The sequence below is a fragment of the Terribacillus saccharophilus genome (assembly GCF_002272745.1).
Lineage (GTDB): Bacteria > Bacillota > Bacilli > Bacillales > Amphibacillaceae > Terribacillus > Terribacillus saccharophilus_B.
This window is the reverse complement of sequence record NZ_NPBD01000002.1, coordinates 173014-230684: the sequence shown is the minus strand read 5'-3', so window position 1 is coordinate 230684 and position 57671 is coordinate 173014. Positions and strand designations below refer to the sequence as shown.

Genomic DNA, 57671 nt, shown 5'->3' with positions numbered 1-57671 from the left:
GAAATTTCAGTGGAGAACACTTGTTTTTGATCTGCCATGAATAAAGCCCCTCTCATTTATCTTGCATCATGTCTTGTTTGTATTATGCTCCAGACAAGGCATCGTTTATAACACTATGTAGAATAGGTTTTCTCCTATAGAAAAAGCGGGAAAAATTCCCGCTTCTTAGTCAATCTTATCGGCGTAGGCCAAGTTTTTGGATTAGATCACGGTAACGAGTAACATCTTTATCGCGAAGATAGTTTAGCAAGTTACGGCGACGACCAACCATTTTCAATAGTCCACGACGTGAATGGTGATCTTTTTTGTGTGTACGAAGGTGATCATTAAGTGTAGTGATTTCCTCCGTTAAAACAGCGATCTGCACTTCTGGTGAACCAGTGTCAGTGTCATGTGTTTTGTATTCTGCGATAAGTTGATTCTTACGTTCTTTTGTAATAGCCATTTGTTATTCCTCCTGAAAATTCTATTTGTAAACCCCATTCCCCGAGCAATCGCCGGAGCAGCAAATTGCCAAGCGAAGGTTTTCCATAGTCCAGATTACACTTTTTACAGACAGATTGCAAGTCTCTGAGACATGATTCTATGCAAAATATGTGCTAATTTGCTCTTTATCTCGATCCAGCTGCGCAACAAGTGCATCAATTCCATTGAATTTGACTTCTTCCCTAATGAATTTCCGCCAGGAGACAGTCACATCTTCTCCGTAGATTTGCTCATCGAAGTCAAGGATGTGTACCTCCAAATTAGGTACGACTGCATCCTGCTGGAAGGTCGGCTTGAAGCCTAGGTTCGCCATGCCTGCATATGTTTTCCCTTTTACCAGCACCTCTACAGCATAAACACCTACCTTTGGCAGGAAATAATCCTCAGCGATACGGATATTTGCCGTCGGATAACCGATTGTGCGGCCTCTCTGATCACCGGTGATGACTTCACCAGTCAACGTAAGCGGATGACCAAGCAAATCCACGGCATCGGAGATATCACCGTTTGCTACCAGCTGACGAATTTTTGTCGAACTTATTTTTTCTCTCGCACTTTCCACTTTCGCTACCGCCTCATACGTAAAGGTATGCTGCTCAGCAGCTTTCTGAAGGGTATCCGCATTACCTGCACCTTTTTTACCGTATGTGAAATCAAATCCCGATACTAAATGACGAACTGCCAATCCATTGATAAAGCGTTCGATGAAGTTCTCCGGACTAAGACCAGCTAATTCTTTCGTAAAGCCAATCAAATAAAGATAATCGATGCCCATACTTTCCAGAATTGCTTCCTTTTCATGGAGCGGTGTCAGATAATCCTCTCTAGTGTCCGCTTTTCCCAACACAACAGATGGATGCGGATGAAAAGTAATAACAGCACTTTTCAGCTGATTCTTCTGGGCAGCATTTATTGCATGCTTGATTACCTCTTGATGTCCGTGGTGTATGCCATCGAAAAAGCCAATCGCTGCACTTACAGCTGGCATGTCATCCAGTTTCATTGTTTCTGAATAATTTAATTTAATCGTTTGCATCTGTGCCACCTGCTTTCCCTGATACGAATACTCGTTTTGGCTTCAGTAAATGTGGATAGGCAGGGTGTGTCTCATAAATACCGAGAAGCTCATTAGCTTTTTGCACACGGTAGAGATCTGCTTCCGCCGGCCGCGAGAGTCGCTGGCCGTACCTGACCTTTAATTCAATTGCTTCATCTGCCTCGATCAGCGGCATGAATTCAATCGCTTTCGTGACAGGCTGCAGCAATTGTTCCATACTTCCTGCTTCCATTGCCTCTTCCATTTTAGCAAAAGTGACCGTATCCTGTGTACGAAATGCTCCAGCCTGAATCCGTTCCAGACTGCTCATATGAGCCGGGTAGCCAAGAGCCTTGCCTATATCCACACATAATGTCCGAATATAAGTACCTTTCGAACAGCTGACAGTAAATCGAAACACGCTTCCATCTTCGCTTACAGATGCTTTATCCAGAACAATTTCGTGAATCGTCACATGTCGCACCGGACGCTCCACGTGCTCCCCTTTCCGGGCGTATTCATACAGTTTACGGCCGTTTACCTTAACAGCAGAATACATTGGCGGTATCTGTTCTATTTCTCCGGTGAACGCATGTAGTACCTCTTCGATAGCTTGCAAAGAAATCGGTTCAGTGACCGGCTTTTCCTCGATAACCTCACCACTTTTGTCTTCCGTCTCAGTTGCAGTGCCTAGTGTTATCTCAGCCACGTAGGTTTTTGATGTATCTGTCAAATACGGCACGACCTTCGTTGCCTGACCGATACAGAGTGGCAATACACCCTCTACGTCTGGATCCAGCGTACCTGTATGCCCGATCTTTTTTGTCTGTAAAATCTTGCGTGCTTTGAACACACAATCGTGGGAAGTCATCCCCTTCGGTTTCCATAATGCTAGGATCCCATTCAATGCCAGCACCCCTTTTTTTATGTAAAAAAAGAATCCCTTCCTCCCATGAAGGGCGAAGGGATTCTCCGTTGATTCTTATCTATCGGAATCGTTAAGCTCTTTAAGAAGATGCTCGATCCGATTACCTTGTTCAACTGCTTCGTCGAATTCAAATGCAAGCTCCGGTGTTTTACGCAAACGGATGCGTTTGCCGATTTCAGAACGGATGAATCCTTTTGCCTTCGCAAGGCCAAGAAGTGTGTTATGCTTCTGCTTCTCTTCGCCCAGAACGGAAATGTAGACTTTTGCCTGCTGCAGGTCTCCAGTCACTTCAACATCCGTCACTGTTACGAAGCCGACTCGTGGATCTTTAATTTTTCTAGAAATAATGTCACCAAGCTCTTTTTTCATTTGCTCTGCAACACGATTTGCACGTAGTTCACTCATATAATCACCTCATCATCATTCGGAGGGATGCTAAAGCCACTGTTTATCAGTAACTGTTCTCTCGATCTCCGGAAAAGAATCAATCAAAGCAAGCGCCTGGTCCATCACACGTTCAGCACGTACACGATCAGGAGAAGTCGTCACCAGCTCAAAGCATGTGCGCTGCCATAAATCATGGTAGTCAGCTTCGCTGATGCTGATATTGAAGGACCCTCCAATTCGCGTCGTGATCCGTTTGACAACTGAACGCTTATCCTTGAGAGAGTGCGCGTCATAGATCATACATTCTACAACGGCAGCCAGAATCATTTTCTTTCGATTTCTTCCATTACATATGCTTCAAAGACGTCGCCCTCTTTAAGATCATGGAAGTTATTCAAAGTGATTCCACACTCATAGTTTGTAGCAACTTCACGTACATCATCCTTAAAACGTTTCAAGGAATCAATTTCGTCCTCCACAATAACAACACCATCACGGATAACACGGATGGAAGCATCACGTGTGATTTTACCTTCCGTTACATAGCTTCCGGCAATCGTACCGATACGGGATACTTTGATAATTTGACGAACCTCCGCTTGTCCGATGACTTTCTCTTCGAACTCAGGATCAAGCATCCCTTTCATTGCGGATTCGATTTCCTCGATTACTTTGTAGATAATGCGATGCTGACGGATATCGACGTTTTCAGATTCCGCTGCTTTTTTCGCATTAACATCCGGACGAACGTTAAAACCGATGATGATCGCGTTTGAAGCAGATGCCAAGATAACATCAGATTCTGTAATTGCACCTACACCAGTGTGAATGATGCGGACTTTTACGCCTTCAACTTCGATTTTCTCTAGGGATGCAGCCATCGCTTCTACGGAACCATGTACATCCGCTTTCACGATTAAGTTGATGTCTTTCACTTCACCTTGTTTGATCTGGTTAAACAGATCCTCAAGGCTGACACGTGCGCCAGTGGAACGGTTTTGTTCTACTTGTTTTTGTTGTCTTGCTTCACCGACTTGGCGAGCTTGTTTCTCGTCTTCGAATACCATGAATTGTTCACCCGCATTTGGTACGACGTTCAATCCTGTAATCTCAACTGGCGTGGATGGAGGAGCTGTTTTCACACGGCGTCCCATATCATTCACCATTGCACGTACACGGCCAAATGCATTACCAACAACAATACTGTCACCGATATTAAGCGTACCATTCTGAACAAGCAATGTCGCAACTGGGCCGCGACCTTTATCCAACTGTGCTTCGATTACAGTACCTTCAGCCGAACGGTTCGGGTTCGCTTTCAGTTCTTCAACCTCGGTTACGAGCAAGATCATTTCAAGCAGATCATCTATACCTTCGCGTTTTTTCGCAGATAATTGGACGAAAATTGTGTCGCCGCCCCAATCTTCAGGAATTAGACCATGCTCAGTAAGCTCCTGCATTACTCGGTCTGGATTCGCACCTTCCAAGTCGATTTTGTTTACTGCTATGATGATTGGAACCTCAGCAGCTTTCGCATGGTTGATCGCTTCGACTGTTTGAGGCATAACGCCATCATCAGCAGCTACGACAAGGATTGCGATATCTGTAACTTGTGCACCGCGGGAACGCATGCTTGTGAAAGCCGCGTGACCAGGTGTATCAAGGAATGTAATCTTCTTACCATTTTCTTCGACTTGATACGCACCGATATGCTGCGTGATTCCGCCAGCTTCGCCTTCAGTTACTTTCGTATCACGAATGGAATCAAGAAGAGTTGTTTTACCATGGTCAACGTGTCCCATGATTGTAACAACAGCAGGACGTTCCTGCATGTCTTCCGTTTTATCTTCGATTTTGTAGTTATCTAGATCCGTTACATCAACATCTACTTCTTCTTCAACTTCGACGTCGTATTCTGCACAGATCATTTCAAGAGCATCTTTATCCAATTCCTGGTTCTTCGTTGCCATGACACCTTGAAGGAAGAGCTTCTTAATGATTTCAGTGGACTCCCTGTGAAGTTTTGCTGCCAATTCACTGACAGTCAAAGACCCTTTGAAGGTAATTTTATCTGGAGTCGGCATTTCAGGACGCTTCTGCTGCGGTGCTTTATTCCGGTTATTATTCCGGCCGCCGCGTCTGTTGTTGTTCTGTCCGCCTTTGCCTGGTTTTTTAGCACCATTACGTTGCTGTTGGTTGCGGTTCGGTCCACCGCCGCCACTCTTGCTTTTAGGCTTGTTGTTTTGACCGCTATTATTTGCTGAGTTAGTTGTGTTTGCTGAGTTCCCCGTTTTAATCGCTACTTTCTCGCTACCCGCGCTTTTTGCTGTGAAGCTTTTATCCAGTCTGTCCTTTGCCGTTTCATTAATTGTGGACATATGATTGGATACTTCAATATTCATATCTTTCAATTTCGTGATGATTTCCTTACTGGAAACGTTCTTTTCTTTTGCGTATTCATAAACACGAATCTTTGACATACGTTCACCTCCGAGTGGATTCAGTGAGCAAAGATTTCAATTTGTCTGCAAAGCCTTGATCTAATATGGCAATTGCGACTCTGCCGGATTTACCAATCGCTTGTGATAATTGATCCCGGTCCTCCTCTACCTGCAGGAAGTCAATGTTGTAAAAATCAGTCTTGTTGCGAAGTTTCTTTAAGGTTTGGGGACCGACATCACTGGCAGCTATTACTAGCTTTGCTTTCTGCCGCTGGACATCCCGGACAATTGCATCTTCCCCGAAGGTGCACTGTCCGGCACGTACAGCTAAGCCTAACAAATTCAAATAATTTTTACTCATGATTGCTGACCTTTCGCTAATCGCTCAAGTTCTTCATAAATAGAATCATCGATCTGTGTATTCAAGTGGCGCGCCAGCGTATCTTGTTTCTTCGCTTTTTCTATGATAGCCGTATCCTTGGAGACATACGCACCGCGACCGTTCTTCTTACCGGTCTCATCCACAAAGACTTCGCCTTCCTTGCTGCGGACAACCCGGATCAATTCCTGTTTTGGCTTCATTTCGTTGGAAACCACACATTTTCGAAGCGGAACTTTCTTTTGTTTCATATACAGCGCCCCTTATCAATATGTGTCTTCGTCGTCAAAATCGTCGAAGTCGTCTGCTTCTGCATCTGCCTTAGTCAAAATGCCAAGCTCAAGTGCTTCAGTCTCAGATTTAATATCGATTTTCCAGCCTGTTAATTTCGCTGCCAAGCGGGCATTTTGACCACGTTTCCCGATTGCAAGGCTCAGCTGGTAATCAGGTACGATGACCGTTGTCGCTTTTTCATCCTCATTAACTAGAACAGAGATGACCTTGGAAGGACTAAGCGCATTTGATACGTATTCAACCGGATCTTCCGACCACTCAACGATATCAATTTTTTCACCTTTAAGTTCATTCACGATTGCTTGGACACGCTGACCGCGCTGACCAACACAGGAACCGACCGGATCAACTTCTGCTTGAGATGCGTATACAGAAATCTTCGAACGATCTCCAGCCTCACGTGCCACAGAACGAATCTCTACAGTACCATCATAAATTTCTGGCACTTCCATTTCAAACAATCGCTTCAATAGACCTGGGTGAGTCCGAGAAACGAAAATGCTTGGTCCTTTGTTCGTGTTCTCCACTTTCGTTACGTATACCTTCAAGCGATCATGTATTTCATATTTTTCAGAAGACATCTGTTCGCTTTCCGGCAATTTCGCTTCGATTTTGCCAAGATCCACATAGATGAACCTTGGATCATTGCGGGAAACGATACCAGTCATGACATCTTCTTCCCGGTCCGCATATTCGCTGAAGATGACCCCGCGCTCAGCCTCACGTACACGCTGTGTAACGACTTGCTTCGCTGCCTGCGCTGCAATACGGCCAAAGTCCTTCGGTGTTACTTCAATTTCAACAACATCACCGATATCGTACGTACCGGAAATAGCACGAGCCTCATCCAGTGTCATCTGTTGCTGGCTGTCCTCGACTTCCTCGACAACATCTTTACGGGCGAAAACTTTCATGGACCCAGTTGTTTCATTCAAATCAACACGTACATTCGTTGCAGACTTGAAATTCTTTTTATAAGCGGAGATCAAGGCTGCTTCCAGCGCTTCGATCAGGACGTCCTTATTAATCCCTTTCTCTTTCTCCAAATAAGTAATGGCATCAAAAAGCTCGCTGCTCACTCGTATATCCCCCTTTAGTTAAACGTTACAGCCAGACGTGCCTTCGCGATTTTCTCATATGGAAGGGACACTTCCTTTTTCCTCGCTTTGATCATGACTTCCAATGTCAATACATCGTCTTCGAACGCCTTCAATGTACCTTGATACTCTTTTTCGTTATCGATCGGCTCATACAGCTTTACATGTACTGTCTTACCGATGCTTTTTGTGATTGCTTGTTTTGTTTTCAACGGTCTTTCCGCTCCTGGCGAAGAAACCTCCAGGAAGTATGGAAGATCAACCGGATCATTCTCATCTAGAATTGCACTCAACTTCTCAGAGACGATGGCGCACTCCTCGATATCAATGCCTTCCGTTTTGTCGACATAAACACGCAGGAACCAGTTCTTGCCTTCCTTGACGAATTCTACGTCAACCAACTCAAGCTGCAGCTCTTCCACGATCGGTTGTAGATAGCTTTCCGTAACTTCCGTTATATTGGCTGCCAAAATGCTTCCTCCTTTACTGCACGCTTTCAGGCGAATATTACTTTAAAAATGGGTTGGGGCGTGCCTCTCAATAGAAAACCCTTGCCCGAAATGGAAGCAAGGGAACAATGTTTATCATGTGCTTTTTGCTACAAAAAAACGAAGAGGCGCTCCCCTTACAAACTTGATGCCGAATCCATGGTATGAAAAAGAGTGGGGAATCCCACTCTTGATCTGGTTCGTATCAATACCGCTATTGGATAATATACCACAAGTTTCTTATTTAGGCAAGAATCCTGTTAGAATAGCGAAAGCTGGTTCTGGTCAGCCATTCCTTCCAGACAGCCATGCTGATCCATATACTCCAATACCGTTTTACTGATCCTGCTTCGTTCACGCAAGTCCTCTTTTGAAAGGAACTCGCCATCTTCCCGTACTTTCACGATATTAAGCGCAGCATTGGTACCTAGTCCATCAATTGCATTAAACGGCGGAATCAAGCTGTCTCCATCAACAAGAAAGTCAGTCGCACTGGATTTGTACAAATCTACCCGCTGGAAATGGAAGCCTCGCTCGCACATTTCAAGGGAAAGCTCCAGTACAGTCACAAGGTTCTTCTCTTTTGGAGAAGCATCATGTCCCTTTTGGTTGATTTCATTGATACGCTGGCGGATTGCATCCGGTCCTTTAATCATCGTATCAAGCTCGAAATCACTAGCTCGTACACTGAAGTACGCTGCATAGAAGAGAATTGGATGATGCACCTTAAAGTAGGCAATCCGTACAGCCATGAGAACATATGCAGCTGCGTGGGCTTTCGGGAACATGTACTTGATCTTCAGACAGGAATCGATATACCAATCCGGTACATTGTTCTTCTTCATATCTTCTATCCATTCATCTTGGAGGCCTTTCCCTTTTCGGACAGACTCCATAATTTTGAACGCAAGAGATGAATCAAGACCTCTGTGCATTAAATAAACCATGATGTCATCACGACAGCCGATTACTTCAGGCAATGTGCAAATACCGCTGTTGATCAATTCCTGAGCATTACCAAGCCATACATCTGTACCATGCGAAAGACCGGAAATCTGAACAAGCTCGGCAAAAGTTGACGGGTTCGTATCCTCCAGCATCTGGCGGACAAAACGCGTTCCGAACTCTGGTACACCAAGTGTACCTGTTTTACACATTATTTGTTCTGCCGTTACACCTAATGCGTCCGGTCCGGAAAAGATCTTCATCACTTCCGGGTCATTCGTCGGAATCGTCTTTGGATCGATACCGGACAAATCCTGAAGCATTCGGATAACGGTCGGATCATCATGCCCTAGAATATCCAGCTTCAACAGATTATCGTGAATTGAGTGGAAGTCGAAGTGAGTCGTTTTCCATTCTGAATTGCGGTCATCTGCTGGGAACTGGATAGGTGTGAAGTCATATATATCTTGATCATCAGGTACAACAATTATACCCCCCGGGTGCTGTCCGGTCGTTCTTTTAACACCGGTAGTTCCTTGCACAAGACGATCCACTTCCGCGTTGCGGATATGAAGCTGATTATCACTTGCATAACCTTTTACATAACCGTAGGCTGTTTTTTCTGCCACAGTTCCGATTGTGCCGGCACGATATACTTTGTCTTCCCCAAACAGCACTTTCGTGTAGTTATGGGCTTGCGGCTGATAAGCTCCAGAGAAGTTCAAATCGATATCGGGAACTTTATCTCCTTTGAATCCTAGGAAGGTTTCGAACGGGATATCCTGTCCATCCCTCTTTAATGATTCACCGCATGACGGACAATTTTTCTCAGGCAGATCGTAGCCGCTGGCAACAGATCCATCATTGAAAAACTCGTGGTACTTACAGCCCGGGCATACATAATGCGGCGGAAGCGGGTTTACCTCGGTAATATCGGTTAGCGTCGCGATCAATGACGAGCCGACTGACCCCCGCGACCCAACCAAGTATCCGTCTTCCAGAGATTTCTTCACTAGCTTATGCGAAATTAAGTAAATAACGGCAAAGCCGTGGCCGATTATACTTTTCAATTCCTTTTCAATTCGTTTCTCGACTATTTCTGGTAATGTATCACCATAAATGCTCCGGGCACGATCATAGCTCATCTGGCGCATTTCGTCCTCTGCACCATCAATATTAGGCGTGTACAGATCTTCTTTGACCGGTTTCACATCTTCCATCATGTCAGAAACTCTCTTCGTATTTGTCACGACGATCTCTTTCGCTTTTTCAGAAGGAAGGAAATCGAAGCAAGCAAGCATTTCTGGTGTCGTACGGAAATGGACATCTGGCAAAGTCTGTCTGCTGAGTGGGTTACCGTTCTGTGACTTGATCAAGATGTTTCGGTACTGCTTTTCGTGTTCTTCAATATAATGCACATTACCAGTCGCAACTACCGGCTTATCCAAATCTTCGCCTAGTTCGACAATGTTGCGAAGGATGTCAAACAGATGTGCTTCATTCTGGACAAGCTCTTTTTCGATTAAATGATAATAGTTAGCTGGAGGCTGCACTTCAATCACATCATAAAATGCTGCGGCTTCTGCTGCATCTTCTTTCGATTTTTGCATCATTGCCTCGAACACTTCACCTTTGTCACAGCCGGAGCTTATGATTAAGCCTTCTCGATGCTGTTCCAGCTTGGAACGAGGAATCCTCGGCACACGATAGAAGTAGTCAACATGTGACATGCTGACTAGCTTGTACATATTCTTTAAGCCAGCTTCATTCTGTACATAGATTGTACAGTGGTATGGGCGGGAGCGTTGATAAGCATTCCCTTCCCCCATGTAGTTATTTAGCTGATTATGATTCATGATTTCTTTATTGAAGGCTTCCTTCAATAAACGCCAAAGCAAGTAACTAGTAGCTTCCGTATCGTAGATTGCGCGGTGATGCTGCGTCAATTCGATATCCAGGAATTTACACAGCGTGTTCAAGCGGTGATTCTTCAGCTGCGGAAATAGGAACCTTGCAAGCTCCAATGTATCAATGACTGCATTCGCTGCCTTCTCCAAACCAATTCGCTTGAAGCCTTGATTCAAAAATCCCATGTCGAAGCTTGCGTTATGGGCAACTAAAACATCGTCGCCCATCCAGGCTTTAAAGTCATTCAAAACGTCCTCGATTTCAGGTGCATCTACGAGCATATCGTCCGTGATGCCAGTCAAGTCGATAATCGTTTGACTAAGCTTTTGATGCGGATTGGCAAACCGTTCGAAGCGGTCGACAATTTCTCCATCATGGAACCTTACTGCAGCCAATTCAATTATCTTATCATAGGAAGCAGACAGACCTGTTGTCTCTACGTCAAATACGATATAAGTCGCTTTTTCCAAATTAATATCTTTACTGTTGTATGCAATCGGAACCCCATCGTCAACAAGGTTGGCTTCCAATCCATAGATAACTTTTACATTGTTTTTCTTACCAGCAGCAAAGGCTTCCGGATAACTCTGTACAACAGCATGATCCGTAATTGCGATACTTTCATGTCCGAATCTGGCTGCTGTCTCGATCAAACGGCTGGCTGATGTAACAGCATCCATCTGACTCATAAGCGTATGTGCATGCAGTTCGACACGCTTCTCCCCTTCTTCGGCTTCATCCCGGCGAAGGGTGACGGTAATCTGATTGATATCATTTGCCATCATGGTCAGTTCATTCGTGAAGTTGTCTGTCTGGATGCTGCCTCTTGCTTTTATCCACATGCCTTTTTTGAGCTGCTTGAATTTATCGGCATCTTCATTACCTTTAGAGAACATTTTGATTTGGAAACTGTCTGTGTAGTCCGTCACTTTTGCGATGAGCAAGTGACGGCCAGAGCGCAATTCACGAATATCCACATCAAAAACATATCCTTGAACTGCCATACGACGCTCTTCATCCTGAATATCCTGCATGAGTGTAATTTCGTCATTAATGGCATAACCAATCATAACCGGACCTTGAGGAGCCTCATCCTGCTTCTTCGCACGTTCTTCAGAATCCTTGATAGCCTTCTGAACGAGCAAGCTATCTTCTAGTGCCTTTTGCTCGCGGAATTTAGTCATTTCTTCCACGCTTTGTTCTTGAACGGTAACACTAAGCATATAAAGGCCCGCACCGATTTTCTCACAATAAGTTTGAAACGCGGGTTCAAGTCTTTTCTTTAAAGCACTTGCTTCTGCTTCATTCCTAGCAGTTAACATAATCTTATTACCGTTAACTGTTGGGAGCTGGGTTTGGACAAGATCCTTATAAGCTGGTGACAATTTGGGATAAGTTAGGACAAAATCCTTCCAGTAATCCTGGATGTGGTCACCTTCCACTGTATTGGTAACACATCGTATTGACCAATTCACAGCAGCAATATGTGCGAAGGCTTCTGTCAGCTTAGCAGTAAAGATTTTGTATATGGTTGGAGGCAGCAGATTGGCCAATTGAAAATGAAAGTGCCAGGACTTTTCTTTCGGGTCGACTTCCAATCTCTCCAGCTGACTCTCTTTGAAATGAGTTTCGATAGTTTCTTCATCTAGCTGGATCTGCTCAAGGAGCATGTCCATTTTCTCATTGCGGCTTAAACTCATTGTGACTTCTCCTCCCCCGCTAGTGGTACTGCGGTCTTGCGAAAGCCCCTGTCAAAGGATTGACAAGGGCTTGTACATTTTTATAGATAAGCAGCTATCTGATCAAGCAGATCATTCTCATGTGAAACTGCTTCTTGTTCTGTATCACGGAACTTTACTTCCACTTCGCCATCTGCGGCAAGTTTACCTACTGTGATGCGAACTGGAATACCGATCAAGTCGCTATCTGCGAATTTGACACCGGCACGTTCCTTACGATCATCGTACAACACATCGACGCCCGCTTCAAGTAATCTTTCATATAGACGATCAGCCAGTTCGCGCTGTTCGTCTTTTTTCGGGTTAAGGCTGATCAGATGTACTTGGAATGGACTAATGGATTTAGGCCACACAATCGCGCCTTCCTTGCTGTGCTGTTCGACAGCAGCCGCAAGTGTACGCGATACGCCAATTCCATAACATCCCATAATCAGGTTCTGAGCTTTTCCTTGTTCATCAAGGAATTTAGCCTGCATTTTTTCTGCATAGAATTCACCAAGCTTAAATACCTGTCCAATTTCGATACCTTCAGCAAATTGGATTGTACCGTTACCGTCTGGAGATGGATCGCCAGCTTTGATGAATCTTAGATCAGCATATTGCTTCACTTGGAAGTCGCGTTCTGGATTCACATTTTTATAATGGAAACCATCTTCATTTGCTCCGCAAGTTACATTAGCTACATACTTAACAGCATTATCTGCAATAACGTCTATATCTTCATGAACGTTGATTGGACCGAGAGATCCAAAACCAGCACCAAGCAGTTCTTTCACTTCCGCTTCTGTGGCAAGCTCGACAATCTGTGCTTGGTAAAGGTTTTTCACCTTAATGTCATTGATTTCATGATCCCCGCGTGAGATGACCATAACAAGACGATCATCTACTTTGAATACAACTGCTTTAAGTCCTTCTTCAAGCGTGTGACCTAGATAATCAGCCACTTCCTGCATCGTCTTCACATCAGGAGTCTCGATTTTTTCAAGAGCAAGAGCTTCCGCATCAGGCTTCTGACCTTGATCAAGTACTTCTGCCATTTCAATATTGGCAGCGTAATCTGATACATCACTGAAAGCAATCGTATCTTCTCCAACTGATGCAAGTGCCATAAATTCGTGGGTATCCTTTCCGCCCATAGCACCGGAATCGGCTACTACTGCACGGAAATTCAATCCTACTCGCTTAAAGATGCGATGGTAAGCGTCAGAGATAGTCTCATAAGCTTCATTTAAACTCTCATAATCAGCGTGGAAACTATATGCATCTTTCATGATAAATTCACGGCCGCGCAATAGTCCAAAACGAGGCCGCTGTTCATCACGGTACTTTGTTTGAATTTGATACACCGTAAGCGGTAATTTCTTATAACTGTTCAATTCATCACGTACTAAACTTGTTGTTACTTCCTCGTGAGTAGGGCCAAGTGCGAATTCCCTGTTGTTCCGGTCATGCATACGCATCAGTTCAGGTCCGTATACCTTCCATCGGCCTGTTTCTTTCCATAATTCTGCAGGCTGCAGTGCTGGCATAAGCATCTCGCTCGCACCTGTACGATCCAACTCCTCACGGATGATCGCCTCTACTTTTCGCAGCACTTTCGTACCGAGCGGCAGATAGCTGTAGATTCCAGAAGCTGTCTGGCGGATATATCCGCCTTTGACTAACAGCTGATGGCTGATTGCTTCTGCATCAGCTGGAACTTCTCTTAGTGTTGGTATAAATGTTTTACTTTGTCGCATTCTTCCACCTCTGCATCATAAAAATAGCCGCTGTATATCATTCCAAGTGACCACAATCATCAAAAGCATGAGCAAAGCGAATCCAATGAAATGGACCACTGCTTCTTTTTGTGGTTCAACTGGTCTACCTCTCAATGCTTCCACACCGATGAATAACAATCGTCCACCATCAAGTGCGGGCAGCGGGACGAGGTTAACGATCCCAAGATTGACACTTAGCAATGCTGTCCATTGGATCAGATTGATCAATCCCGTTTTTACTACTTGATCTGTCGCATCATATATACCTACTGGACCAGAAAGTGCATTGATACTAAGCTGACCAGTTATGAGCTGTCCCAGATTGGTTATAATCATCGTTCCGAATTCCCAAGTTTGCTGGAAAGTGTAAGGAATCGCACCTAAGAAACTTTTCTCCATTGCGAGTGTTACACCGATTTGACCAATTTTCTGATCGCCGTTTTCCACAAGTGCAGGAGTCATCATCAACTGCTGCTCCTGACCGTCTCGAACTATTGTTGCCTCAAGTTCTTTTTCAGGGTTCTCACGAACGATAGCCGTGAACTCATCCCAAGTTTGCACAGGTGTTCCATCGATTGCTGTAATTTCATCGCCTGATTGAATTCCAGCTTCTTGTGCAGCAGATCCGTCCTGTACAGTACCTACTGCTGCATTGTCAGCTGGTACACCCTGTATAAGAGCAAGGATGAAAAACAGCACAAGCGCAAGCAGGAAATTCATCATCGGACCGGCAAACAACTGCATCGCTCGCTGCCGCTTGTTCTTGGAAGCGAATTGTCGGTTATAGGGAGCGATTTGAGTTTCAGTCTCGTCCATCACGTACATAGCTTGCTCATGGACAGGGAAAGAAAGACGTTCTTCCTCACCTATCTCATAACCATATATCATCAGGCTATGATCCAAATCTGCACTTTCTACTTCAATGACGCGTGCATAAGGATGCTTGGATTTATTATTGACGATAATCTTCGTTACTTCCTGTTTGTCATTGAATTCCAGACCGATATGATGACCAGGCTTCAATTCCACGATTTCCGGATCTTCACCGGCAACGCGGACATATCCCCCAATTGGGAGTAGTCTGATCGTATAAAGTGTCTCATTTTTCATCCAGGAAAAGATCTTCGGTCCAAAACCGATGGCGAATTCACGTGCTAGCATTCCAGCCCGCTTCGCAAAAATCAAATGTCCGAGTTCGTGCACGAAAACGAGCAGCCCGAACACTAGGATAAACGCAATAATAGTTGTCACAATGGGCACCTGCCTTTATTGGATATAGGACCTCACTTGACTCCGCGTGAGACGATCTGTTTCCATGATTGTTTCCAAAGAAGGGAAAGATTCATAGGCATGTGCATCTAGTGCGCGCGCTACATAATCCTCTATTGTCAGGAAAGAGATCTTCCCTGCAAGAAACAACGCTACAGCCTCCTCATTTGCAGCATTCAATACGGTAGTGGCAGTGCCGCCGGCTCTGCCCGCTTCGTATGCCATCCGCAAACAAGGAAATCGTTCCATACTCATTTCCTCAAAGTGGAGTTTGCCTATTTCCACTAAGTTTAACCTTTTTGAAACGGCTAAATCAAGTCTTTCAGGGTAGGTGAGTGCATACTGTATCGGAACCCGCATATCTGGTGTACCAAGCTGGGCAAGGACACTGTAATCCTTATACTCTACCATGCTATGGATGATACTCTCCCGGTGCTGGACAACCTCGATATCATCATAATCGATTCCAAATAACCAATGCGCTTCGATAACCTCCAAGCCCTTGTTCATCATTGTTGCAGAATCGATGGTGATTTTTTGTCCCATACTCCAATTCGGATGGCGCAGGGCGTCCTCCAGTGTTACATGTTTAAGCTCATCCCTCGTCTTATCACGGAAACTTCCGCCAGAAGCGGTAATGATCAGCTTGTTCACGTCCTCAAGCTTCTCACCATTCAGGCATTGGAAAATAGCTGCGTGTTCACTATCTACCGGAAGCAGATTGACACCATGCTTCTTCGCTTCAGCCATGACAAGATGACCAGCTGAAACCAATGTTTCCTTATTGGCGAATGCTACCTGCTTCTTAGCGCGGATTGCTTCTAGCGTCGCTTGCAGTCCGATACTGCCGAGAACAGCATTTACGACAACATCGACCTCAATTGCTGAAGAGATTGCTACCATTCCAGTGGAACCGACCAGGATTTCTGCCTGCGGAAGTGTCTGATGAAGTTTCTCTTTTGTCTGTTCATCCTGTACAACTACTACAGCTGGTTCGAACTCCTTGATAAGCGGCAATGCTTTCTCAATGTTTCGTCCGAATGCCATACTGTGAAGTCGAAATGCTTCCGGATGGTTGCGGATGACATCCAATGTCTGCAGACCGATTGAACCGGTTGCACCTAATAATGCGATTGTTTTCATCGGACACGCTCCTCTTTATACTCTATTAAATGAATTGGATTAAATGCAGGATCGGGAAAACAAAAATCATACTGTCGAAACGATCCAGTATTCCGCCATGTCCCGGCAGGATTTTTCCAGAATCTTTTACAAGGTAATGACGTTTAAAAGCAGATTCAACCATATCCCCAAGCTGACCGAAGAGAGCAATCAAGATACATACTCCCGCAACAATTAAGATGGAGCTGCTCACAGGAGAAATAAACTGAAATACAATTCCTGCTATACAGCCAAGAACGAGGCCGCCTATGCCTCCTTCGATTGTCTTGTTCGGACTGATTGTAGGCCAGAGCTTACGTTTACCGAAAGCTTTTCCAAAGAAATAAGCTCCCGAGTCAGTTGCCCAAATGACAACCAGGACAAAAATGAACTTGGACAATCCCGATACGGTATGGCCTCCGATTATTTCATCCGGAGCGTTCCTCGTAATAATGAAATAGAGGAAACCAAACCCGACATATACAACCGTAATCAGCAGGAATCCTGCATCTTCGAAAGTGAACCGGTTCTTTGCCAGTACTGTGTAGCTCAAGAGTAGAATAACAGAGAATAACAGGATATCCGTTTTATTGATATGTAAATCAAACATTGTGTTGATCATGCCCAGGTCTGGGGCCAATAGCCCCCATAGCAACAGGACACTCACGACAGATGGTACCTTGTATTTCGCGATTTTGCGCATACGCAGGAGCTCGATGAAAGCGATGGTTGCGATCAAATAAATAAACGCCTCAAACCATGCCCCGCCAAGCAATACAAAAATCATGAAGAATATGCCTGCAATAACCGCTGTGATCAATCGTTGCTTCATTGTTAAATATTCACCTCAAATACCGCCATAGCGCCGTTTTCTGTTCTGGAAATCACTGACCGCCTGCTCGAAAAGCAGTTCATCGAAATCAGGCCATAAAACTTCCGTGAACCAAAGCTCTGAGTAAGCACTCTGCCAAAGCAGAAAATTACTTAACCGATGCTCGCCGCTTGTACGGATAATTAAATCCGGGTCTGCCAATTTTTCAGTATATAAGTAGCGGGAAATACATGACTCATCGATATCTTCCATTTGCAGTTTCTTGTCGGAGATATCCTGCATCATACTTTGTACAGCATGAACAAGCTCGTACCGTCCGCCATAATTCAATGCGAAGTTAAGAATAAGACCATCATTATGCTTTGTCTGCTCCATCGCTTCTTTGATGGCTTCCTTAGTGAAGGAAGGCAAACCGTCAAAATCTCCGATCGTCTGTACCTTAACGTTTTCTTCGATGAGCTCAGGCAAGTAAGTCGTAAGAAACTCCTTTGGCAGCTTCATCAAAAAGTCCACTTCCGCCTGCGGCCGTTTCCAGTTTTCTTTGGAAAAAGCATACAGTGTAAGTACCTTCACATCGATCCGATTCGCAGCTTTCACAATCCGACGGACAGTTGACATCCCTTCTTTGTGCCCCGCAATTCTGGGAAGCCCGCGCTTTTTCGCCCAGCGTCCATTTCCATCCATGATAATGGCCACGTGTCCTGGAATGTTTTCAAGCTTTAGAGTTGATGGCTGTAATTCTATTCTTCTTTTCCTATTGAAAAAAGGAAGTTTAATCATTTTGAATCCTCCATTGGGCTTTTTTCTCTGCTGACTGAAAAGAGCCAGAGGCGCCCTGTGCAGTACTGCTCATTGCTTCTCGCAAAAAAGAGCAAAAACCCCCTTTAACAAGAGGGTCTTGTACTACTTATTTTACATGGTTAAGGGTCAAACTTCCAATATTTCTTTTTCTTTGTCCTTTGCAAGACCTTCAAGCTGGGTAATGTGCTTATCCGTTTCCGTTTGCACATCATCCTGGAAGCCTTTTAGTTCATCAGCTGTGATTTCTTTATTCTTCTCAGCTTTTTTCAATTGATCGTTGCTGTCACGGCGAATATTACGGATTTGTACTTTAGCCTCTTCTAAATATTTAGAAACGACTTTTACTAAATCCTTACGTCGCTCCTCTGTCAGCGCAGGGATGCTAAGACGAATTAAATTACCGTCACTAGAAGGAGATAGACCAAGGTCAGCCTTTTGGATAGCTTTTTCGATATCGGAGATCGCTGTTTTGTCGTAAGGTGTGATAACAAGCATGCGTGCTTCTGGAGCTGTAATACTTGCTAATTGGTTTAACGGTGTGGAAGCACCATAATAATCTGCATAGACATTATCCAAAAGAGATGGGTTCGCACGTCCAGCACGTACAGTCGCCAGCTGCCTGGAAAAAGCCTGTACTGCCTGTGTCATCTTGCTTTTCGCATCAGAAATGATTGCTGTTGACATTATTTATTCCCCCTAATAATCGTTCCGATACTCTCACCGGAAACTGCTTTTTTGATATTTCCTTTTTCACTAATAGAGAACACAAGTAGTGGAATATCATTATCCATACATAAAGTGGAGGCTGTCGCATCCATGACTCCCAGTCCTTCGTTCAGGATATCCAAATAAGTTAGAGTGTCATACTTCACAGCATCTGCTACCAATTTAGGATCTGCATTATACACGCCATCGACATTATTCTTGGCCATCAGGATTACTTCAGCTTCAATTTCAGCTGCTCTTAAGGCCGCTGTTGTATCAGTCGAGAAGTACGGGTTACCTGTACCTGCTGCAAAAATGACAACACGTTTTTTCTCAAGGTGACGAATCGCCTTACGACGGATATACGGCTCAGCTACTTGGCGCATTTCAATAGATGTCTGAACTCTTGTCGGAACATCAAGGTTCTCCAAGCTATCCTGTAATGCAAGAGAGTTCATCACTGTTGCCAGCATACCCATATAGTCAGCATTTGCACGGTCCATTCCCATCTCGCTGCCTACTTTTCCGCGCCAGATGTTACCGCCGCCTACAACAACAGCAACTTCCACTCCCATTTCAGCTACTTCTTTTACTTGTTCCGCAATCGAACGGATGACGGAAGGTTCAATACCATAGCCGACTTGGCCGCTTAGTGCTTCTCCACTTAGTTTTAATACGATTCGTTTATAAGGTGCTGTAGTCATCATTGCCTCCAAAGGTATGTATTTTGTAAAAAAGGGAACACCAAGTGTCCCCTCTTTTGTCGTACTTATTTTTTAACTTGGCTCATTACTTCGTCAACGAAGTTATCTTCACGTTTTTCCATACCTTCGCCCACTTCATAACGAACAAAGTTAACTACAGAAGCACCTTTGTCGGATACGTATTTCTTCACTTTTTGATCTGGATCTTTGATGAAGCTTTGTTCAAGCAAGCAGATCTCTTCGAAGAACTTACCAAGACGGCCTTCTACCATCTTCTCAACGATGTTTTCTGGCTTACCTTCGTTTAGAGCTTGTGTTTTCAACACTTCGCGCTCACGTTCTACTTCGTCAGCAGCAACTGCATCACGGGAAACGTAACGAGGGTTAACCGCAGCGATGTGCATTGCAACATCTTTACCAAGCTCTGCATCAGTTGTACCGTCAAGTAATGCCAATACACCGATACGTCCGCCGCCATGTGTGTAAGCGCCGAATGCTTGGTTTTCTTCTTTGCTTGCAAGTGCGAAGCGGCGAAGAGAAATCTTTTCTCCGATTTTTGCGATAGCAGCATTGATGTATTCACCAACAGTTTGGTCACCGTTGATTTTTTGTTCCAGTGCTTCTTCTACGTTAGCTGGTTTGTTAGTAAGAATGTGCTGAGCAAGATCATTCAATAGTGTTTTGAACTGATCGTTCTTTGTAACGAAGTCAGTTTCACAGTTCACTTCAAGTAATACAGCAAGGTCGCCTTCTGTAGCGATGAAAGTTAAACCTTCTGCAGCGATACGATCCGCTTTCTTAGCAGCTTTCGCAATACCGTTCTCGCGAAGGTAATCGATCGCTTTCTCCATGTCACCATCTGTTTGTGTCAAAGCTTTTTTACAATCCATCATACCTGCGCCAGTTTTTTCGCGCAATTCTTTTACCATTTGTGCCGTGATTGCCATCGTAAATGCCTCCTTAGGATTTGGACAATTTATTTCTTGAAAAAAGGGTGATAAAAGGTCCCCCCTTATCACCCTTCATCCATTACTCGCTTACAGCTTCTGTAGCTTCTTCAGCAGCTGGAGCTTCTTGGTCTTCCAATTCTTCACCTTGCTTGGACTCCAAGATAGCATCAGCCATTTTGGAAGTAAGCAATTTGACAGCGCGGATTGCGTCATCATTTGCAGGGATCACGTAATCGATTTCGTCCGGATCACAGTTAGTATCAACGATACCGATGATTGGAATATTCAATTTATGAGCTTCTGCAATTGCGATTCTTTCTTTGCGTGGGTCGATAACGAATAGAGCGTCAGGGATTCTTTCCATGTCTTTGATACCGCCAAGGAATTTAACAAGACGTTCTTTTTCTTTAAGCAAACCTACTACTTCTTTTTTAGGAAGTACTTCGAAAGTACCGTCTTCTTCCATGCGCTCGATGGATTTTAAACGGTTGATACGTTTGCGGATTGTCTGGAAGTTAGTAAGCGTACCACCCAACCAACGTTGGTTAACAAAGTACTGACCAGAACGGATCGCTTCTTCTTTCACAGATTCCTGTGCTTGTTTCTTCGTACCTACGAAAAGAATTGTACCGCCATCAGCAGCAAGTTCTTTCACGTAGTTGTAAGCTTCGTCGACTTTCTTAACTGTTTTCTGAAGGTCGATGATGTAGATGCCGTTACGCTCAGTGAAGATGTATTTCTTCATTTTCGGGTTCCAACGGCGAGTCTGGTGACCGAAATGAACACCAGCTTCAAGCAATTGTTTCATTGAAATGACTGACATAGTGTTTCCTCCTAATGGTTTTTTCTCCTCCGACTGCTTCATCTTTTATCGGGAACTGACAAACTGTCAGCACCTCCCGTAAAAATCGGCAGACGTGTGTATTAACACCAAAAATAAATATAGCACAGCTATAACCATCAATCAAGCATCTTAGACATGTTTTTGTACTTTCTCAGCTTTTTCTGTTATTTTCACCATTTTTCTTCATTAAAAGAATCAATTCTACTTCCGTCTTCCCCATTCCGAGCTGCTTCGCAATCTCAACAGAAGCCAATCCTTGATCATGAAGCTGCAGAACGCGACTGAGATTGGACATGGATACTTGATCTTCTTCCTCTACTGGTTGCGGCGGTGTGTAATCAGAAACAGAATGTGCGTCGTCTTCTGATGCTGGAGAAGATTGGCTGTTTCTCTCCTCCACGTTTTTTGGCGAGTAGGCTTTGACTGGCTGAGGTTCTGCATGTAGAAGTCGATCATTCTCTTCTTTCAATTCATTGAGTATAGAACTGAGCATCGCTTCGTACTCTTGTTTATCCTTCTGATGCCGGTTTTCCAGCTGCTGTACGTTTGTTTGCAATGCGCGGATAGCGATGAAGGTCAGTACATGAAGGAGCAGACTGGCACAGACTAGTAGTGTGAGCATGGAGAACCTTCTTTCTGTATAAAATTGGAAATAGCTTTCAGCTAGTTGCTGAAAGCTTGGCTAGAGATTCCCGTAATTTGAATATGGCACGTTTATGAATTTGCGAAATTCGTGATGTTGTCAATTCCAGTATGTGTCCGATTTCCGTAAACGTTAATTCTTCTTTATAAAAAAGGCTGATAACAAGCTGCTCATGCTGATTCAGCTGTTTAATGCTGTCTGTCAGCTGCAGCACAAGTTCCTTCTGCAGCACTGCATCTTCCGGCTGCGGTGTCTTGAGATCAGGAAGAACATAGCTAGTATCCTGTTGGTCTTGCTTTGGGCGAGCAGGCTTGTCATCCATGGAGAGAATATTTGAGAACAGCGCATCCCGCACCGCTTCTTCTACTTCCTCCCGGCTTAAGCCAGTCTGCTTTGCAATCTCTATGCTGGTCGGTTTCCGTTCCAGTGATTGTTCGAGATTGCTCGCAGCTGCTTCTATTTTTTTTACTTTATCACGTACCGTTCGGGGAAGCCAGTCTTCCTTCCGCAGTCCGTCCATGATGGCTCCTCTGACTCGGAAGGAAGCATAAGTTTCAAATTTAAAATCCCGGCTTGGCTCAAACTTTTGTAAAGCATCATACAATCCCGTGTAACCGAAGCTTCTGACATCATCTCTGCTCACACTGGAGGGAAGGTGCGCAGCGATGCGCTGCGTATGGTAATCGACTACATGCATATACATCCGCATCAATTCATTGGCAGCTTCGCTATCTTTTTTATAAAACCAGCTGTTCCAATACTGCTGTTCTGTTTCTGATCCATAATTGATCATGAAACTCCCTCCTTTGTTTGCTGTTACGTCATAAGAATGAAGCTGCTCCATTATATGATCGCTTCCTCTTTACTTACTGTTTTAATCTTCAAACCACATGTATCTGTATTGAATTCAATCGTACGTCCATTGCTCCCCCCGACATCCTTGCTCTCGATGGGTATGCGATATTCTCGAAGCTTCTGCTCTACTGCTTCAATATTACGCGGACCAATTCGCATTTTCTCGTCACTGGACAAGAAGGAGAACATCTGCGCTCCGCCTGCAAGCTTCGCTTTGAAGCGACTTTTTCTTGCCCCGTGACGCAGCAGATTGGCAATCAAATCGTCCAAAGCTGTATCTGCATATTTGTTTCGGTTCATCTGTGTCTGTTTGGCTAGACTAGAGTCGGGCAGCATGACATGTGCCATACCAGCAATTTTCTTTTGCTTATCGTATACAACAACCCCGACACAAGAACCAAGCCCGGCTGTCCGAAGATGTTGTGGAAAGGCGACGATTTTTGCATCGGCAATCCCAACATGCATGATTTCAGCTTCAGTCATCTTCCTCGACTCCTAAAGCACGAAATAGATGACCGAATGCATCTGGATGAAGCAACAGCAGAAATTTCCCCTCAACCATATGCTGCTGCTGATTCGGATCGCTCAGTGATATGACTGTATCGATGACAACGGTATAATCGCTTTCCTCGGCTATCTCGATTAAACCGTTTGCCAAGATGGCTCCTCCCATATCGACACTTATTTGCGGAACCGATGGCTGCATATTCACTTTGGCGAAGTCGCTAATTGCAGATAAGTAACTTCCTGCCAAGATGTTTCCCATTTCATGCAAAGCAGAAAGATTGATATCATCATTGGACGTGTTGGACCATGAGAAGCTCTCATCTCCAGTTATATAATGTACGAATAACTCTGCTTCAGCAGGTTGGAGCAAAAAGAACATATTTCCTGGCGCATCTCCCTGAACCCTAAGATAGATAGCTGCCAGCGGCTGCTCAGCCCCGCCAATAGATTCAATCAGCTCATTAAAGTGACAGATTCGAACTGCCGGCACTTTCATATCGATATCTTGGCGGAGCAAAGTGGAAAGCGCCGTAGCTGCATTGCCTGCTCCGATGTTTCCTGCTTCTTTCAATGCATCCAGCTGATCATCCGTTATATAGCGTAGATCATACATTAGCTTTCGATGGACTTGATAGCTTCGATTTCATGGAATTTCAAGACTTTTCTTAGATCAAGTAAAATCACAAGTCTGTCTTCAAGTTTCACTACTCCATCGATGTAATCGACATTGATTGCCCCAATGACTTGCGGCGCCTCTTCGATTTTATCTACTGGGATATCCACGACATCATTCGCTGCATCCACAATCAAACCCATTGATGTGTCATCGAGATCCACAATGATGATTCTTGTATTTTCATCGACCGGAGTCTCTTCAAGTCCAAGACGGCTTCGCAAATCAACGATTGGCGTAACAACACCACGCATATTGATAACACCTTTGATAAAGCTCTCTGTATTTGGAACTCTCGTAATGTGCTCCATCTTCTCGATAGACCCTACTTGTGTTACAGGTACTGCGTATTCTTCGTTTTTTAACTGAAAAACAATTACTTTCACATCTTGTACGATTTCTTCTGCCATGATGAACCCTCCTTATTTAATTAACGCATTGCTATCGATAATAAGTGCTACTTGGCCATCTCCTAAAATAGTAGCTCCAGAGATAGCGAAAATTTCAGTTAAGTAATTTCCAAGGGATTTAAGGACGATTTCTTGCTGTCCAATAAAGCCGTCCACAATTAATCCTGCTGATTTGTCACCTTTTTTAATAATGACCACAGAGTAATAATCCGTTTCTTCTTTTACTTCCGGTACTTGGAAAACTTCTTTCAAGGAAACAAGCGGAACGACTCTGCCCCGGAAATCGATTACTGCTTGATTATGAACATGCATGATATCCGCTTTCGGAATAATTGCTGTCTCAATGATTGAAGATAGCGGAACAGCATATTTCTCATTTTGGATCTCTACAAGTAGGACACTGATAATTGATAATGTCAGCGGCAATTCAATACTGAATATAGATCCTTTTCCTTCTTCGGAATTTATTGTAATTGTTCCACCAAGTGATTCGATTGTATTTCTGACAACATCCAACCCAACTCCACGACCTGAAATATCTGAAATGGTGTCAGCTGTTGAGAATCCGCTTTGCATAATCAAGCTGAATACCTGGTTGTCATTCATGATTGCTGCTTGTTCTTTTGTAATAAGACCATTATTAATTGCTTTTTCAGTAACTTTCTTCCGATTGATTCCAGCACCATCGTCGGTAATATCGATAAATACATGATTACCAGAATGGTAGGCTTTCAGTTTGATTGTACCCGTTTCCGGCTTACCTAACTCTCGTCTTACTTCCGGAGTTTCAACGCCATGATCCAGACTATTGCGAATTAGATGTACAAGTGGGTCACCAATTTCATCTATAACTGTGCGATCGAGCTCTGTTTCAGCGCCTTCAATTTGCAGATCGATTTTCTTGCCAAGATCTTTTGCAAGCTGTCTTACCATGCGCGGGAAGCGATTGAATACTTGATCAATTGATACCATTCGCATAGTCAGAACAATACTCTGAAGATCTCCGGAAATTCTCGCCATCCGTTCTACTGTCTCATGTAGTTCTGGATGTTTTACATCATCAGCAATCTGCTCAAGTCTGCCGCGATCTATAACTAGTTCCTCAAACAAATTCATTAGAATGTCAAGGCGTTCGATATTGACGCGAATCGTCTTGTTGCTCTGCTGGGCTTTTTTCTCGATTGTTGTTTCTTCAACCTTTTTTTCATCCACAGAAGCAGTTACTTCTTCTTGCCCTTCATCTTGTATGTGCTTATATGTATCGATGAAGAAGTTTTGGATGGAAACAGCATCAATTTCCGATACTTTGAGAACCTTTTCCTCAATAAGTTCTTTCGGCTCTTGTGTCACAAGTAATACTTCAAATGTCAGATCGAATGCTTCATCCTCAAGCTGGGAAACATCCGGATTACTTTTAACGACCTCACCCAAGGACTCAAGTACTTCGAATACCATGTAAACTCGAGCAGCTTTAAGCATGCAATCCTCTCGCAACGTAACTTTGGTGTAGAAGTTTTGGAACCCTTTTTCTTCGCTCTCCCGCAATACCGCCAGCTCAAATTCATCCAGAATAAGACCTGATGTATCACTGACTGGTTCCTCCGCAACTGCTGCGGCAGCCTGAAGCGGTGCCTCACCAGACTCAATTGCCGCAAGCTGACTGACCAATTCACTTACCTCTTTAGTTCCTGCTCCTCCAGATTCAATATCGAGGACCATTTCTTCCAGACTATCCACAGCGTCAAAAACAATATCCAGGATGTCCGGGTTGATTTTAATCTGTTGGTTACGAATTGCATCGAGTACGTTTTCCATTTGATGTGTCAAATTAGCTAAATCCTGATAACCCATCGTAGCAGACATGCCTTTTAGCGTATGAGCAGAACGGAAAATTTCATTGACTACACCGATATTTTCCGGCTGCTTTTCAAGTTCCAGCAAATTCTGGTTCAAGGCTTGAAGATGTTCTTTGCTTTCTTCGATGAATACACCTAAATACTGATCTATTTCCATTTGTTGGCCCCCTCTAATAGATTGATTCTTTGTTGGATTGCCGAGGCGATTGACTGGACCGGACAAACATGATGCAGCAGTCCGGCTTCCGCAGCCGCCCTAGGCATCCCATAAACAACACACGATTCTGCTGATTCACCGATGCTGTATACAGATGGCAGCTTGTCTTTCATTTTTCTCAGACCCTCAGTTCCATCTGCTCCCATGCCTGTCATGATGACTGTACATACATCCACATTTACCAAACTGCTGATTGATTCGAACATTCTGTCTACAGAAGGCCGATGCCCTTTCACAGGGTCTTCCAATGTCAGTTTGGCGATAAGCCTGCTGTCTGCCTGTACTATCGTCAGATGATATCCTCCTGGCGCGATATAAACCACGCCATTCCTTAAGGTTTCATTTTGTTCTGCTTCCTTGACTTTAATTGCACTTAGACTGTCCAGCCTTTCTGCCAGAGACTTCGTGAAACCTACCGGCATATGCTGGACGACAACAACAGGAGCAGCAAGTGCAGAAGGCAGTTTCCCGATAACTTCCTGTAAAGCTCTCGGACCTCCTGTAGAAGTGCCAATAGCTACCAAATTGCGATCAGCAGAATTCTTCGCAGGGGCCTTCGCAAAAACCTTTACCTCCGCTGCTTTTACTTGCTCTCTGATTGAGAGACGAGAGGATGCTGCCGCCACAACTTTGACGACCAACTCATCCCGCACCTTATCCAAATCCAAGGATATGGAACCAGACGGTTTTGCAATAAAATCAACCGCACCGAGTGACATGGCATGAATGGTCATATCTGCACCTTGCTTCGTTAAGCTGGAAAGCATGACAACTGGGAGCGGATGCTTCTGCATGATTTGCTTCAGCGCATCCAGTCCGTTCATGATCGGCATTTCTACATCCATTGTGACTACATCTGGTTTCAGCTGACTGATTTGCTCCATACCATCCTTGCCGTTGCGGGCTGTTCCGATAACTTCCAGTCGTTCATCACTGTTCAGTAAATCCGAAATAATTTTCCGCATAAAAGCGGAATCATCAACGACTAAAACGCGGATTTTTCCCATTGCGAGTTCCTCCCGTCCAAATATCTCTTAATCTGCCTATAAAAGATGTTCTTTCTTTAGCTGTTGTTTCTGCTGCAGGTTTCAGATAGGTGGCTGCGAGCTGCTTTATGCTAGTTCCCGCTTTTGTATCCTTTTGATTTATGAATGGTTCCTGCATTTTGACCGATTTAGGAACCTGCTTGTCCTCAGGCAAGATTCCCAAAAGCATTATCTCAGTATGAAGAAATGTCCGTATCACTTCCTTCATCCGAGCTGCTATATCCTGCCCCTCACGCTTGTCCATTGCCCGATTTACAAGCAGATACATCGGCAAATCAGCATTCCGCTGCTTGATATGTTTGATCAGAGCATATGCGTCCATCATGCTGGTAGGTTCAGTTGTAGTTACAACGATACTTTCATCTGCTGCTAAGATGAAAGATGCACTCTCTTCCGTTAATCCAGCTCCCATATCAAGGAACACAAAGTCATAGATTTGCTGCGCTCTTTCAAACTCTGTTTGGAAATGCGCGAATCCGTCACCGTCCATATGAAAGAATTCATTCATCGCAGCACCTGCAGCAATGAAGTCGAGACCATCGGGTCCTGCTTCCACAATCTGTTCAAGTTTTAAACGGTTCTGAATCATTTCTACAAATGTATGCTTGGCCGAAGTGCCTAGCAATATTTCAATGTTGCCCATTCCTAAATCCAAGTCGATTAGCAAGACTGATTTTCCAAGCTTGCTTAAAGCTAACGAAAAGTTCAGAGCGAAATTCGATTTTCCGACTCCGCCCTTTCCGCTGGCAACAGCTATGGTGCGTCCAATTGACATGCGCTGCACATTTGCCCGGAGTTTAGCCGCTTGGTCATGCACGGGCTGTCGCCTCCATCACACGTTTTGCCAAGTAAGAAGCAGATGGTGCGATAATATCATCTGGTACATCCTGGCCGTGTGTTAGATACGCTACACCGATATGTGCTTGCTGAATCAGGTTTAAGATGCCTCCGTAGCGGCTGGCTTCATCTAATTTCGTGAAAATGAACTGCTTTATCGGCAAGTGTGCAAACTGATCATAAATCTCAGACAGATCACTAGCTCTTGTTGTTATGGACAAAGTCAAATACGTCTCCGCTTCATGCTGCAAGTCAAGCGTACGCTCCAGCTCTTTTACATAAGAGGAATCCTTGAAGTTTCTTCCTGCTGTATCGATGAATACTAAATCATAATCTGCAAGCTTCTCTCTAGCAGCTTGATAATCTTCAAGCGAATAAGCAACTTCAAGCGGAGCTTCCAATATTTTGGCGTATGTGCGCAACTGATCGATAGCCGCAATTCTATAAGTGTCAGTCGTAATAAAAGCAACTCTTTTTTTATCTACTAAAGCACTCTTCGCAGCAAGCTTGGCTATCGTTGTCGTCTTCCCTACCCCAGTTGGACCTACAAGATGTATGAATTTCTTATCGAACTGTGCAGGATGCTGGACCTTTTCAAAACGTTCCACCAACGTATTAAGCAGCACTTGTTCGACATCTTTACTCGAAGCTTCTTCCATGAGCCGTTCCATAAGTCCAGAAGCAATCTGGGCATGGACCTCATTGTGCAGAAGCCGATCATATAGACCTTGTATCGGCAATGCATAATGACGGGTCTGGTTAGAAAACGCAGACCTTAATTCCTTTTTGAGAGCCGCAATTTCTGCTGATAAATCCGTTTCAGCTTGGTTCGTCTCTTTCTTTTCAAGAGCCATTGTGGATGAAACAGCTGGCTTTCGCTCGTTACGATTGCTGCTATTAAGATCCTGCTGATCCAATGCCGCAATGACTTCAATTCGCTTCTTCTTGAAGAGTCCGAGAAATCCGCCGCTTGTCAGTTCTTTTGTTCGAAGGATGACTGCATCCTTACCTAGTTCACGTCTAATCTGAATCATTGCTTCGGGCATTGTGTCGGCTGTATACTTCTTCATTTTCATGCGACATTCACCATCCCGACACTCCTGATTTCTGTTGTATTATCCAATTCGTTGTAAGATAGAACCACTGCATGCGGCAAACTGCGATCAAGCAGTTGACGAACATACATCCGGATCGTAGGAGAGCACAAAACAATGACTGTTTCTTCTCTTAACGACAGACGTTCTGCTTGCTCCATAACTGACTGTACGATTTTCTGCTGTGATTCCGGATCTAGAGATAAATAATTTCCATGTTCTGTTTGCTGGATATGATCTGCTATGACCTTCTCAACAGCTCCAGAGACGGTTATGACCTGCAGTGGCTGACTGTTTTGAACATATTGCTTCGTGATTTGCGGTGCAAGTGCTTGTCGCGCATATTCTGCCAGCAGATCTGTATCTGTCGTCATCCTGCCAAAATCAGCCAACGTCTCGAAAATAACCGGCAGATTTCTAACCGATACATGCTCACGCAGCAGTTTTGCCAATACCTTTTGCACATCTCCGACTGAAAGCGGCTCTGGTGTAACTTCCTCCACCAAGATTGGGTACGATTCCTTTAAGTGATCGATAAGCTGCTTTGTTTCTTGTCTTCCAAGCAGTTCATGTGCATGGCGCTTAATGGTTTCTGTGAGATGGGTCGATACGACAGAAGGAGGATCAACGACCGTATAGCCTGATAGCTCAGCATCGTCCTTCGTCTCCTCACTGATCCACTTAGCTGGCAGCCCGAAAGCTGGTTCAAGTGTTTCAATTCCATCCAGTCCATCATCTTCCACACCCGGACTCATCGCTAAGTAGTGGTCCAGTAGAACCTCTCCAGCTGCGACTTCGTTGCCCTTTATCTTCAGACGATATTCATTGGGACCGAGCTGAATATTATCGCGTATCCGGACAACCGGAATAACAATACCAAGTTCGATGGCAAGCTGTTTACGGATCATGACAATCCGATCCAGCAAATCCCCACCTTGATTCGTATCTGCAAGCGGTATAAGCGCATAACCGAATTCGAATTCGATAGGATCCATACTTAACAGATTCACAACATTGTCCGAAGACTTCATCGTCGTTTCTTCTTGCACTTCCTCGGTCACTTCTGCAACAGTCTCCTGCTTTTTCTGAATGTTGGACAAGAATAAACCAGTTCCAGCAAGAATAGCGGCAATTGTAGTTGTCAGGAAAAAGTTGATTGGTGTTAAACCGAGCATGAAAATTGTCCCCGCTGCGATATATAACAGACTTGGATATCGGAACAGCTGTTTCGTTACGTCACTGCCCAGGTTTCCTTCTGAAGCTACCCGTGTCACCACAATACCTGTTGCGGTAGAAATCAAAATAGCGGGAATTTGTGTAACTAGCCCATCACCGATAGTAAGACGCATAAACGTATTTATGGCATCCTGGAAGCTCATGCCCATTTGCATCATCCCGATGATCAAGCCGAATACAATATTGATCAATACGATGATGATTCCGGCAATGGCATCACCTTTTACGAACTTACTCGCACCATCCATCGCTCCGTAGAAATCTGCTTCATTCTCCACTTTTGCACGGCGCTTTTTGGCTTCTACATCTGATATCATGCCAGCATTCAAATCGGCATCGATACTCATCTGCTTCCCTGGCATCGCATCAAGTGTGAACCGGGCAGCTACTTCAGATACTCGCTCCGAACCCTTCGTGATGACCAGAAATTGGATGATAACCAAAATGATAAATACAACAAACCCAACAAGCGGATTATCGCCGATTACAAAGCTGCCGAAAGTCTCTACTACACCGCCGGCATGGCCTTCGGAAAGGATTGCTCTTGTCGTCGATATATTCAATGCCAACCTGAAGAGCGTAAGCAAAAGTAAGAGAGTAGGGAAGATCGAGAATTGCAGTGCTTCCTCCGTATTCATCGCCACCAGAATGACAATCAAAGCAAGCGAGATATTCGTCAGGATTAGAATGCTCAGAAGCCAATCCGGCAACGGAATGATCAGCATGACGATCACTAATATTACTGCTATAAGTACTGACATATCCTTAAGTTTCATGTTGTAATTCCTCTTCTCTTACATTTTACGCTCCGTGCGGTAAACAAAGGCGAGCACTTCCGCAACCGCCTGGAAGAATTCTTCCTGTATCGGCTGGTTCAGCTCCACATTCTTATATAATCCGCGTGCCAGCGGTCTGTTTTCTACCATTGTCACATTGTTCGCTTTAGCTATTTCCTTGATTTTCAGTGCTACATGATCCATACCTTTCGCTATGACGATCGGTGTATCCGACTTCGTGTCGTCATATTTAATAGCAATTGCGAAGTGGGTTGGGTTCGTGATAACTACATCTGCTTTTGGAACCTCGCTCATCATACGCATCATGGACATTTGGCGCTGCTTTTCTTTAATTTTGGAACGAATCAAAGGATTTCCTTCCATATTCTTATACTCATCCTTGATGTCCTGCTTGGACATCCGAATGTTCTTTGCAAAGTCAAATCGCTGATATGCATAATCCAGCACTGCAACAAATAACAAGGCAATGGTTGCTGCAAAACCCATGTTTAACGTTATCTTTCCAAAAAACTGCATTGCATTTTCAGGAGACTTTGTGAACATAGTCATAACCGTATCCATGTTCTGCCAAAGTACATAAAATGCTACCGCTCCTACCAATCCAATCTTGAGCAAGGATTTTAGTAGTTCGACCAAAGCCCGGACTGAAAAAATCCGTTTTGCTCCTTGAATTGGATCAATTTTTTTTAAGTCAAACTTGATTGTTTCCCCGCTGAAAAGCAATCCGAACTGCGCGAAATTGGAGACCAATCCAGCCAGAATAGCAATCCCCATCACCGGACCGACTATTTTCGCAAGAGATATACTCATCTCCACAAGCAGTGTCTGCACAGTATTCGCAGTAATATCCTGGGTGAGATAGTGACTGAATACATGTGTGAAAAGCTGGAGGAACTGGTCCTTAAAATAACCGCCCATCAACGCTAAGAGTCCTAAAGAGAATAAAAGTAATATTGCAGTATTGACATCCTGACTCTTGGCCACTTGTCCTTTTTTCCTAGTATCCTGCTGTTTTTTAGGAGTTGCTTTCTCTGTCTTTTCACCAGCGAAAAACTGCAGGTCCAAACGATATTTCATTTAAGCCCCTCCAAACAGCACCATCAGATCGCGCATTGTTACAAGCATATAGTCGAACAACTGCCGAACTACTGTCATATAGATACCCATTGATAGGAACAGCAGTACAAAAGCTATTAATATCTTGATAGGAGGACCTACGACAAATACGTTCAGCTGCGGTACTGTTCTAGCAACTATCCCAATAGCTACATCGACCAGAAACAAACATCCGACAAGAGGGATGCTCATCTGGAATGCAATAAGGAACATTTGGCTGAAGGAACGGAGCACCAGTTCTACAATCGACTGATCACCGAATGGTACCATCTCATCCAATGGAATAAGCTGATAACTGTAAAAAATACCATCAATCAAGAGCAAATGACCATTGACAGACAGCAGGAACAGCGTAGCAATCGTATAAAGAAATTGCCCCGTAAGAGGACTTTGAGCTCTTGTAACAGGATCAATGACATTGGCAATTGCAAAACCCATCTGAAAGTCGATTAATCCTCCAGCAACATTGATTGCTTGGATAACTATGAAAGCGAGCAGTCCGATTGACAGTCCTACCATTGCCTCCTTAAAAAGTAATAGAAAATACGTGTGGTCAACTGGAACTGTCGGCCGATCGATCGTAAAGAAAATAATCATGGCAAGGAAGAAGCTGAAGCCAATCTTGAATGTTGTTGGTACGTTTCTGTAAGAAAACAGAGGTACCGTAACAAAAAAAGCAACAAGACGAACTAAAATTAATGCAAATGCTGGTACAACGGTATAATCAATTTGCGACAGCATCTACTCAGCCCACAAACCGATCCAGATTCTCAAGGATACCTGCGGTGAATTCGACCATTCTTGTCAGCATCCAGGGACCAAAGAAAACCAAACCTACTAATACAGCAACTATTTTAGGAATAAACGCTAGCGTCTGTTCCTGTATTTGTGTCGTTGCTTGAAATATACTGACAATCAACCCGACAGCAAGTGCCAGAATAAGCAAAGGTCCACTGACAATCAGCACTGTATAAATTCCGCGTTCTGCGATGGAAATAACAAATTCACTGCTCATAAACGTTACGCTCCTTCATTTGCTAAAACCCTCGCAGTAACGAGGATGTGACCAGATACCAGCCATCTACCAAGATGAATAACAAAATTTTAAATGGTAATGAAATGATTACTGGCGGCAGCATCATCATACCCATCGACATGAGGATACTTGCTACTGCCATATCAATAACAAGGAAAGGGATGAAGATCATGAAACCCATTTGGAAGGCCGTCTTCAACTCACTGATTGCAAAGGCCGGTACAAGCGTTGTTAGCGGAATATCTTCGACTGATTCCGGTCTTTCGATACCGGCATAATTCATAAATAAAGATAAATCCTTTTGTCGCGTTTCTTCCGCCATGAACATCTTGATCGGACCGCTCGCTTCTGTATAAGCCTCATCTAGTGATATTTCATCATTCATCAACGGCGTAATAGCCTGATCATTTATCTCATTGAAAGTCGGCGCCATGATAAAGAAAGTCATGAATAATGCAATTCCGATCAAAACTTGCGTCGGTGGTGTCTGCTGTGTACCTAAACTCATTCGTACAAACGATAGAACTACCACAATCCGTGTAAAGCAGGTCATCAGAATCAGTATTCCTGGTGCCAGGGAAAAAACAGTCAATAATAACAGCAATTTGACCGAGGTAGATACATTCTCGGGGTCGGTTCCAGAAAATATATTGATAAAATCATTCATTGTCTGTATCCTTCCTTTGCTGCTGTTTCAACCTATTTCTTGACTGCTTCAGCTTCCCTATTTCCTCTTTGAAAAGATCCTGGAAATTGCTAGCAGATTCATTTTGTTCCGGTTTGTCTTGCTGCTTCTCTTCTTGCTGCTGTTTTCTGTTCGGCAGAATGTTCGCCAGCAGGGCAGATGCCTTCATTTCCTGCTGATCCTGTTCTGACAGTTCCTTAATCGTTTGCTCATCCTTAATTTCTGTAAGCAAATCGACATTGTCTCCGACACCCAGCATAAATACTTTTTCACCGACCCGGACAATCTGTACGGATTTGTTGTTACCTAGTGCAATACCGCCTATGTTCTCCATAGCCCGTACCTGCTGAAACAGCCGATTCCGCTTATTTAAAAACTTCAGTAGGACATAGATCAGTCCGAGCACGACGATTAGAGCCAATGCAAGCTTGACCAGATTCAGGAAGGTCGATGTGCCTCCAGCTGCTGAATCAGCCGAATCTACTGTTGGTGTATTTTCTTGTTGGTTTCCGGCTTCATTCATATCTTTGCAGTCATCTGATTGGGCTGCACCTTCTTTTAAACAATCCTCCACGCTTGCTGCCGCTTCGGCAGAAACAGGAGAAAGGATAAGATGCAGCAATACGACGAGCATGCATGCCCAGACTGTTCTTTTCATCATTTCCTACTCACCTTTTTTAGCTTAATGCTTTTTGAATTGCCTCTACAACGCGATCTGCTTGGAATGGTTTGACAATAAAGTCCTTCGCACCTGCTTGTATAGCATCGATAACCATCGCTTGCTGGCCCATCGCAGAACACATGATGACTTTTGCATCAGGATATTGACTTCTGATTTCTTTCATCGCAGCGATTCCATCCATTTCAGGCATTGTGATATCCATCGTCACAAGATCCGGAGTTAGTTCCTTGTATTTTTCTACTGCCTGCTGTCCATCTTGTGCTTCCCCCACTACTTCAAAGCCGTTCTTAGTTAAAATATCCTTGATCATCATGCGCATGAATGCAGCGTCGTCTACGATTAAAATTCTGTTTCCCATATTTTCTCTTCCTCTCAATGGTCAAATTAGTTAATTGATTTCAATCTGTCTGTTTGGCTTAAGATGTCAGTAACGCGCACACCGAAATTCTCTTCGATAACGACTACTTCGCCTTTAGCTATCAATTTATCATTTACATGTATATCCACCGGTTCTCCGGCAAGCTTGTCCAATTCCACAACGGAACCGACAGAAAGCTCAAGGATTTCCTTGATGGTGCGTTTTGTCCTGCCAAGCTCAACCGATACTTTTAGCGGTATATCCATCAGCAAGTCAAGGTTGCGCGGCTGCTCAGCAGGCGGAGTTGCTGGTGTATCAAAGCTCGTGAATGCTGCTTGCTGCACATTCGGTGCAGGCGGAGCTGGCCGCGGCGGTGCAGTTTGCTGCATCGTTTGCATTGGTGCTTCCTGAATAGTTGGCTGAGGCTGGCTCGGAGCTGGTTGCTGTGGTACAGCTGCAGCTTCTGGCTCTTCGGGAGCTGGATGAAGCAGCTCGTTCACCATATCCTTGGCAAATTCTGTCGACAAAAGCTGCATGATAGAAGAATCTATCAAGTTACCAATCTTTAAATCAAAGGAGACACTTACTAGTTGTTCATCCTCAGGCAGTTTTTCGGCCCCAGTACCAGCAGAAAGATCCATCAGTGCAATTGATGGCGGAGAAATATCAATCTTTTTGCTGAATACAGTACTCATACTCGTAGCAGCTGCGCCCATCATTTGATTCATTGCTTCTTGTACAGCACTCTGATGAATTTCATTGAATTCTTCAGCAGGAGTGTTCCCGTCACCGCCGAGCATCAAGTCTGCAATTATAGCTGCATCACTCTGTTTAATAACAAAAAGGTTGGCCCCGGCGAATCCTTCTGTATAACTGACCTCAATCGCCACATTCGGCTGCGGAAACTTATCATATAATTCCGATCTATTTATCACAGCAGTTTTTGGCGTCGTGATATCGACTTTTTGATTCAAAAGTGTCGATAGTGTTGTTGCTGAACTGCCAAACGATATATTGCCAATCTCACCTAGTGCATCAACTTCCATACTATTCAAATCTTCCTCAGGGAGGAGCTGCTCATCATCTGTGCTGTTTGAATTGTCGGATGTTCCATTTAATAATGCATCTATCTCTTCTTGAGACAACATATTGTCACTCATTTTCTTCCCCCCCTGTTTCAATCTCTTCCATTACTTGTATCGCCATTCTATTTTTCTGTTTACCTGGCTGCGCTTTGAACTTCACTTGATTGTCTACTTTCACATCAAGAGGACGGTCAATCTGCTGATTCAGCATCAAAACGTCACCTTCTCTAAGGTTCATTAACTCTTCTACTTGAATCGATGTCTCCCCGAGGATTGCCTTTAAATCGATAGAAGCTTTCTGAATACTCGCGGATAAATCTCGCCATTCTGATTCATTGCCTTGTTTGTCTACAGGAGCCTGCATCCAATAATGAATGGAAAGCTTCGATACAATCGGCTCCAGCACAACATGCGGAATACAGATATTGATCATGCCGGACGTTTCTCCAATGGTAGAATTCAGCGTGACAACGACAACAGTTTCATTTGGAGAAACCATCTGAATAAATTGCGGATTCACCTCAAATTCTTCCATCACTGGATCAACGTCTTCCACTGACTGCCAGGCAGCTTTAAGATTCTCCATACCAGACTCTAAAAACTGAGTCATCAAAGTCGTTTCAATTTCTGTAAGATTGTTGATCTTATTCACACTGCCGCCGCTTCCGCCAAGTGTCCTATCCAGCATCGCAAAAGCAATGGTCGGATCATACTCAATCAGAATTTTACCCTCGAGCGGTGCTAAACTATATGTGTTTAAGATAGTCATTGTCGGAATAGATCGTATGAACTCCTCGTAAGGCACTTGATCTACAGATGCAACCGATATCTGAACAAATGTCCGCAGTCTCGCAGAATAGAACGTTGTCAGCAATCTGGCGAAATTCTCATGAATACGTGTAAGACTGCGAATCTGATCCTTCGAGAAACGGAGTGCCCGTTTGAAGTCGTACGTTTTTACTTTTTTGGCTTTCTCATCCTGTTTCAGCTCATCTGCATCCATCTCACCGGAAGATATAGCGGATAACAGTGCATCGATCTCATTCTGTGATAAGACCTCTTCTGCCATGCACGTCACCTCCGTTCCTGCTTTTCAGTGGTTTATTGTAGTACTTTGCTGATCGTATATACATCTTCGATCTTGCCTTCTTGCATTTCTTCATTCAATTTTTTCTTAAGGTTTTCTTCCAAGTCAGTCAATCCGGCCTGGAAATCCTCTTTGTTGATCGTAGTCATTTCCTTGATTACGATATTTTTCAGCTGGAACTGTCGTGCTGTTACTTCTTCCTTCGCTTTCTCGCCATCTGTGATGAGCTGGAATTGGATCCGGACGATACTGCCATCCTCCAAATCAGTCGTGATCTCATCTGTTGCTACTGAATATTCAGCAAGCTCAGTTGCCGAAGGTTCTTTAGCCTCTGACGTAGGGCTCGTGAAGAAATTCCATGCTACAAAACCGCCAGCCCCTAAAATGACGACAACCGATAAAATAATAATGATAACTTTAGCGTTCATTTTTTTCTTGTTTCTCCTTCACACCAATCAAACCGATAGATTGATAGAATTCGCGTATTTTTCTCGCCACTTCTATCTCCGACTCCCGAACAATAATCTTCTTGCTGGATGTAAGTGTGATCGTTGTGTCGGGAAAAGATTGTATCTGTTCAATGAATAGTGCATTCAATGTTAATGATTCTCCATTTAATCTTGTTAGCTGAATCATGCTATGAAAGGGAGCTGAAAACTCCCCTCACCCCCTTCTTAACGTTTCAGGTTAACAAGCTCTTCTAGAATCTGATCGGATGTAGTGATGATTCTAGTATTTGCCTGGAATCCACGCTGCGCGATAATCATGTTCGTGAACTCCTCAGAAAGGTCTACGTTAGACATTTCCAGAGCACCGGAGACGATGTCAGCTGTACCATTTTCACCTGGAGCTGATATAGTACCACCACCAAGCAACCCTGCGTTAGGTGTGTTTCGATACGTACTGTTTCCATTCTTAATCAAGCCATCAGGATTGGAGAACTTCGCCAAACCGATAGTCCCAGCTACATCAAGCGTTCCGTCTTCAGAATTGTATGTTACTTCACCTTGTGAATTGATACTAAGACTAGTAGCACCTTCTGGTACAGTTATTGCCTCTCCATCAGTACCCAGTAGGAATAGCCCGCTGCTATTCACAACTCTTCCATCTCCATCCAGGTAGAAGTTTCCTGCACGAGTAAACCCAACTTCAGCTGAATTCAAATCGTTATTACCAGTTGGAGAAGAGGAAACGATGAACATACCGTCCCCTTCAAGAGCTAAATCAAGTGTTCGATCAGTATTCTGACGGTTACCTTGTGTATGTACATTATCAATTGAACCGATCTTGGAACCTAATCCGACTTGGCTGGCATTCGTACCACCTGTTGTTGCTGTAGGATCATTCGATGCTTTTATTTGCTGATTCATCAAATCTTGGAAAGTAATTCTGCTTTTCTTATATCCTGCCGTATTTACGTTAGCGATATTGTTACCAATTACATCCAAGTTTGTCTGTGAACCTTTCATACCGGAAATACCAGAGTAAAGTGAGCGTAACATGCTTCATCATCCTTATCGTTTATTATTTATTACTTACTTTAGTTACTGCATCTGCGAAAATCGATTTCCCATTTTCCAATTCCAAGACGGCATAGCCGCCTTGCTGTGTCACAGCTGTCACCTTACTTGTAATGGTGTCTGTGATCTCCCCTGTATCCACGTCATATTCGTTATAAGTGACATTTTTATCAATCATATGACTGTACTCGAGAACCGGCGACATAATCGATGAATTTCCGGCCATATATTCAACAGCTTCAGACATATTCATAACCTGTTCCAAGGTGGTGAAAGAAGTCATTTGATCTACAAACTTCGAATCATCCATGGGACTTGTAGGATCCTGGTTTTGCAGCTGAACCATTAGAATCTGGAGAAAATCATCTTTATCAAGTGTTGAACTGGGCGTTCGCTTGCTTTGTGAGTCCAGATAATAGCTGGAGTCAATTGCTCCTGTGGTTGTCATATCTTAATCTCCTTTTGTTCAAGCAAAATGTCCGCAAAGGTGGATTGATTTTCTTCAGGAACTACATTTTCCTGCTGTCTCTGCTGCTGATTTGGCTGTTCCTCATCTTTTTCCTGGAACGCCTGCTGATCATAACTTTCAGCGGACGTTGTCTGGAATTGATCTGCTCGCTCTGCGATTGTTACCTGATGAGGTGAGAACATATGCTTGAGACTTGATATATTGGATTCAAGCAAATCTTTAGCCTGTTTTGATGTTGCAAGAATCTGAACGGTGATGTCTCCATTCTCACGGACTAATTTCACTTGTAAATCGCCTAAATTACCCGGCTTAAGCTGAATTGACAATTCCTTTAAGCCATTTCTGTCAGATAAAATGCCGCTGAACTTCACTGCTTGTTCGAGCTTTTGGATAAGCTCCTCACTTGCTTGCTCTGGCGTCTGATCAACTTGTTTCAAATGGAAAACAAGCTGTTCCTGCTTCGGAACCTGAAACAAGCTAACTTGCTTTTGATCCACAACCTGAGAATCACGCTGCTGTGTCGCTGCAGTGCTAGTAGTTATTTTTTCTTCTCCGCCATTAACTGCTGCGTCTACAAGCTGTCGAACCGCATTAGCAGTCTCTGTTAGTTTTGTCCCTGACTGCTGCGTCAAAGCTGTTTGATTTCTAGCAGCCTGGGATTCCAGCAGGCTGGATCCTGTCAACAAACGATTCGATAGAACAGATAGCGTGTCGCGTCTATCCAATTTGGCTGACAAGGTCTCTGAAACTACTTCGTTATTTACTGCCTTCTGGACAGAAGTATTATCTACAGCGGACTTGGTAACTTGAGTTTCCTTCTTGTTTAGCAGAGACATTGTTGAAAAATTTGTACTCGGCAAAGTTTGCAGAGAAACTATCTCTTTTGCATTATTGCTTACCAGTCCTGTTACAGCAGGAAGGCTGCCATTCGTCAACTGCTCCTGCAACTGTCCAAGCTGCTCTAAAAGGTCACTCACAGCCGATTCTTTATCAATCGGTTTAATAGTCTGTAAAACCTTCTCTGCCATTTCCTTTAATTGTGTTGGTAGATAAGCAGCTAGCTGATCTTCTCCAAACACTTGTTCCAGCAGTCCCCAAGCATCTTCAGGCTGCTCTTCTAGCTCCAGGGTACCATCGGATGGGACTTTGTCGAATAATGCATCCAGAATAACCTGCATATCCTGCTGATCTTGCATATCTAATAACATTGATTCATTACCAGTTTGAAAATCATCTACAGTCGACTCATTTGTTTTGGAACTGACTTGCTGGAATAGACTTTGGAACCTATCAGAAGGTGCAGATGTGTTTTGTTGCATTTTTGGAGTGATGCTTGTCGGGAGCATAGATATAATGACATTATTCAACTGCCTCTCCCTCCTTTTCCGCATCGTCAACCATTGCACTCGTATAGGAAGCTGCTGCCTCAGGATCCATTGCAGCGAGAATGGTTCCTCGTTTTTTACCAGAAAGTTCCTGAAGGACACCTAGAGCCTTCTCATTATCCAGCTTACTGATGATTGCCGCTGCTTTTGCATCATCCATCTTACTGAATGAAGATGCTGCATCTTTGTATGGGGTTGAAACTTCTTCCCCTTCAGCTGTAGTTGAGGCTGATTGCGCTGCAGCTGTATCAGTTTTTGGTTCAGTGCCATTAATCTGATTTTCCAGTTTGACGATTTGCTGATTTAGATCGTCAATCTCCGTATTTTTAGCATCCTCTGTCTCTTTCATCATGTCGATGGTCGCTTGCTGATCCTTAAGCTGCTGTTTTAGCTTTTCTGCATCAGCTGTACCGCCCGTTGTTGCGGCAGTTTCATCACTGACCATGTTCCCTATGACCGGAATGCCAGAGGCAAGCTTTGCTACAGAGACGCCTGAGAACTCTAAAATAGCAATCACAAGCGCTGCTGCCAGTACGACAGGCAGTAAGAAGTAGAGGATAAACCCTTTTCCTTTGCCTTTTTTCTTTTGTTGGTCTTTTTTTTGTTTTACCATATACTATCGTGCTCCATTTGCTAAGAATTGGCGGATCGATATGTCATCCATCTGCTTATTTTCTTCCTCCTGCAGCTTGCGCCATGCTTCCTGCCTCTTCTTCTCCAAAAGCTTTTCGATCTTTTTCACTTCGATGTACGCTTCCGATAGCAGTTCCTGTTTTTCCAGCATAGCGTTACGAGCAAACTGTACAGCTATTTGAGCCCGGTCGATGCGCCGGTTGATTGTTTCCAGGAAATCATGGTGTTCGGACAGCCGCTGGATAGGAACGGAAGCCGCTAAGCCATTAGACAGCTGTTCTTCTGCATCTTCTTTCTTCTTAAGCAGTTCATACAAAGTTGTTGCTGCCGTTTCGAACTGTTGCTGTTTTTCAGCAAAAGCTTGCTGTGCGGTTTTACGTTCCCGCTCTTTCATACGCAATATCTTTTCGAACACCTTTGCTTCAGCCATTAGATCATCCCTTTCCTAGCAGCTGCTTCATGAGCTGAATTGCATCCGGGCGACTGGTAAATTCATGCATTCCTTGCTTAAGGAAATCCAAAATTTGTTTTTGATAGCTGATTGCTTCATCGATTTCATTATTCGTACCTCTTTTGTAAGCACCAATTTGAATCAGTTCACGGTTTTCCTCATACAAAGCCAGCATCGTCCGTAAACGCTGTGCAAGCTGATATACTTCTTCGTCGGTAATTTGCGGCATTACCCGACTTATTGATTTAAGGACATTCAAAGCAGGAAATTGACCTTGTTCAGCTAGTTTCCTATCTAAAACGAAGTGTCCATCTAAAATACCACGCACTGTATCGGCAATCGGTTCATTCATGTCATCGCCATCTACAAGCACGGTGTAGAATGCTGTAATGGCTCCAAGTTCGTTTGTACCAGTTCGCTCAAGCAGCTTTGGCAAAGCAGCAAATACAGACGGTGTATATCCTTTCGTCGTAGGCGGCTCACCTGAGGCAAGACCGATTTCACGCTGTGCCATTGCGACCCGAGTGACCGAATCCATCATCAAGTTCACATGCATTCCTTGATCACGGAAGTACTCACAAATAGCAGTCGCAGTGTAAGCACCTTTAATCCGCATGAGAGCAGGCTGATCAGATGTTGCAACAACGATTATCGACCTTTTGATGCCTTCCTCGCCTAAGTCCTTTTCTATGAACTCTCGAACTTCACGCCCTCGTTCTCCTATCAGAGCAATGACATTGACATCGGCACTCGATTTACGGGCTATCATCCCTAGAAGCGTACTCTTACCGACGCCGCTTCCGGCGAAAATTCCAACTCGTTGTCCCTGACCGACTGTCAATAGACTGTCGATTACCCGTACCCCCGTCTCCAGGGGCTCTAAAATCCGAGGCCTAGTCATTGGGTTAGGAGGATTACGATCCGTTGTAAACGACTTCAAGCCTTTAGGGAGCATACTGCCATCTAACGGCTGTCCTAACGGATCAATGATGCTGCCGATCAATCCATGACCTATCTTGACTGACAATGGCGAACTAGTCGCTTCGACCAAGCAGCCAGGCCCAACATCTTTCAAGGGAGCAAAAGGCATAAGCAACACTTTTTCGTCATCAAATCCGACGACCTCTGCCAGGAACCTTTCTCCTGAACTTGAAGAAGGATGAATATAACAGACTTCGCCAACACTTGTGACTGGACCGTGTGATTCAATCAGTAATCCAATGACCCTGTGAATTCTTCCATATCGTTTGTAGGTATCCAAGTTATCCAACTCATCAACATATCGCCCTAACATCAAACGGATTCCTCTCGTCTGATTTCAAACAACTTTTCTCGGAGAACAGTTAGTTGTGAATCAATGCTCGCATCAATTCTTCCATGCTTTGTTTCAAGGATACAGCCGCCAGCGAGCAAATCATGTTGAGGCATAATCATAAGGTCAAAATCTTTTCCAGTCAGCAAAGCTAATTCCTCTTTTTGCTGTAGAACAAGTTCATAACTGTCTGTATGGACGTAAAGGCGTAGATCGGACCGTTCTTTCCAGTCAGCAATCGCACCCTTTACTAGTGATAGATAGCTTTCCGGTTCTTCCTCCAGCTTTTCATGAAGAATCTTTTCTGCAAGCCTCAATCCAAGCTCAAGCAGAGCATCCTCGCTACCTTCGACCGTAGCTTTGTAGTCCTGCTGCGCAAGCTCGATTAGCTTCTGTGCTTCTTGAAGCTTCGCTTGATACGACTGCAGGCCTTCCTGCTGTCCAGCTGCAAAGCCTTTTTGATATCCTTCCAGCTGTGCTTGCTCCATCAATTCCTGCCGCTCTGTTTCCCACTGCTCTCTTTGCTCTTCCACTGCCTGTTTGGCAGCTGTCAGTATTTGGTCAGCTTCTGTCTTCGCATCCTGCACATACTGATCTGACCATTCCTTCTCAGCTTGGAAAGATACCGCATGTTCAGAACCATCAGCTGTCTCCAGTGATAGCTTGATTGGTTTTATACCGATTACTTTCGACTCTTGCACTGCAACTGATTGCCAGATATTAGACAATGATGTCATCTCCTCCGCCACGGGATATGATTATCTCGCCAACTTCCTCCAATCGTCGAATAACAGAAACAATACGGCTTTGCGCTTCTTCTACATCCTTTAAGCGTACAGGCCCCATGAATTCCATTTCTTCCTTGAACGTCTGCGCCATCCGGTCAGACATATTCTGGAATACAATATCTTTTACTTCGTCGCTTGCCACTTTTAGTGAGAGTTTCAAATCATCATTTTCCACTTCGCGGATGACACGCTGTATCGCGCGATTATCCAGGGTGACAATATCTTCAAAGATAAACATACGCTTCTTGATTTCCTCGGCAAGCTCAGGATCTTGCACTTCCAATTCATCAAGGATGGTCCTTTCCGTACTGCGGTCAACTCCATTGAGTACTTCTACAACTGCCTGTATACCACCGGTCTGCGTATAATCCTGTGTCGCAGTCGCTGACAAGTTCTTCTCGAGTATCTGTTCGACCTGACTGATGATCTCAGGAGATGTACTGCTCATTGTAGCGATACGCTTCGCAACATCTGCTTGCATGTCCTGCGGCAGTTCGGACAATATCTGACCGGATTGCTCCGGATCCAGATAAGAGAGCACCAGTGCAATTGTCTGAGGATGCTCGTTTTGAATAAAGTTGAGAATCTGAGTTGGGTCTGCTTTCCTCGCGAAATCAAATGGTCTTACTTGCAAGGTGGATGTCAGCCTGTTCATGATTGCAGCAGCTTCATCCACTCCTAGAGCTTTCTCCAAGATTGACTTTGCATAGGCGATACCGCCTTGGGATATATAATCCTGAGCAATGGCAATCTGGTGAAATTGATCAATGATGGATTCCTTCTCTGTACTGTCTACTTTCTTGACCGAAGAAATCTCAAGAGACATGCGTTCTATCTCTTCTTCAGTCAAATGCTTGTACACGTTCGCAGCCGTATCAGCTCCAAGAGAGATCATCAAGACCGCCGCTTTCTGTTTTCCTGTCAAACGTCCTTTCACAGCTGCCATTCCTTCATTGCTCCTTTAATCTTCAGCCATCCAGCTTCGCAGTAGTTTAGCGAAATCTTCTGGTGACTCTTGTGCTAATTTTTCCAATTGCTTTTGTTTCAGTGTCGATTCCGTTTCTGGAGTATCATCTATTTCTTCGACAACCACTGGTGCTGCTGTTACTTCTTTCTCCAGCAGATCATCTTCCTCTTCCTCTTGATTCCTTCTGGAGCGGATGAGCATGAAAACGAGTACTGCTACAGCAGCCAAGAGAACTCCGCCAGCAATATATGCCCATACTGGGATTCCTGAACCAGCTGTGTCATCTGCTTGTGAAGCCTGACTTGCAGCGAATGGCTGGAAGACTACTGATACACTGTTTTCAGGATTTATTGTCTGCGCTACTTCCGCATCTACGGAAGTCGAGACAATCGAATTCAAAATTGAGGTGATACTTTCTTCTACCTGGGTTTGTTCTTGCTGTGTGAGCTGTTGAGCCTCTCCGTTCTGTGCTGCGGTGTTCTTGTTACTATCAACAGCAACTTGAATCCCGATATCACGGATACTATATGGACTCTCAGTGATTTCTTTCTTTATCTTGTTGAATTCATAGTTCACAGATTCTTTCACATTGTTGTAAGCACCGTCTCCGGCAGTTTCATCCTCTGCAGCTATGTTAGGAACCTCTTCTTCACCAGTTCCAGCTACTCCGCCGTCTCCGGTTGGTTCGCCTTCATATGTTTCTGTTATAGTCTCCACACTTACTGGCAAACCTTCATTATTTTCTTCATCTACAGGTTCTACAAGTTCCTCTGTGCGTATTTCCTGATCAAAATCGATATCCGTTGTTACCGATACACGAACATTTTCAGCACCGACCATGGCTGCTAGCATTTGCTGCACACGCTGCTGGATACCTTGTTCAACTTCCTGCTTGATGCCTATCTGATTTGTATAAGCATCTCCGCCTGCTTTGGCAGTATCCATGTTGATGTACTCAAAATCCTGGTTAGTTATAACAATGTTTTCTTCAGGAAGATTCGGCACAGTCTTCGAAACCAAGCGATACATCGCTTCTACCTGGTCAGGCTGAAAATCATAGCCGGTTTCTGTATTCAAAACGATTGATGCAGATGCTTCTTCTTGCTCGTCAGTAACGAATACAGGATCAGTAGGCTTATTAATCATTACATTAGCACTCTTGATGCCATCTATATTGGTCAAAAGCGTAGACAACTCTGTCTGTAAGGCATCGAGTTTAATAACATCAAATTCATTGTCTGTCATGCCCCATGAAGCGTTGTTGCTGAAGAAGGAATAATCAATACTGCCCGTTTCCGGCAGACCCTCTGCTGCTAAATCAACTAGCAGTCCTTCCGCCTGTGTATCTGGCACAAGGATGGTTGATCCGTTTCCTTGAAGCTCATACTTGACACCTTGCGCATCCAATTCTTCCTTTATCTTGCCAGCTTCTTGGGCAGAAAGATCTTTATACAACGGAACCATCGTTTCTTTTGTTGCAAAAAAAGAAGTGATACCGATGATTAGAATAAGAACAATCGGGGTAGATATTAATAGTGCTTTTTGCCATCCAGGTCTTGTCTGCCAGAAACTCGTTATCTTTTCTTTGTAGCTTGCAATTCGCTGATTCATCTTGTTCCCCCAAAGCATAGGTCAAATTCATAATAAAAGCATATCTACTTTGACTGAGGATACATTAAATATCCTAATTACATAGACATGCGCATCATTTCTGTATAAGCATCGATTGCTTTCTTCTGTACTTGTACAGCTGCATCCAGTGCTACACTTGCTTTTTGAGACGCAATCATAACATCATGCAGATTATCAACCTTACCTGCAGCAAGGTCTTGTGTCATCTTATCCGATTCTTGCTGTGTTTCATTCAAGCTTTCGATTGCAGATTTTAAGCTTTCTGTGAAGCTTGATTGAGCCTGAGCTGGCGTTGCCTGTTTTACGGAAGTTAGGCCACTCGTTCCGGCCAATCCGCTGATTCCTTCAACTGCCATTTGTTACCCCCCTTTATTTTCCTATTTCTAAAGCTTTTTGAAGCATTCCTTTTGTTGCATTCATTGCTGTAACGTTAGCTTCATAGGATCTCGTAGCACTCATTAAATCTGTCATTTCCTTCAAAGGATCGACATTTGGCATTGCTACATATCCTTCTTCGTTCGCATCAGGCGAAGTTGGGTTATAGACCATCTGAAATTCCGATTCATCCTCGGTGATTTCAGAAACTCTAACTCCGTTAGAATTAGACGATTTGCCCTGTGCACGTTCTAAGAAAGACGAGAAGTTGTTTGTTCCCTGTGTCTCTAAGGAAACCATCTTGCGTCTATACGGTACATAGTTCCCATCTTCATCGATGGTTGCTCGTGTCGTCTCTGCATTCGCAATATTGGATGATACAACGTCCATTCGCAAACGCTGTGCTGTCAGCGCACTGGCACTAGTATTTAAGGAAGAAAAAATAGTCAATCCTAATTACCTCCTGTAATTACTTTGGATAGGCTGTTGAATTTTCCGCTCATTCGGTCGACAAGCGCCTGATAGTATAATTGATTATCAGCTAATTCAGACATTTCCTTATCAATATCTACGTTGTTTTCACTATTGGTGTAAGAGGTATCTTCTTGCTTGGATACTTGGAATTCCGACGATGCCTCTGAGCTGCCAAATATCAGATGCTTCGGATTCGTACGCTTTGAAGTAAATCCTGCTTCCATCGTCTCCTGTAATGTATCTTTAAATGAAACTGTTTCTGTTTTATACCCAGGTGTATCTGCATTAGCTATATTATTAGCAATGGTCTGATTTTTGAGATTGGCATAATCCAGTGATCGATCCAACGCTTGAATCGTTTTGCCGTATAGGTCCATCGTAGTCCCTCCCAGATTGCTATGCGTAACGTCGAAATAGCTCTAATGTACACGATAATTGTATTGAAACGAGGAAGATGTGTCTATATATTCTATGATAATTTTCTTATATATGTAAAAATGGTCTAAGCATACTAATCCTTTGTACCTATACAATATCCAACAGCTTACATAAATCAAGGTAATATTAGTATTAACTTTTTATGCATTGTGATTAAAGCCTATAAAATCACAGTTGATATATGGTTGACTTCCCTTTAAATGTGTAATAACTAAATACATTTTCCTACACAAATCCGCCATTATTTGTAAGGGCTTTCTATTATGTAAATATTTTCATATCAAATGTAGTATAAGAGTCACAAATAATACATAAAAAAAGAAGCAGGCTATTTGGCCTGCTTCTTCTGGTTTAGCTTGTATGTTTTTGTAATTCAACTAGGAATTTATTATTAAGTACTTTAATGTAAGTACCTTTCATCCCTAGAGACCGGGACTCGATAACTCCTGCGCTTTCAAGCTTTCGCAATGCGTTAACGATAACGGAACGTGTAATACCCACACGATCAGCCACTTTACTTGCTACTAGGAGACCTTCGCTGCCGTCCAATTCCTCAAAGATATGCTCGATTGCTTCCAATTCACTATAAGAAAGGGAGCTAATCGCCATTTGCACAACAGCTTTGCTGCGCGCTTCTGTTTCGATTTCTGCTGTTTTCTGATGAAGGATTTCCATCCCGACAACTGTAGCACCATATTCAGCTAGCAGCAAATCATCATCACTGAAGTTTTCTGCAAGACGGCTGAGAATCAAAGTACCAAGACGTTCACCACCACCGATAATCGGTACAATTGTAGTTAAACCACCCTGGAAAAGATCTTTGTTCTCGACAGGGAATGCTGTGTAGGGACTATCGATACCGATGTTTGCAGTTGTTTGCTGAACTTGGAAAAGTCCTTCTGTATACTCTTTCGGAAATTGCTTTTCTTCAAGCATTTGCTTCATTCTGTCATTCTCGATTGCCTGGTTAATCGAAACACCGAGCAATTTACCGCGGCGGCTTACGATAAAGATGTTACTCTCAATAACCTGTTGCAATGTCTCTGACATATTGTTGAAGTTAACAGCCTTTCCTGCTGTCTTTTGCAGCATAAAGTTTATATCTCTTGCTTTATCTAATAATTTCATGATTTCCTCCTGTAATGTTATAAAATATATTGGCTCAGATCTTTATTTTTTGCGATTGATGCTAGTTTGTCGTCTACGTAGCTAGGGGTGATCTGAATTGTCCCCATGTTTATATCAGCTGCTTCGAAGCTTAAGTCTTCCAGCAGCTTCTCCAAGATGGTATGAAGACGACGAGCTCCGATATTATCTGTTTCCTGATTCACTTCAAAAGCCACTTCCGCTAGTCTGGTAACAGCTTCGTCCGTAAACTCTACATTTATACCTTCCGTCTCCAATAATGCCTTATATTGCTTCAGCAATGCGTTTGATGGCTCGATAAGGATCTTCTTGAAATCCTCGACAGATAGCTTCTCCAATTCAACACGGATCGGAAAACGCCCCTGCAGCTCGGGTATTAGGTCAGAAGGCTTTGCCATATGAAAAGCCCCTGCTGCTACGAACAAAATATGATCTGTCTTAACAGGTCCGTACTTTGTTGTCACAGTAGAACCTTCTACGATTGGAAGAATATCTCGCTGGACACCTTCTCGGGATACGTTAGCACCTTGCTCGCCTTTAGCAGCAACTTTATCTATCTCATCGATGAAAATGATCCCTGCTTGTTCTACCAGTTGTACTGCTTCCTGCGATACTTCGTCCATGTCGATCAGCTTTTGCGCTTCCTGCTGAACAAGAAGCGGTCGTGCTTCAGATACAGGCAAGCGACGCTTTTTCTTTTTCTTCGGCATGAATTGCCCCAAAGCATCCTGCATATTCATCCCCATCTGCTCCATACCGGATCCTTGAAGCATATCGTACATTGAGGATTGCTGCTCCTCAATCTCAATTGTTACCATAGTGTCTTCTAACTCGCCCATTTCGAGCATCCGCTCTGTACGAGCTCGTTTGGATTCGATCTCATCAGAAGGTTTTTCTTCTGGCTCTTCACTCTGCTGCTGGTTGAAGAGCATCTCGAATGGATTTTTGAAATTATTCGCCTGCTTTTTCGTCTCAGGAACAAGCAGTTTGACTAGTCGCTTCTTGGCTTGTTCCTCGGCTTTATCCTGAACAGCTTCCATCTTGTTTTCCCGTACAAGCCTTACGGAAGCTTCAGCCAAATCCCTTACCATCGATTCTACATCACGGCCGACATAGCCGACTTCAGTGAATTTCGTTGCTTCCACTTTAATGAATGGTGCCCCAACAAGCTTCGCCAGCCTTCTGGCGATCTCTGTTTTACCAACACCTGTCGGTCCGATCATTAGAATATTTTTCGGCGTTATCTCATCACGCAAATCACTATCAAGCTGCATGCGGCGATAACGGTTCCTTAATGCCACCGCTACTGATCTCTTGGCATTTTGCTGACCGATAATATAACGATCCAGCTGCGCTACGATTTGTTTCGGGGTTAAGTTAGCCTCCATCATTACGCCTCCAATGTCTCCAACGTGATTTGATCGTTTGTGAATACACAAATTTCTCCAGCAATCTCAAGCGCAGCCTGAGCGATTTCAGCTGCGGACTTCTCTTCGGAGTATCTTTTCAGGGCGCGTCCTGCGCTTAAGGCAAAATTGCCACCTGAGCCGATAGCCAAAATATCATCATCCGGTTCAATGACTTCCCCAGTTCCTGAAACAAGAAACATTTGCTCTTTGTTCATCACGATCAGCATCGCTTCCAGCTTCCGAAGGACTTGATCACTACGCCATTCCTTCGCTAATTCCACTGCAGCTCTGGCAAGGTTGCCGTTATAAGCTTCCAGCTTACCCTCGAATTTTTCAAAAAGCGTAAACGCGTCAGCTACGGAACCAGCAAAGCCCGCCAGCACCTGACCTTTGAATAATCTTCTGACTTTTTTTGCTTTATGTTTCATGACAACTTGGTTGCCGAGTGTCACCTGTCCATCTCCAGACATTGCGCACTCACCTTTATGACGTACGGCGAAAATAGTGGTGGCATGAAATTCAGAACTCATGGCTATCCATCTCCTTTAATCCCGATTCGCTCTCGGATGGGTATTCATATATATCGTACGCAGCCGATCTTTCGTCACATGCGTATAAATCTGTGTAGAGGACAGATGCTCATGACCAAGCAATTCCTGCACAGCACGCAAATCAGCACCTTCATTCAGCATGTGCGTGGCAAATGTGTGGCGCAGCTTGTGCGGATGCAGGTGCATATGTACAGCGGACTGCTCAACCAGTTTATTCAGGATGAGACGAATCCCCCGTTCCGTAATCGGTTTCCCTCTGCTGTTTAAGAACAGTTTGTCGGTATCTTCCTTCGCCTTTTCTAAAAGACGATTTCGGCCATCCTTCAAATATCTCTGAGTAGCTTTTTCCATGAAACTTCCAAACGGAACATACCTCTCCTTACGTCCCTTACCGCGTACAAGGACGGTCCCAATAGAAAAGTCTATGTCGCCTAATGTAATACCAGCACACTCACTGACACGCATACCAGTACCGTACAGACACTCAAGGATAGCTTGATCTCGTTGTCCCAGAGGAGTTTCCAAATCAGAAGCCTCAAAAAGTTTCTCAAGCTCTTGTTCGTAAAGGAAGCTGGGTACATAAGCAGGTGCCTTTGGCTGAACTAGCCGCAAAAATGGGTTTGCCGTGACAATATCTTCCCGCTCCAGGTACTTGTAAAAAGAACGAAGACTGGATATCTTCCGAGATACCGTCCGTCTAGATAGCTTCTTCTCATATAATTGCGTAAGAAATACGCGTACTACTCCTGGATCTACTTGCTCAAACGAAATAGATTCCGAATGCAGGAATTCAAGGAAAAAATTCACATCATTCAGATAATAGTAAACCGTATGCGGGGAAGCATGCTTCTCCACTTGCAAATAAGATTTGAATTCTTGAACGAACTGTTCTGCATTTTTCATTTTAATCGCCTCACTTCAAGCGTATAAAGCTTATCATAACTTCAAGCAGAGAAGCAAACGTTAGAAATTAAATTGTAGAAAAATTCTGAATTGAAGTCAATACGCAGTTAGCATAAGCTTCATTACAATTTTGCTTAATTTTTGATCGTCTTATCCAATTAATTAATCAAACCAAAGTTAGCGTTCATTTTCGGGAAATTCTTACTGTTCGCATACGTTATATAATGTGCAAGACTTCCGATTACAGTTTCCTGGCAACTTTACTTTATCATAGCGTGATTTTAAGTAAACTCAGTACATATTGATGCTGTTCTTTTCTATGATCGGAGCAGCTAGATCAAAGAAATGGCGAATCATTTGTCATACGGTCTTACCCCTCAAGTGTGTCAAGCAAAATTCCTTTCCAATGCGTTATTATAGACCTCGTATAAAACTGTGTCAAATCATTTCCGGTTCCTGATCTTGTTTTCACAAAGTCTTAACAATTCAAACAAAAGACTCCGGCTATCATTAAGCCGGAGTCTTTTCGTACTACTGCTGAACTTCTTCTTTATAATCACAGCTGGAACATGTAATCTGCGTTCCCTTTTTCGCTTTCTTCTCTACAAGCATGGAGTCACATTTCGGACATGGTCTCGAGATAGGTTTATCCCAGCTGAGAAAATCACAGTCTGGGTACTGATCGCAGCCGTAGAATACGCGGTTCTTCTTCGACTTACGTTCGACAACTTCGCCTTCCTTACATTTCGGACAAGTTACTCCGATCTTTTTCAGAATCGGCTTCGTATTGCGGCAATCCGGGAAATTGGAGCAAGCGAGGAACTTACCGTAGCGCCCCATCTTGTATACCATCTCATGCCCGCATTCCTCACAGTCGATACCAGCAGGTTCATCCCGTATCTCGATTTTTTCCATTTCCTGCTCAGCTTTTTCCAACCTTGTGTCGAAGCCTTTATAGAATTCATCGATGATAGTGACCCATTGTGTCTTACCTTCCTCAACATGGTCAAGATCTTCTTCCATCTTCACTGTGAACTCCAAATCAATGATTTCCGGGAAAAATTCCTCCAGAATATCAATTACAATTTCTCCTAGTTCTGTCGGTACAAAACGCTTGTTGTCGAGCGTTACATAGCCACGGCGCTGAATTGTATCCAGTGTCGGTGCAAATGTAGATGGACGGCCGATTCCCTGCTCTTCCATCGTACGGACAAGCCGAGCTTCCGTATAGCGAGGAGGGGGCTGTGTGAAGTGCTGGTTCGGTGTGATTTCCTCCGCCTTCACTGTCATACCTTCTTCCAGATTCGGAAGCAGCCTGTCTTTTTCACTCTTGTTATCATCATTACCTTCCACATAAACCTTCATGAATCCTTTGAATTTAACCTTGGATCCTGTCGCCCGGAACTCTACACCCTCATTTACAAGGTGAACAGTCATCGTATCCAGGACAGCCTGTGCCATCTGACTTGCAGTGAAACGTTCCCAGATGAGTTTGTACAATCTGAACTGATCACGTGACAGGATTGCTTTCACACTATCAGGGTGCCGGTATGCGGACGTTGGCCGTATACCTTCGTGGGCATCCTGAGCACCTTCGGTTTGTTTCGTTTTTGTACCTAAACCTAGGAACTCTTCGCCATATGTTTCTTTGATGTAATTGGCTGATTCTTCTTTGGCTGTGTTGGATATACGAGTGGAGTCAGTACGCATATAGGTGATCAGACCAGTGATTCCGCCTTCTTTTTTACCTAAATCGATTCCCTCATAAAGCTGCTGCGCCACCATCATTGTTTTCCGAGCTCGGAAATTGAGTTTACGTGCTGCTTCCTGCTGCAGGGAAGACGTCGTGAATGGAGCTGCTGGGTTTCGTTTACGTTCCCTTTTGTTCACTCTATCGACTTGGAAATCATTCCCGTTCAATTTACCGAGAATCTCATTGACTTCTTCTTCGGACGCGAGGCCTACCTTCTTACCATCTACACCGTAAAATGATCCTTCAAAACTGTTTTTTCCGGATTGGAAAGCTGTATCAATTGACCAGTATTCTTCTGGAATGAATTTCTTGATCTCGTTTTCACGATCCATAATCATCTTGACGGCTACAGATTGGACACGTCCGGCACTCAGGCCTTTCTTCACTTTCTTCCATAGCAGCGGGCTAATATTATATCCGACAAGTCGGTCTAGGATACGACGAGCCTGTTGAGCATCAACCAAATCCATATCGATACTGCGCGGATGCTTGAACGACTCCTTGATCGCATCCTTCGTAATTTCATTGAAGACCACGCGGCACTCAGAAGTCTCATCGATGTTTAAGCTATGCGCCAAATGCCATGCAATCGCTTCACCCTCACGATCGGGATCGGCTGCGAGATATACTTTCTTTACTTTCTTGGCTGCACTTTTCAATTCTTTGAGCACAGGTCCTTTTCCGCGGATAGTGATGTAGCGAGGTTCAAAGTCTTCTTCTACATTGATACCCATCTGACTTTTCGGCAAGTCACGGATATGTCCCATGCTTGCTTTTACTTTATATTTTTTACCAAGATAACGTTCGATTGTTTTCGCTTTAGCTGGAGATTCCACGATTACAAGATAATCTGCCATATTGTTTCCTCCCAAGAGGTTTTCTATTTCTGTTTATTTTATTTATATATTGTCCGATAAATCTTCCCTATTATTAAATACTTATATTCCGTTTGTCAAACATAACTTTCTATATTTTGTAATAGAGCATACATAAAAAAGCAAGTTTCTACTATATAAAGTGTATCCATTTCGACTTATTACGTTCCCATTCGTCAATCAGCTGACCCGGTTCAAAGATGATTCCAGCACCCTCTGAAATCATCTGATGACAGCCTGCTGTCCGGTCCTCCAGTGGATCTCCAGGTATAGCAAATACATCTCTACCCTGTTCCAATGCATGCATAACGGTATGCATCGTACCGCTATGTTTTTTTGCTTCGACCACAAGGGTACAGAATCCAAGTGCGCTGATGATTCGATTCCGTTCCGGGAAATGATGCTGCTGAGGATGCTGATCGGGAAAATACTCACTGAGAACCAGCTGTGTGACTGCTAACTTGTCAAATAACTCCTGATTTGAACGAGGGTATAGCTGGCGCAACCCTCCTCCCAATACGGCTATGGTACTGCCGTTATTGCTACGGATCGCTGCGTGATGTGCCATGCTGTCGATTCCTTTTGCCATGCCGCTGACAATTGTCCAGCCAGCAGCAGCTAACGGCTCCAAAAAATAAGCTACTTTGGCGTCGGCAGCTTTGGTCGGCTGACGAGTGCCAACCACGCTGATTGCCGGCAGCCTATCAAGGAGCTCAGTATTGCCAGCGGCATAAAGTACAAGTGGAGGATCAGGTATGTGCCTTAGAGCAGCTGGAAAAGCTTCATCAAAGCAAGTTAAAGTGCAAAAGGTCTGCATGTCCTGCTCCAAAGAGGTAATATGCGTTTCGTCCTGCAGTTCGTGGAACAATGTAAGTGCAAATGATTCGGGGAGCTGATAATAACTCATCAGTTCATGGAAGGATGAATGTAGAAGGTTGTCCAATTGAGGATCGAGTGTGAGGATACGCTGCATGACCTTACGCCGTCCCCGCAGCACTCGGTGCAGCAACAATAATCTTTTACGTTTCTCCAATTTACCACTCCTGTCTCTGAAAAAGATAAGAAAGCGGACCGAATAATCGGCCCACTTTCATCTTAATGCGTTTGACAGATTTCGTATAGTCCCTTTTCTTTCAGCACTTCTATCAAAGTTTCTCCCATAACTGCTGGCGTATCCGCTACTTTTACACCACAAGCTTCCAAGACCTTGATTTTTTCGTCAGCTGTGCCTTTTCCACCAGAGATGATGGCACCAGCATGGCCCATACGTTTACCTGGAGGTGCTGTTGCACCGCCAATGAAGCCGACGACAGGTTTGTTCATATTTTGACGGATCCATTCGGCAGCTTCTTCTTCCGCTGTACCACCGATTTCTCCAATCATGATGACCGCTTTCGTCTCTCTGTCTTCATTGAATGCTTTCAAGACATCGATAAAATCTGTTCCGTTAACTGGGTCCCCACCGATACCAACCGCAGTGGATTGGCCAATGCCAGCTTGTGTGAGCTGATGCACTGCTTCATACGTCAATGTACCAGATCGTGACACAACGCCGATATGTCCTTTTTTGTGTATATATCCAGGCATGATACCAATTTTGCACTCTTCCGGTGTGATGACGCCAGGACAGTTCGGACCGATCAATCTTGTCTTCTTGCCTTCCATCGCTCGCTTCACACGAACCATGTCCATAACTGGAATATGCTCTGTAATACAGATGACCAGATCAAGCTCCGCATCCACAGCTTCTAAAATCGCGTCAGCTGCAAAAGCTGCCGGAACATAGATTACTGAAGCAGTAGCGCCAGTTTCGTGTACTGCCTCTTTCACAGTATTATAAACAGGTACGCCTTCCACTTCGGTACCGCCTTTTTTCGGCGTAACACCGGCAACAATCCGGGTACCGTATTCAATCATCTGCTTTGTATGGAAAAGCGCCGTAGATCCAGTAATACCTTGTACGAGTACTCTTGTTTCCTTATTAATAAAAACACTCATGAATTTGTACCTCCCCCGTTAGTTTACAAGTGCGACGATTTTCTCTGCTGCATCTGCCATGGACGCTGCCGATGTGATATTCAATCCGGACTCCTCGAGCAGCTTCTTGCCCTGCTCCACGTTCGTCCCTTCCAAACGTACGACAAGCGGAATATCCAATCCGACTTGACGGGATGCACCGATTACACCTTCAGCAATAACGTCACATTTCATAATGCCTCCGAAAATATTAACTAAGATACCTTTGACATTTTGATCAGCCAGAATGATTTTGAAGGCCTCGGTAACTTTTTCAGTCGTAGCACCGCCCCCAACATCGAGGAAGTTAGCGGGATCTCCGCCGTAATGCTTGATAATATCCATCGTAGCCATTGCGAGACCTGCACCGTTTACCATACAGCCGATATTCCCATCAAGGGAAATATAGCTCAGATCATGCTTAGAGGCTTCGATTTCTTTTTCATCTTCTTCATCCAAGTCGCGAAGCGCGACGATATCTTTATGTCTGTATAGTGCGTTTTCGTCAAAATTCAGTTTGGCATCAAGTGCCAATACTTGACCATCGCCAGTCGTAACAAGCGGATTTATCTCAGCAATGGAGCAATCCTTCTCTACGAAAGCCTGATACAAGCTCATCATGAACCCGACAGCCTTGTTCAGCGATTCCGGCGGAATATTAATAGCAAATGCCAATCTTCTAGCTTGATAGCCAGTTAAACCGACAACAGGGTCGATCGCTTCCCGGAAGATTTTCTCCGGTGTCTCTGCTGCAACTTCCTCAATCTCTGTACCGCCTTCTTCAGACGCCATCATTACGATTCGGGATGTGCTGCGATCAAGAACAAGACCGATATAATACTCTTTCTGGATATCACAGCCCTCTTCGATTAGAAGCCGTTTCACTTCTTTTCCTTCTGGGCCTGTCTGATGCGTTACAAGCGTCTTGCCTAAGATTTCCTCCGCGTATGTACGAACTTCATCCAAGCTTTTCGCTACTTTCACACCGCCTGCTTTTCCACGTCCGCCAGCGTGGATCTGCGCTTTGACAACGCATACATTTGTGCCCAGGCTTTCAGCTGCTTCCACAGCTTCCTCGACACTGAATGCCACTCTACCAGCAGGAACAGACACACCAAATTCACGTAAAACCTCTTTGCCTTGATACTCATGAATATTCATTCTGTACCCTCCCCGTCAGATTCCGTGCAAAACTATTGT

General features: G+C 44.0%; 61 protein-coding genes (1 of these 61 running past the window's edge). All 61 read right to left on the bottom strand.

Going from position 1 to position 57671, the window contains the following annotated elements; translation table 11 throughout:
* A protein-coding gene (locus tag CHH58_RS03005; RefSeq protein WP_095230189.1) for a polyribonucleotide nucleotidyltransferase crosses the window boundary here: on the bottom strand, positions 1-38 show its 5' portion. 2089 nt of this gene lie to the left of the window's left edge; 38 of the gene's 2127 nt are visible here — the first part of the coding sequence; the start codon lies at positions 36-38; its stop codon lies off the left edge, out of view.
* A gap of 137 nt (positions 39-175) precedes the next feature.
* Entirely contained in the window at positions 176-445 is a 270-nt protein-coding gene (rpsO, locus tag CHH58_RS03000; RefSeq protein ID WP_038560317.1) for a 30S ribosomal protein S15, read from the bottom strand.
* A gap of 138 nt (positions 446-583) precedes the next feature.
* Positions 584-1522: a bifunctional riboflavin kinase/FAD synthetase gene (locus CHH58_RS02995; protein ID WP_095230187.1), complete on the bottom strand. Its 939-nt coding sequence runs from the start codon at positions 1520-1522 to the stop codon at positions 584-586.
* Entirely contained in the window at positions 1509-2438 is a 930-nt protein-coding gene (gene truB / locus CHH58_RS02990) for a tRNA pseudouridine(55) synthase TruB (RefSeq protein ID WP_306452899.1), read from the bottom strand. The genes CHH58_RS02995 and truB overlap by 14 nt, the downstream gene beginning before the upstream one ends.
* Before the next feature lie 66 nt (positions 2439-2504).
* Complete coding sequence (rbfA, locus tag CHH58_RS02985; protein ID WP_095230183.1) at positions 2505-2855, bottom strand: 30S ribosome-binding factor RbfA; 351 nt, start codon at positions 2853-2855, stop codon at positions 2505-2507.
* 30 nt (positions 2856-2885) lie between these two features.
* Positions 2886-3164: a DUF503 domain-containing protein gene (locus tag CHH58_RS02980; RefSeq protein ID WP_038560303.1), complete on the bottom strand. Its 279-nt coding sequence runs from the start codon at positions 3162-3164 to the stop codon at positions 2886-2888.
* Positions 3161-5317, bottom strand: coding sequence for a translation initiation factor IF-2 (gene infB, locus CHH58_RS02975; protein ID WP_095230181.1), 2157 nt, complete (start codon positions 5315-5317; stop codon positions 3161-3163). The genes CHH58_RS02980 and infB overlap by 4 nt, the downstream gene beginning before the upstream one ends.
* Positions 5318-5321: 4 nt before the next feature.
* On the bottom strand, positions 5322-5639 hold the full coding sequence (locus tag CHH58_RS02970) for a L7Ae/L30e/S12e/Gadd45 family ribosomal protein (protein ID WP_095217692.1): 318 nt from the start codon (positions 5637-5639) through the stop codon (positions 5322-5324).
* Positions 5636-5908 carry an RNase P modulator RnpM gene (rnpM, locus tag CHH58_RS02965; protein WP_095217691.1) on the bottom strand — a complete coding sequence of 91 codons (273 nt, stop codon included), beginning with the start codon at positions 5906-5908 and terminating at the stop codon, positions 5636-5638. The genes CHH58_RS02970 and rnpM overlap by 4 nt, the downstream gene beginning before the upstream one ends.
* A gap of 15 nt (positions 5909-5923) precedes the next feature.
* On the bottom strand, positions 5924-7030 hold the full coding sequence (gene nusA, locus CHH58_RS02960; protein WP_095230179.1) for a transcription termination factor NusA: 1107 nt from the start codon (positions 7028-7030) through the stop codon (positions 5924-5926).
* A gap of 14 nt (positions 7031-7044) precedes the next feature.
* Positions 7045-7518 carry a ribosome maturation factor RimP gene (rimP, locus tag CHH58_RS02955; RefSeq protein WP_095230176.1) on the bottom strand — a complete coding sequence of 158 codons (474 nt, stop codon included), beginning with the start codon at positions 7516-7518 and terminating at the stop codon, positions 7045-7047.
* A gap of 278 nt (positions 7519-7796) precedes the next feature.
* Complete coding sequence (locus tag CHH58_RS02950) at positions 7797-12089, bottom strand: PolC-type DNA polymerase III (RefSeq protein ID WP_095232634.1); 4293 nt, start codon at positions 12087-12089, stop codon at positions 7797-7799.
* A gap of 80 nt (positions 12090-12169) precedes the next feature.
* Entirely contained in the window at positions 12170-13867 is a 1698-nt protein-coding gene (locus CHH58_RS02945) for a proline--tRNA ligase (protein WP_095230172.1), read from the bottom strand.
* A 15-nt stretch (positions 13868-13882) separates the two neighbouring features.
* Complete coding sequence (rseP, locus tag CHH58_RS02940) at positions 13883-15139, bottom strand: RIP metalloprotease RseP (RefSeq protein WP_095230170.1); 1257 nt, start codon at positions 15137-15139, stop codon at positions 13883-13885.
* 15 nt (positions 15140-15154) lie between these two features.
* Positions 15155-16300, bottom strand: a complete 1146-nt coding sequence (gene dxr, locus CHH58_RS02935; protein WP_095230168.1) for a 1-deoxy-D-xylulose-5-phosphate reductoisomerase — start codon at positions 16298-16300, stop codon at positions 15155-15157.
* 25 nt (positions 16301-16325) lie between these two features.
* Positions 16326-17150, bottom strand: coding sequence for a phosphatidate cytidylyltransferase (locus CHH58_RS02930; RefSeq protein WP_095230166.1), 825 nt, complete (start codon positions 17148-17150; stop codon positions 16326-16328).
* Between the two features lie 15 nt (positions 17151-17165).
* Positions 17166-17930, bottom strand: a complete 765-nt coding sequence (locus CHH58_RS02925; protein ID WP_095261993.1) for an isoprenyl transferase — start codon at positions 17928-17930, stop codon at positions 17166-17168.
* A gap of 147 nt (positions 17931-18077) precedes the next feature.
* Complete coding sequence (gene frr / locus CHH58_RS02920; RefSeq protein ID WP_095230162.1) at positions 18078-18635, bottom strand: ribosome recycling factor; 558 nt, start codon at positions 18633-18635, stop codon at positions 18078-18080.
* The gene (pyrH, locus tag CHH58_RS02915) at positions 18635-19360 is read right to left on the bottom strand and encodes a UMP kinase (RefSeq protein WP_095230160.1); all 726 of its coding nucleotides are present in this window, start codon (positions 19358-19360) and stop codon (positions 18635-18637) included. Before pyrH ends, frr begins: the two co-directional genes overlap by 1 nt.
* 65 nt (positions 19361-19425) lie before the next feature.
* The gene (tsf, locus tag CHH58_RS02910; RefSeq protein ID WP_095230158.1) at positions 19426-20307 is read right to left on the bottom strand and encodes a translation elongation factor Ts; all 882 of its coding nucleotides are present in this window, start codon (positions 20305-20307) and stop codon (positions 19426-19428) included.
* 82 nt (positions 20308-20389) lie between these two features.
* Complete coding sequence (gene rpsB / locus CHH58_RS02905) at positions 20390-21133, bottom strand: 30S ribosomal protein S2 (RefSeq protein ID WP_038560256.1); 744 nt, start codon at positions 21131-21133, stop codon at positions 20390-20392.
* A gap of 172 nt (positions 21134-21305) precedes the next feature.
* Positions 21306-21776: a DUF6115 domain-containing protein gene (locus CHH58_RS02900; protein ID WP_095230156.1), complete on the bottom strand. Its 471-nt coding sequence runs from the start codon at positions 21774-21776 to the stop codon at positions 21306-21308.
* A gap of 37 nt (positions 21777-21813) precedes the next feature.
* The gene (locus tag CHH58_RS02895) at positions 21814-22590 is read right to left on the bottom strand and encodes a FliA/WhiG family RNA polymerase sigma factor (RefSeq protein ID WP_095230386.1); all 777 of its coding nucleotides are present in this window, start codon (positions 22588-22590) and stop codon (positions 21814-21816) included.
* Between the two features lie 50 nt (positions 22591-22640).
* Positions 22641-23135: a chemotaxis protein CheD gene (locus CHH58_RS02890; protein WP_095261992.1), complete on the bottom strand. Its 495-nt coding sequence runs from the start codon at positions 23133-23135 to the stop codon at positions 22641-22643.
* Positions 23128-23772 carry a chemotaxis protein CheC gene (locus tag CHH58_RS02885; RefSeq protein ID WP_095232632.1) on the bottom strand — a complete coding sequence of 215 codons (645 nt, stop codon included), beginning with the start codon at positions 23770-23772 and terminating at the stop codon, positions 23128-23130. Before CHH58_RS02885 ends, CHH58_RS02890 begins: the two co-directional genes overlap by 8 nt.
* Entirely contained in the window at positions 23772-24242 is a 471-nt protein-coding gene (locus CHH58_RS02880) for a chemotaxis protein CheW (RefSeq protein WP_093879827.1), read from the bottom strand. Before CHH58_RS02880 ends, CHH58_RS02885 begins: the two co-directional genes overlap by 1 nt.
* Before the next feature lie 12 nt (positions 24243-24254).
* Complete coding sequence (locus CHH58_RS02875; RefSeq protein WP_095230150.1) at positions 24255-26255, bottom strand: chemotaxis protein CheA; 2001 nt, start codon at positions 26253-26255, stop codon at positions 24255-24257.
* Positions 26246-27322: a protein-glutamate methylesterase/protein-glutamine glutaminase gene (locus CHH58_RS02870; protein ID WP_095230148.1), complete on the bottom strand. Its 1077-nt coding sequence runs from the start codon at positions 27320-27322 to the stop codon at positions 26246-26248. Before CHH58_RS02870 ends, CHH58_RS02875 begins: the two co-directional genes overlap by 10 nt.
* The gene (locus tag CHH58_RS02865; RefSeq protein ID WP_095230146.1) at positions 27294-28178 is read right to left on the bottom strand and encodes a MinD/ParA family protein; all 885 of its coding nucleotides are present in this window, start codon (positions 28176-28178) and stop codon (positions 27294-27296) included. Before CHH58_RS02865 ends, CHH58_RS02870 begins: the two co-directional genes overlap by 29 nt.
* Positions 28171-29274, bottom strand: coding sequence for a flagellar biosynthesis protein FlhF (flhF, locus tag CHH58_RS02860; protein ID WP_095230144.1), 1104 nt, complete (start codon positions 29272-29274; stop codon positions 28171-28173). The genes CHH58_RS02865 and flhF overlap by 8 nt, the downstream gene beginning before the upstream one ends.
* Positions 29271-31304: a flagellar biosynthesis protein FlhA gene (flhA, locus tag CHH58_RS02855; protein ID WP_095232627.1), complete on the bottom strand. Its 2034-nt coding sequence runs from the start codon at positions 31302-31304 to the stop codon at positions 29271-29273. Before flhA ends, flhF begins: the two co-directional genes overlap by 4 nt.
* A gap of 18 nt (positions 31305-31322) precedes the next feature.
* A complete protein-coding gene (gene flhB / locus CHH58_RS02850; protein ID WP_095230140.1) occupies positions 31323-32402 on the bottom strand; it encodes a flagellar biosynthesis protein FlhB in 1080 nt (359 codons plus the stop codon).
* Positions 32403-33182 carry a flagellar biosynthetic protein FliR gene (gene fliR, locus CHH58_RS02845; protein ID WP_093879834.1) on the bottom strand — a complete coding sequence of 260 codons (780 nt, stop codon included), beginning with the start codon at positions 33180-33182 and terminating at the stop codon, positions 32403-32405.
* Between the two features lie 4 nt (positions 33183-33186).
* Positions 33187-33456, bottom strand: coding sequence for a flagellar biosynthesis protein FliQ (fliQ, locus tag CHH58_RS02840; protein ID WP_038560224.1), 270 nt, complete (start codon positions 33454-33456; stop codon positions 33187-33189).
* 22 nt (positions 33457-33478) lie between these two features.
* Positions 33479-34144 carry a flagellar type III secretion system pore protein FliP gene (gene fliP, locus CHH58_RS02835; RefSeq protein WP_038560221.1) on the bottom strand — a complete coding sequence of 222 codons (666 nt, stop codon included), beginning with the start codon at positions 34142-34144 and terminating at the stop codon, positions 33479-33481.
* Positions 34137-34823, bottom strand: a complete 687-nt coding sequence (locus CHH58_RS02830) for a flagellar biosynthetic protein FliO (protein WP_095234292.1) — start codon at positions 34821-34823, stop codon at positions 34137-34139. Before CHH58_RS02830 ends, fliP begins: the two co-directional genes overlap by 8 nt.
* A 16-nt stretch (positions 34824-34839) precedes the next feature.
* Positions 34840-35202, bottom strand: coding sequence for a response regulator (locus tag CHH58_RS02825; RefSeq protein WP_095217667.1), 363 nt, complete (start codon positions 35200-35202; stop codon positions 34840-34842).
* Between the two features lie 26 nt (positions 35203-35228).
* Positions 35229-36362 carry a flagellar motor switch phosphatase FliY gene (gene fliY / locus CHH58_RS02820; protein ID WP_095230136.1) on the bottom strand — a complete coding sequence of 378 codons (1134 nt, stop codon included), beginning with the start codon at positions 36360-36362 and terminating at the stop codon, positions 35229-35231.
* The gene (gene fliM, locus CHH58_RS02815) at positions 36355-37356 is read right to left on the bottom strand and encodes a flagellar motor switch protein FliM (RefSeq protein WP_095230134.1); all 1002 of its coding nucleotides are present in this window, start codon (positions 37354-37356) and stop codon (positions 36355-36357) included. Before fliM ends, fliY begins: the two co-directional genes overlap by 8 nt.
* A gap of 32 nt (positions 37357-37388) precedes the next feature.
* Positions 37389-37802, bottom strand: coding sequence for a flagellar basal body-associated FliL family protein (locus CHH58_RS02810; protein WP_095230133.1), 414 nt, complete (start codon positions 37800-37802; stop codon positions 37389-37391).
* Positions 37792-38010: a flagellar FlbD family protein gene (locus CHH58_RS02805; protein ID WP_095223124.1), complete on the bottom strand. Its 219-nt coding sequence runs from the start codon at positions 38008-38010 to the stop codon at positions 37792-37794. The genes CHH58_RS02810 and CHH58_RS02805 overlap by 11 nt, the downstream gene beginning before the upstream one ends.
* 38 nt (positions 38011-38048) lie before the next feature.
* A complete protein-coding gene (gene flgG / locus CHH58_RS02800) occupies positions 38049-38876 on the bottom strand; it encodes a flagellar basal body rod protein FlgG (RefSeq protein WP_095230131.1) in 828 nt (275 codons plus the stop codon).
* 22 nt (positions 38877-38898) lie between these two features.
* A complete protein-coding gene (locus CHH58_RS02795; RefSeq protein WP_095230129.1) occupies positions 38899-39342 on the bottom strand; it encodes a flagellar hook capping FlgD N-terminal domain-containing protein in 444 nt (147 codons plus the stop codon).
* Positions 39339-40730 (bottom strand): flagellar hook-length control protein FliK, encoded by a 1392-nt coding sequence (locus tag CHH58_RS02790; RefSeq protein WP_170937504.1) that lies wholly within the window; start codon positions 40728-40730, stop codon positions 39339-39341. The genes CHH58_RS02795 and CHH58_RS02790 overlap by 4 nt, the downstream gene beginning before the upstream one ends.
* Entirely contained in the window at positions 40723-41361 is a 639-nt protein-coding gene (locus CHH58_RS02785; RefSeq protein ID WP_095230125.1) for a MotE family protein, read from the bottom strand. Before CHH58_RS02785 ends, CHH58_RS02790 begins: the two co-directional genes overlap by 8 nt.
* 3 nt (positions 41362-41364) lie before the next feature.
* Positions 41365-41811: a flagellar export protein FliJ gene (fliJ, locus tag CHH58_RS02780; protein ID WP_095261990.1), complete on the bottom strand. Its 447-nt coding sequence runs from the start codon at positions 41809-41811 to the stop codon at positions 41365-41367.
* A 4-nt stretch (positions 41812-41815) separates the two neighbouring features.
* A complete protein-coding gene (fliI, locus tag CHH58_RS02775; RefSeq protein WP_095230123.1) occupies positions 41816-43126 on the bottom strand; it encodes a flagellar protein export ATPase FliI in 1311 nt (436 codons plus the stop codon).
* Positions 43126-43872 (bottom strand): flagellar assembly protein FliH, encoded by a 747-nt coding sequence (fliH, locus tag CHH58_RS02770; RefSeq protein ID WP_170937503.1) that lies wholly within the window; start codon positions 43870-43872, stop codon positions 43126-43128. The genes fliI and fliH overlap by 1 nt, the downstream gene beginning before the upstream one ends.
* On the bottom strand, positions 43865-44878 hold the full coding sequence (gene fliG / locus CHH58_RS02765; protein ID WP_038560182.1) for a flagellar motor switch protein FliG: 1014 nt from the start codon (positions 44876-44878) through the stop codon (positions 43865-43867). The genes fliH and fliG overlap by 8 nt, the downstream gene beginning before the upstream one ends.
* Before the next feature lie 15 nt (positions 44879-44893).
* Positions 44894-46510, bottom strand: a complete 1617-nt coding sequence (gene fliF / locus CHH58_RS02760) for a flagellar basal-body MS-ring/collar protein FliF (RefSeq protein WP_095261988.1) — start codon at positions 46508-46510, stop codon at positions 44894-44896.
* Positions 46511-46587: 77 nt separating this feature from the next.
* Positions 46588-46887, bottom strand: a complete 300-nt coding sequence (fliE, locus tag CHH58_RS02755) for a flagellar hook-basal body complex protein FliE (RefSeq protein WP_095230117.1) — start codon at positions 46885-46887, stop codon at positions 46588-46590.
* Between the two features lie 13 nt (positions 46888-46900).
* Positions 46901-47356 carry a flagellar basal body rod protein FlgC gene (gene flgC / locus CHH58_RS02750; RefSeq protein WP_095230115.1) on the bottom strand — a complete coding sequence of 152 codons (456 nt, stop codon included), beginning with the start codon at positions 47354-47356 and terminating at the stop codon, positions 46901-46903.
* 2 nt (positions 47357-47358) lie between these two features.
* Positions 47359-47757 carry a flagellar basal body rod protein FlgB gene (flgB, locus tag CHH58_RS02745; protein WP_095232621.1) on the bottom strand — a complete coding sequence of 133 codons (399 nt, stop codon included), beginning with the start codon at positions 47755-47757 and terminating at the stop codon, positions 47359-47361.
* Positions 47758-48169: 412 nt separating this feature from the next.
* Positions 48170-48946: a GTP-sensing pleiotropic transcriptional regulator CodY gene (codY, locus tag CHH58_RS02740; RefSeq protein ID WP_095230111.1), complete on the bottom strand. Its 777-nt coding sequence runs from the start codon at positions 48944-48946 to the stop codon at positions 48170-48172.
* A gap of 17 nt (positions 48947-48963) precedes the next feature.
* Complete coding sequence (gene hslU, locus CHH58_RS02735; protein WP_095230109.1) at positions 48964-50352, bottom strand: HslU--HslV peptidase ATPase subunit; 1389 nt, start codon at positions 50350-50352, stop codon at positions 48964-48966.
* A 2-nt stretch (positions 50353-50354) separates the two neighbouring features.
* Positions 50355-50903 (bottom strand): ATP-dependent protease subunit HslV, encoded by a 549-nt coding sequence (gene hslV, locus CHH58_RS02730; protein ID WP_093726606.1) that lies wholly within the window; start codon positions 50901-50903, stop codon positions 50355-50357.
* A gap of 15 nt (positions 50904-50918) precedes the next feature.
* Entirely contained in the window at positions 50919-51827 is a 909-nt protein-coding gene (gene xerC / locus CHH58_RS02725; protein ID WP_095230107.1) for a tyrosine recombinase XerC, read from the bottom strand.
* A gap of 531 nt (positions 51828-52358) precedes the next feature.
* Entirely contained in the window at positions 52359-54437 is a 2079-nt protein-coding gene (topA, locus tag CHH58_RS02720) for a type I DNA topoisomerase (RefSeq protein ID WP_095261987.1), read from the bottom strand.
* Positions 54438-54588: 151 nt separating this feature from the next.
* The gene (gene dprA / locus CHH58_RS02715) at positions 54589-55488 is read right to left on the bottom strand and encodes a DNA-processing protein DprA (protein ID WP_095230103.1); all 900 of its coding nucleotides are present in this window, start codon (positions 55486-55488) and stop codon (positions 54589-54591) included.
* A gap of 62 nt (positions 55489-55550) precedes the next feature.
* Positions 55551-56453: a succinate--CoA ligase subunit alpha gene (gene sucD / locus CHH58_RS02710; protein ID WP_038560150.1), complete on the bottom strand. Its 903-nt coding sequence runs from the start codon at positions 56451-56453 to the stop codon at positions 55551-55553.
* Positions 56454-56471: 18 nt separating this feature from the next.
* Complete coding sequence (gene sucC / locus CHH58_RS02705; protein WP_038560147.1) at positions 56472-57632, bottom strand: ADP-forming succinate--CoA ligase subunit beta; 1161 nt, start codon at positions 57630-57632, stop codon at positions 56472-56474.
* Positions 57633-57671: the final 39 nt, after the last annotated feature.

Coding starts and splice junctions, on each gene's coding strand:
- rpsO (WP_038560317.1), bottom strand. CDS start 445: ATGGCTATTACAAAAGAACGTAAGAATCAACTTATCGCAGAATACAAA.
- CHH58_RS02995 (WP_095230187.1), bottom strand. CDS start 1,522: ATGCAAACGATTAAATTAAATTATTCAGAAACAATGAAACTGGATGAC.
- rbfA (WP_095230183.1), bottom strand. CDS start 2,855: ATGAGTGAACTACGTGCAAATCGTGTTGCAGAGCAAATGAAAAAAGAG.
- CHH58_RS02980 (WP_038560303.1), bottom strand. CDS start 3,164: ATGATTCTGGCTGCCGTTGTAGAATGTATGATCTATGACGCGCACTCT.
- infB (WP_095230181.1), bottom strand. CDS start 5,317: ATGTCAAAGATTCGTGTTTATGAATACGCAAAAGAAAAGAACGTTTCC.
- CHH58_RS02970 (WP_095217692.1), bottom strand. CDS start 5,639: ATGAGTAAAAATTATTTGAATTTGTTAGGCTTAGCTGTACGTGCCGGA.
- rnpM (WP_095217691.1), bottom strand. CDS start 5,908: ATGAAACAAAAGAAAGTTCCGCTTCGAAAATGTGTGGTTTCCAACGAA.
- CHH58_RS02950 (WP_095232634.1), bottom strand. CDS start 12,089: ATGAGTTTAAGCCGCAATGAGAAAATGGACATGCTCCTTGAGCAGATC.
- CHH58_RS02945 (WP_095230172.1), bottom strand. CDS start 13,867: ATGCGACAAAGTAAAACATTTATACCAACACTAAGAGAAGTTCCAGCT.
- dxr (WP_095230168.1), bottom strand. CDS start 16,300: ATGAAAACAATCGCATTATTAGGTGCAACCGGTTCAATCGGTCTGCAG.
- CHH58_RS02930 (WP_095230166.1), bottom strand. CDS start 17,150: ATGAAGCAACGATTGATCACAGCGGTTATTGCAGGCATATTCTTCATG.
- CHH58_RS02925 (WP_095261993.1), bottom strand. CDS start 17,930: ATGATTAAACTTCCTTTTTTCAATAGGAAAAGAAGAATAGAATTACAG.
- frr (WP_095230162.1), bottom strand. CDS start 18,635: ATGTCAACAGCAATCATTTCTGATGCGAAAAGCAAGATGACACAGGCA.
- pyrH (WP_095230160.1), bottom strand. CDS start 19,360: ATGACTACAGCACCTTATAAACGAATCGTATTAAAACTAAGTGGAGAA.
- tsf (WP_095230158.1), bottom strand. CDS start 20,307: ATGGCAATCACGGCACAAATGGTAAAAGAATTGCGCGAAAAAACTGGC.
- rpsB (WP_038560256.1), bottom strand. CDS start 21,133: ATGTCAGTCATTTCAATGAAACAATTGCTTGAAGCTGGTGTTCATTTC.
- CHH58_RS02900 (WP_095230156.1), bottom strand. CDS start 21,776: ATGCTCACACTACTAGTCTGTGCCAGTCTGCTCCTTCATGTACTGACC.
- CHH58_RS02895 (WP_095230386.1), bottom strand. CDS start 22,590: ATGATCAATTATGGATCAGAAACAGAACAGCAGTATTGGAACAGCTGG.
- CHH58_RS02890 (WP_095261992.1), bottom strand. CDS start 23,135: ATGACTGAAGCTGAAATCATGCATGTTGGGATTGCCGATGCAAAAATC.
- CHH58_RS02885 (WP_095232632.1), bottom strand. CDS start 23,772: ATGTATGATCTACGCTATATAACGGATGATCAGCTGGATGCATTGAAA.
- CHH58_RS02880 (WP_093879827.1), bottom strand. CDS start 24,242: ATGGCAGAAGAAATCGTACAAGATGTGAAAGTAATTGTTTTTCAGTTA.
- CHH58_RS02875 (WP_095230150.1), bottom strand. CDS start 26,255: ATGGAAATAGATCAGTATTTAGGTGTATTCATCGAAGAAAGCAAAGAA.
- CHH58_RS02870 (WP_095230148.1), bottom strand. CDS start 27,322: ATGGGAAAAATCCGCGTTTTAGTCGTTGATGATTCCGCTTTTATGCGG.
- flhF (WP_095230144.1), bottom strand. CDS start 29,274: ATGAAAATGAAGAAGTATACAGCCGACACAATGCCCGAAGCAATGATT.
- flhA (WP_095232627.1), bottom strand. CDS start 31,304: ATGAAACTTAAGGATATGTCAGTACTTATAGCAGTAATATTAGTGATC.
- flhB (WP_095230140.1), bottom strand. CDS start 32,402: ATGAAATATCGTTTGGACCTGCAGTTTTTCGCTGGTGAAAAGACAGAG.
- fliR (WP_093879834.1), bottom strand. CDS start 33,182: ATGCTGTCGCAAATTGATTATACCGTTGTACCAGCATTTGCATTAATT.
- fliQ (WP_038560224.1), bottom strand. CDS start 33,456: ATGAGCAGTGAATTTGTTATTTCCATCGCAGAACGCGGAATTTATACA.
- fliP (WP_038560221.1), bottom strand. CDS start 34,144: ATGAATGATTTTATCAATATATTTTCTGGAACCGACCCCGAGAATGTA.
- CHH58_RS02830 (WP_095234292.1), bottom strand. CDS start 34,823: ATGATGAAAAGAACAGTCTGGGCATGCATGCTCGTCGTATTGCTGCAT.
- CHH58_RS02825 (WP_095217667.1), bottom strand. CDS start 35,202: ATGGGAAACAGAATTTTAATCGTAGACGACGCTGCATTCATGCGCATG.
- fliY (WP_095230136.1), bottom strand. CDS start 36,362: ATGAGTGACAATATGTTGTCTCAAGAAGAGATAGATGCATTATTAAAT.
- fliM (WP_095230134.1), bottom strand. CDS start 37,356: ATGGCAGAAGAGGTCTTATCACAGAATGAGATCGATGCACTGTTATCC.
- CHH58_RS02810 (WP_095230133.1), bottom strand. CDS start 37,802: ATGAACGCTAAAGTTATCATTATTATTTTATCGGTTGTCGTCATTTTA.
- CHH58_RS02805 (WP_095223124.1), bottom strand. CDS start 38,010: ATGATTCAGCTAACAAGATTAAATGGAGAATCATTAACATTGAATGCA.
- flgG (WP_095230131.1), bottom strand. CDS start 38,876: ATGTTACGCTCACTTTACTCTGGTATTTCCGGTATGAAAGGTTCACAG.
- CHH58_RS02795 (WP_095230129.1), bottom strand. CDS start 39,342: ATGACAACCACAGGAGCAATTGACTCCAGCTATTATCTGGACTCACAA.
- CHH58_RS02785 (WP_095230125.1), bottom strand. CDS start 41,361: ATGGTAAAACAAAAAAAAGACCAACAAAAGAAAAAAGGCAAAGGAAAA.
- fliJ (WP_095261990.1), bottom strand. CDS start 41,811: ATGGCTGAAGCAAAGGTGTTCGAAAAGATATTGCGTATGAAAGAGCGG.
- fliI (WP_095230123.1), bottom strand. CDS start 43,126: ATGTTAGGGCGATATGTTGATGAGTTGGATAACTTGGATACCTACAAA.
- fliG (WP_038560182.1), bottom strand. CDS start 44,878: ATGGCAGCTGTGAAAGGACGTTTGACAGGAAAACAGAAAGCGGCGGTC.
- fliF (WP_095261988.1), bottom strand. CDS start 46,510: ATGAATCAGCGAATTGCAAGCTACAAAGAAAAGATAACGAGTTTCTGG.
- fliE (WP_095230117.1), bottom strand. CDS start 46,887: ATGGCAGTTGAAGGAATCAGCGGATTGGCCGGAACGAGTGGCCTAACT.
- flgB (WP_095232621.1), bottom strand. CDS start 47,757: ATGGACCTATACGGCAAAACGATTCAAGCGTTGGATCGATCACTGGAT.
- codY (WP_095230111.1), bottom strand. CDS start 48,946: ATGAAATTATTAGATAAAGCAAGAGATATAAACTTTATGCTGCAAAAG.
- hslU (WP_095230109.1), bottom strand. CDS start 50,352: ATGGAGGCTAACTTAACCCCGAAACAAATCGTAGCGCAGCTGGATCGT.
- hslV (WP_093726606.1), bottom strand. CDS start 50,903: ATGAGTTCTGAATTTCATGCCACCACTATTTTCGCCGTACGTCATAAA.
- xerC (WP_095230107.1), bottom strand. CDS start 51,827: ATGAAAAATGCAGAACAGTTCGTTCAAGAATTCAAATCTTATTTGCAA.
- topA (WP_095261987.1), bottom strand. CDS start 54,437: ATGGCAGATTATCTTGTAATCGTGGAATCTCCAGCTAAAGCGAAAACA.
- sucD (WP_038560150.1), bottom strand. CDS start 56,453: ATGAGTGTTTTTATTAATAAGGAAACAAGAGTACTCGTACAAGGTATT.
- sucC (WP_038560147.1), bottom strand. CDS start 57,632: ATGAATATTCATGAGTATCAAGGCAAAGAGGTTTTACGTGAATTTGGT.